The sequence below is a fragment of the Embleya sp. NBC_00896 genome (assembly GCF_045207785.1).
Classification (GTDB): domain Bacteria; phylum Actinomycetota; class Actinomycetes; order Streptomycetales; family Streptomycetaceae; genus Embleya.
Genome location: NZ_CP108777.1, coordinates 1431546 through 1487890, shown reverse-complemented (window position 1 = coordinate 1487890; position 56345 = coordinate 1431546). Strand labels below are relative to the sequence as shown.

The 56345-nt window shown below is 71.0% G+C and carries 50 protein-coding genes and 5 pseudogenes; 24 read left to right on the top strand and 31 right to left on the bottom strand.

What is annotated here, in order from left to right; translation table 11 throughout:
• Positions 1 to 17 precede the first annotated feature (17 nt).
• Positions 18 to 698: a DUF2637 domain-containing protein gene (locus tag OG928_RS39990; protein WP_331766914.1), complete on the top strand. Its 681-nt coding sequence runs from the start codon at positions 18 to 20 to the stop codon at positions 696 to 698.
• Positions 695 to 1090: pseudogene (locus tag OG928_RS39985) on the top strand (dehydrogenase); the annotation flags it as partial. The gene OG928_RS39990 and the pseudogene OG928_RS39985, both read left to right, overlap by 4 nt.
• Positions 1091 to 1269: 179 nt before the next feature.
• On the opposite strand, the gene OG928_RS39980 reads toward OG928_RS39985, so the two are convergent.
• Together OG928_RS39980 and OG928_RS39975 are read right to left on the bottom strand one after the other, a co-directional pair.
• Positions 1270 to 1455: a hypothetical protein gene (locus OG928_RS39980; RefSeq protein ID WP_331766913.1), complete on the bottom strand. Its 186-nt coding sequence runs from the start codon at positions 1453 to 1455 to the stop codon at positions 1270 to 1272.
• A gap of 12 nt (positions 1456 to 1467) precedes the next feature.
• Entirely contained in the window at positions 1468 to 2640 is a 1173-nt protein-coding gene (locus OG928_RS39975) for an XdhC family protein (protein WP_331766912.1), read from the bottom strand.
• 472 nt (positions 2641 to 3112) lie between these two features.
• On the opposite strand from OG928_RS39975, the gene OG928_RS39970 reads away from it, so the two are divergent.
• A complete protein-coding gene (locus tag OG928_RS39970; protein WP_331766911.1) occupies positions 3113 to 4501 on the top strand; it encodes a lipase/acyltransferase domain-containing protein in 1389 nt (462 codons plus the stop codon).
• A gap of 1 nt (position 4502) precedes the next feature.
• Here OG928_RS39970 and OG928_RS39965 read toward each other — a convergent pair whose 3' ends face one another.
• Positions 4503 to 5819 (bottom strand): MFS transporter, encoded by a 1317-nt coding sequence (locus tag OG928_RS39965; RefSeq protein WP_331766910.1) that lies wholly within the window; start codon positions 5817 to 5819, stop codon positions 4503 to 4505.
• Between the two features lie 315 nt (positions 5820 to 6134).
• On the opposite strand from OG928_RS39965, the gene OG928_RS39960 reads away from it, so the two are divergent.
• From OG928_RS39960 to OG928_RS39950, 3 genes are all read left to right on the top strand, one after another.
• Positions 6135 to 6497: a TetR family transcriptional regulator C-terminal domain-containing protein gene (locus OG928_RS39960; protein ID WP_406291601.1), complete on the top strand. Its 363-nt coding sequence runs from the start codon at positions 6135 to 6137 to the stop codon at positions 6495 to 6497.
• 646 nt (positions 6498 to 7143) lie between these two features.
• Positions 7144 to 7569, top strand: a complete 426-nt coding sequence (locus tag OG928_RS39955) for an antibiotic biosynthesis monooxygenase (RefSeq protein WP_331766907.1) — start codon at positions 7144 to 7146, stop codon at positions 7567 to 7569.
• A gap of 125 nt (positions 7570 to 7694) precedes the next feature.
• On the top strand, positions 7695 to 8669 hold the full coding sequence (locus tag OG928_RS39950; protein ID WP_331766906.1) for a DUF5937 family protein: 975 nt from the start codon (positions 7695 to 7697) through the stop codon (positions 8667 to 8669).
• A 117-nt stretch (positions 8670 to 8786) separates the two neighbouring features.
• Here the strand turns inward: OG928_RS39950 and OG928_RS39945 are convergent, their stop codons facing one another.
• Positions 8787 to 9155, bottom strand: a complete 369-nt coding sequence (locus tag OG928_RS39945) for a DUF6355 family natural product biosynthesis protein (RefSeq protein ID WP_331766905.1) — start codon at positions 9153 to 9155, stop codon at positions 8787 to 8789.
• 318 nt (positions 9156 to 9473) lie between these two features.
• Here OG928_RS39945 and OG928_RS39940 point away from each other — a divergent pair, with 318 nt between their 5' ends.
• Positions 9474 to 9989 carry an AAA family ATPase gene (locus OG928_RS39940; protein WP_331766904.1) on the top strand — a complete coding sequence of 172 codons (516 nt, stop codon included), beginning with the start codon at positions 9474 to 9476 and terminating at the stop codon, positions 9987 to 9989.
• Positions 9990 to 10033: 44 nt separating this feature from the next.
• Here the strand turns inward: OG928_RS39940 and OG928_RS39935 are convergent, their stop codons facing one another.
• A complete protein-coding gene (locus OG928_RS39935; protein WP_331766903.1) occupies positions 10034 to 10630 on the bottom strand; it encodes a TetR/AcrR family transcriptional regulator in 597 nt (198 codons plus the stop codon).
• 101 nt (positions 10631 to 10731) lie between these two features.
• On the opposite strand from OG928_RS39935, the gene OG928_RS39930 reads away from it, so the two are divergent.
• Positions 10732 to 11526: an alpha/beta hydrolase gene (locus tag OG928_RS39930; protein WP_331766902.1), complete on the top strand. Its 795-nt coding sequence runs from the start codon at positions 10732 to 10734 to the stop codon at positions 11524 to 11526.
• Positions 11527 to 11729: 203 nt separating this feature from the next.
• On the opposite strand, the gene OG928_RS39925 is transcribed toward OG928_RS39930, so the two are convergent.
• The 4 genes from OG928_RS39925 to OG928_RS39910 all read right to left on the bottom strand — a co-directional run bounded on the left by OG928_RS39925 (position 11730) and on the right by OG928_RS39910 (position 15252).
• Entirely contained in the window at positions 11730 to 13238 is a 1509-nt protein-coding gene (locus OG928_RS39925) for an MFS transporter (protein WP_331766901.1), read from the bottom strand.
• Complete coding sequence (locus tag OG928_RS39920; protein ID WP_331766900.1) at positions 13235 to 13867, bottom strand: helix-turn-helix domain-containing protein; 633 nt, start codon at positions 13865 to 13867, stop codon at positions 13235 to 13237. Before OG928_RS39920 ends, OG928_RS39925 begins: the two co-directional genes overlap by 4 nt.
• 80 nt (positions 13868 to 13947) lie before the next feature.
• Entirely contained in the window at positions 13948 to 14442 is a 495-nt protein-coding gene (locus tag OG928_RS39915; RefSeq protein ID WP_331766899.1) for a metallophosphoesterase, read from the bottom strand.
• 285 nt (positions 14443 to 14727) lie between these two features.
• A complete protein-coding gene (locus tag OG928_RS39910) occupies positions 14728 to 15252 on the bottom strand; it encodes an SRPBCC family protein (RefSeq protein WP_331766898.1) in 525 nt (174 codons plus the stop codon).
• A gap of 249 nt (positions 15253 to 15501) precedes the next feature.
• Here OG928_RS39910 and OG928_RS39905 point away from each other — a divergent pair, with 249 nt between their 5' ends.
• The 6 genes and pseudogenes from OG928_RS39905 (at position 15502) to OG928_RS39880 (ending at position 20720) form a co-directional block, all read left to right on the top strand.
• Positions 15502 to 16146 (top strand): NAD(P)H-binding protein, encoded by a 645-nt coding sequence (locus tag OG928_RS39905; RefSeq protein WP_331766897.1) that lies wholly within the window; start codon positions 15502 to 15504, stop codon positions 16144 to 16146.
• 251 nt (positions 16147 to 16397) lie between these two features.
• Positions 16398 to 17560: pseudogene (locus OG928_RS39900) on the top strand (acyl-CoA dehydrogenase family protein).
• A 158-nt stretch (positions 17561 to 17718) separates the two neighbouring features.
• Positions 17719 to 17895, top strand: coding sequence for a hypothetical protein (locus tag OG928_RS39895; RefSeq protein WP_331766896.1), 177 nt, complete (start codon positions 17719 to 17721; stop codon positions 17893 to 17895).
• A 98-nt stretch (positions 17896 to 17993) separates the two neighbouring features.
• Positions 17994 to 18752, top strand: coding sequence for a siderophore-interacting protein (locus OG928_RS39890; RefSeq protein ID WP_331766895.1), 759 nt, complete (start codon positions 17994 to 17996; stop codon positions 18750 to 18752).
• A 63-nt stretch (positions 18753 to 18815) separates the two neighbouring features.
• A complete protein-coding gene (locus tag OG928_RS39885; protein WP_331766894.1) occupies positions 18816 to 19778 on the top strand; it encodes an ADP-ribosylglycohydrolase family protein in 963 nt (320 codons plus the stop codon).
• 225 nt (positions 19779 to 20003) lie between these two features.
• Positions 20004 to 20720, top strand: a complete 717-nt coding sequence (locus tag OG928_RS39880; protein WP_331766893.1) for a hypothetical protein — start codon at positions 20004 to 20006, stop codon at positions 20718 to 20720.
• Positions 20721 to 20885: 165 nt separating this feature from the next.
• Here the strand turns inward: OG928_RS39880 and OG928_RS39875 are convergent, their stop codons facing one another.
• The 8 genes and pseudogenes from OG928_RS39875 to OG928_RS39840 all read right to left on the bottom strand — a co-directional run bounded on the left by OG928_RS39875 (position 20886) and on the right by OG928_RS39840 (position 28961).
• Positions 20886 to 21626, bottom strand: coding sequence for a peptidase E (locus OG928_RS39875; protein ID WP_331766892.1), 741 nt, complete (start codon positions 21624 to 21626; stop codon positions 20886 to 20888).
• Positions 21627 to 21643: 17 nt separating this feature from the next.
• A pseudogene (locus tag OG928_RS39870) lies at positions 21644 to 22307 on the bottom strand (IS5 family transposase); the annotation flags it as partial.
• A 50-nt stretch (positions 22308 to 22357) separates the two neighbouring features.
• A complete protein-coding gene (locus OG928_RS39865; protein WP_331766891.1) occupies positions 22358 to 25414 on the bottom strand; it encodes a tectonin domain-containing protein in 3057 nt (1018 codons plus the stop codon).
• A gap of 153 nt (positions 25415 to 25567) precedes the next feature.
• Positions 25568 to 25747 carry a hypothetical protein gene (locus OG928_RS39860; RefSeq protein WP_331766890.1) on the bottom strand — a complete coding sequence of 60 codons (180 nt, stop codon included), beginning with the start codon at positions 25745 to 25747 and terminating at the stop codon, positions 25568 to 25570.
• A gap of 122 nt (positions 25748 to 25869) precedes the next feature.
• Positions 25870 to 26391, bottom strand: a complete 522-nt coding sequence (locus tag OG928_RS39855) for a methylated-DNA--[protein]-cysteine S-methyltransferase (RefSeq protein ID WP_331768278.1) — start codon at positions 26389 to 26391, stop codon at positions 25870 to 25872.
• A 392-nt stretch (positions 26392 to 26783) separates the two neighbouring features.
• Entirely contained in the window at positions 26784 to 27659 is an 876-nt protein-coding gene (locus OG928_RS39850) for a hypothetical protein (RefSeq protein ID WP_331766889.1), read from the bottom strand.
• Positions 27656 to 28297 (bottom strand): RNA polymerase sigma factor, encoded by a 642-nt coding sequence (locus OG928_RS39845; RefSeq protein ID WP_331766888.1) that lies wholly within the window; start codon positions 28295 to 28297, stop codon positions 27656 to 27658. The genes OG928_RS39850 and OG928_RS39845 overlap by 4 nt, the downstream gene beginning before the upstream one ends.
• Positions 28298 to 28436: 139 nt before the next feature.
• The gene (locus OG928_RS39840; protein WP_331766887.1) at positions 28437 to 28961 is read right to left on the bottom strand and encodes a hypothetical protein; all 525 of its coding nucleotides are present in this window, start codon (positions 28959 to 28961) and stop codon (positions 28437 to 28439) included.
• A gap of 274 nt (positions 28962 to 29235) precedes the next feature.
• Here OG928_RS39840 and OG928_RS39835 point away from each other — a divergent pair, with 274 nt between their 5' ends.
• On the top strand, positions 29236 to 30336 hold the full coding sequence (locus OG928_RS39835) for a hypothetical protein (RefSeq protein WP_331766886.1): 1101 nt from the start codon (positions 29236 to 29238) through the stop codon (positions 30334 to 30336).
• A gap of 406 nt (positions 30337 to 30742) precedes the next feature.
• Here OG928_RS39835 and tpg read toward each other — a convergent pair whose 3' ends face one another.
• From tpg to OG928_RS39820, 3 genes are all read right to left on the bottom strand, one after another.
• Entirely contained in the window at positions 30743 to 31300 is a 558-nt protein-coding gene (gene tpg / locus OG928_RS39830; RefSeq protein WP_331766885.1) for a telomere-protecting terminal protein Tpg, read from the bottom strand.
• Positions 31301 to 31308: 8 nt separating this feature from the next.
• Positions 31309 to 33546, bottom strand: coding sequence for a telomere-associated protein Tap (tap, locus tag OG928_RS39825; RefSeq protein WP_331766884.1), 2238 nt, complete (start codon positions 33544 to 33546; stop codon positions 31309 to 31311).
• A gap of 210 nt (positions 33547 to 33756) precedes the next feature.
• On the bottom strand, positions 33757 to 34290 hold the full coding sequence (locus tag OG928_RS39820) for a MarR family transcriptional regulator (RefSeq protein ID WP_331766883.1): 534 nt from the start codon (positions 34288 to 34290) through the stop codon (positions 33757 to 33759).
• Between the two features lie 128 nt (positions 34291 to 34418).
• Here OG928_RS39820 and OG928_RS39815 point away from each other — a divergent pair, with 128 nt between their 5' ends.
• A complete protein-coding gene (locus OG928_RS39815; protein ID WP_331766882.1) occupies positions 34419 to 35705 on the top strand; it encodes an amidohydrolase family protein in 1287 nt (428 codons plus the stop codon).
• Positions 35706 to 35797: 92 nt separating this feature from the next.
• On the opposite strand, the gene OG928_RS39810 is transcribed toward OG928_RS39815, so the two are convergent.
• Together OG928_RS39810 and OG928_RS39805 are read right to left on the bottom strand one after the other, a co-directional pair.
• Complete coding sequence (locus OG928_RS39810; protein WP_331766881.1) at positions 35798 to 36466, bottom strand: response regulator transcription factor; 669 nt, start codon at positions 36464 to 36466, stop codon at positions 35798 to 35800.
• Entirely contained in the window at positions 36463 to 37734 is a 1272-nt protein-coding gene (locus tag OG928_RS39805; protein ID WP_331766880.1) for a sensor histidine kinase, read from the bottom strand. Before OG928_RS39805 ends, OG928_RS39810 begins: the two co-directional genes overlap by 4 nt.
• Positions 37735 to 37972: 238 nt before the next feature.
• On the opposite strand from OG928_RS39805, the pseudogene OG928_RS39800 reads away from it, so the two are divergent.
• Positions 37973 to 39058, top strand: a pseudogene (locus OG928_RS39800) (hypothetical protein); the annotation flags it as partial.
• Between the two features lie 20 nt (positions 39059 to 39078).
• Here OG928_RS39800 and OG928_RS39795 read toward each other — a convergent pair.
• Entirely contained in the window at positions 39079 to 39393 is a 315-nt protein-coding gene (locus OG928_RS39795; RefSeq protein WP_331766879.1) for a hypothetical protein, read from the bottom strand.
• 692 nt (positions 39394 to 40085) lie between these two features.
• Here OG928_RS39795 and OG928_RS39790 point away from each other — a divergent pair.
• Both OG928_RS39790 and dnaN read left to right on the top strand, forming a co-directional pair.
• A complete protein-coding gene (locus tag OG928_RS39790; protein WP_331766878.1) occupies positions 40086 to 40655 on the top strand; it encodes a GNAT family N-acetyltransferase in 570 nt (189 codons plus the stop codon).
• 215 nt (positions 40656 to 40870) lie between these two features.
• A complete protein-coding gene (dnaN, locus tag OG928_RS39785; RefSeq protein WP_331766877.1) occupies positions 40871 to 42022 on the top strand; it encodes a DNA polymerase III subunit beta in 1152 nt (383 codons plus the stop codon).
• A 29-nt stretch (positions 42023 to 42051) separates the two neighbouring features.
• Here dnaN and OG928_RS39780 read toward each other — a convergent pair whose 3' ends face one another.
• Complete coding sequence (locus OG928_RS39780; protein WP_331766876.1) at positions 42052 to 42411, bottom strand: HAD hydrolase-like protein; 360 nt, start codon at positions 42409 to 42411, stop codon at positions 42052 to 42054.
• Positions 42412 to 42532: 121 nt separating this feature from the next.
• The gene (locus tag OG928_RS39775) at positions 42533 to 43342 is read right to left on the bottom strand and encodes a CRISPR-associated endoribonuclease Cas6 (protein WP_331766875.1); all 810 of its coding nucleotides are present in this window, start codon (positions 43340 to 43342) and stop codon (positions 42533 to 42535) included.
• A gap of 380 nt (positions 43343 to 43722) precedes the next feature.
• Here OG928_RS39775 and OG928_RS39770 point away from each other — a divergent pair, with 380 nt between their 5' ends.
• From OG928_RS39770 to OG928_RS39760, 3 genes are all read left to right on the top strand, one after another.
• Positions 43723 to 44139: a hypothetical protein gene (locus OG928_RS39770; protein ID WP_331766874.1), complete on the top strand. Its 417-nt coding sequence runs from the start codon at positions 43723 to 43725 to the stop codon at positions 44137 to 44139.
• 97 nt (positions 44140 to 44236) lie between these two features.
• Entirely contained in the window at positions 44237 to 44704 is a 468-nt protein-coding gene (locus OG928_RS39765) for a hypothetical protein (protein ID WP_331766873.1), read from the top strand.
• A 386-nt stretch (positions 44705 to 45090) separates the two neighbouring features.
• A complete protein-coding gene (locus OG928_RS39760; protein WP_331766872.1) occupies positions 45091 to 46821 on the top strand; it encodes a hypothetical protein in 1731 nt (576 codons plus the stop codon).
• A gap of 394 nt (positions 46822 to 47215) precedes the next feature.
• Here the strand turns inward: OG928_RS39760 and OG928_RS39755 are convergent, their stop codons facing one another.
• From OG928_RS39755 to OG928_RS39745, 3 genes are read right to left on the bottom strand one after another with little or no spacing between them, the layout of a single operon-like run.
• Positions 47216 to 47656 (bottom strand): hypothetical protein, encoded by a 441-nt coding sequence (locus OG928_RS39755; protein ID WP_331766871.1) that lies wholly within the window; start codon positions 47654 to 47656, stop codon positions 47216 to 47218.
• A complete protein-coding gene (locus OG928_RS39750; protein ID WP_331766870.1) occupies positions 47626 to 48381 on the bottom strand; it encodes a hypothetical protein in 756 nt (251 codons plus the stop codon). Before OG928_RS39750 ends, OG928_RS39755 begins: the two co-directional genes overlap by 31 nt.
• Positions 48381 to 49208, bottom strand: a complete 828-nt coding sequence (locus tag OG928_RS39745) for a ParA family protein (protein WP_331766869.1) — start codon at positions 49206 to 49208, stop codon at positions 48381 to 48383. The genes OG928_RS39750 and OG928_RS39745 overlap by 1 nt, the downstream gene beginning before the upstream one ends.
• 3754 nt (positions 49209 to 52962) lie before the next feature.
• Here OG928_RS39745 and OG928_RS39740 point away from each other — a divergent pair.
• Positions 52963 to 54324 (top strand): SMI1/KNR4 family protein, encoded by a 1362-nt coding sequence (locus OG928_RS39740; RefSeq protein ID WP_406291600.1) that lies wholly within the window; start codon positions 52963 to 52965, stop codon positions 54322 to 54324.
• A gap of 129 nt (positions 54325 to 54453) precedes the next feature.
• Positions 54454 to 54573 (top strand): annotated as a pseudogene (locus OG928_RS39735) (alpha/beta hydrolase); the annotation flags it as partial.
• Here the strand turns inward: OG928_RS39735 and OG928_RS39730 are convergent.
• From OG928_RS39730 to OG928_RS39720, 3 genes are all read right to left on the bottom strand, one after another.
• Positions 54564 to 55121 (bottom strand): GNAT family N-acetyltransferase, encoded by a 558-nt coding sequence (locus tag OG928_RS39730; RefSeq protein WP_331766867.1) that lies wholly within the window; start codon positions 55119 to 55121, stop codon positions 54564 to 54566. The pseudogene OG928_RS39735 and the gene OG928_RS39730 overlap by 10 nt on opposite strands.
• A 107-nt stretch (positions 55122 to 55228) precedes the next feature.
• A complete protein-coding gene (locus OG928_RS39725) occupies positions 55229 to 55570 on the bottom strand; it encodes a hypothetical protein (RefSeq protein ID WP_331766866.1) in 342 nt (113 codons plus the stop codon).
• Between the two features lie 221 nt (positions 55571 to 55791).
• Positions 55792 to 56136, bottom strand: a complete 345-nt coding sequence (locus tag OG928_RS39720; protein WP_331766865.1) for a helix-turn-helix domain-containing protein — start codon at positions 56134 to 56136, stop codon at positions 55792 to 55794.
• Between the last annotated feature and the right edge of the window lie 209 nt (positions 56137 to 56345).

The following is a 56345-nucleotide window of genomic DNA, read 5'->3' as shown; positions in this document are numbered from 1 at the left end:
GCCGGCCGGGAACGGCCATGCCTGACCCCTCCGCGGTATTCGTCGCGGCGCCGTCGGCCGACCACGCGGCCCGACACCTCGGCGTCCTCGCGGCGGTCCCCGACGAGCAGGCCGTCGAATGGGCCCCCGACGCCGACACCCTCGAAATCCCGACGGTACTGCCGACCGCCGCCCCGCCACCCCGGCCGCCGGGCGTCGAGGTCGCCCCACCCCCGATCCGCCCACCCGGCAGCCACCGCCGCCGCGACCACCCGACCCCCGACGCCGCCTCGCGGTCGCACCGCCTCGACCCGACCCTCGGCGCGCTCACCGCCCTGTTCGGCGCGATGGCGAGCGTGTTCGGCGGGATCCTGGCCTGTGATCCCCTGCGCTACGTCGCCTACGACGGCGTACCCGACGGCCTGGAGTACGCGTGGCCGGCGCTGGTGTACGCATCGTGGTCGGCCGCCGCATCGGTGATCCTGTACGCCGCCCGACGCCGCCGCCAGGCGCCGAACTCATGGATCATCATGGCCTCCTGCGCGACCATCGGCACCGCCTCGTGCACCCAACCAACCCCTCACACGCCATCCACACTGGCCATCGCCGCCATCCCCCCACTCGCCGCGCTCCTGTGCTTCCACCTATTCACCCGACAACTCGCACGACCCGAACCACTCCCACACACGACGACGAACCCGATTCAGCCTCCGCCATGATCGCGCGCAGCGCCGGAAACCTGGACAAGGTCGCTGCCGGCTTGATTTCCGAGGGCATCACCACGGCAACCGAATCCGCGGACGTCACCGACGAGAAAGCACTCACCGTGGCACTCGGCGCACTGCGCGAGCGGCTCGGTCCGATCGAGGTGGCGCTGTTCAGCCCACGGCCGAATCTCGGGTGGATCAAGCCCGTCCTCGATACCGCACCGTCGGACATCGAGAGCGCGCCGGCACTGAGCCTCGTGGCTGCGGCGGCGGTTGTCCACGCGGTGGTGCCGGACATGCGCCACCAGGGATACGGCACCTTGCTGTTCACCACCGGCGGCGCCGCCGTCGAACCGCACCGCGACCGCGCGGTGTCGGGAATCGCCTACGCGGCCGAGTCGGCCTACACGCGCATGCTCCACGACACACTCGCCGACGACGGCGTGCACGCCGCGCAGGTCACGGTCGTCGGCCCTATCGGCCCTATCGGCCCCGGCGCCAGGCACGAACCGGACGAAGTGGCCGAGGAACAGCGTTCGCACCCCGCTGGATCGGCATACCTGTCTCCTCAACGCGGCGGTCGTCAGGTCTCGGGCGGCGCGAACGCGTCGAAGTGCAGGGCGCGTACGGCGTGCATGTACTCGCCGACCGCGAGGGTCTCCGCGAGCACCGCCCGCGGTTCGGTCGTGCCGGCGGCCGCCTCGCCGAAGGTCGGGTCGATCCAGCCCGGCCGGCGTTTGAGGCCAAAGCAGGCCGCCACCGCCGCCATCACCGATCCGCGTCAGCGCGACGACGGCAGACCCGATTCGCTCGCAACCGGACGCTCAGCCGGTCGAGGCTCGGCGTCGGCGCCGTGGATGGGCCCGGCGGTGGCAGTCAGCGGCGTGCCCGGCCGACCGCGCCGGGCGGCGATGATCTCGGCAGCCACCGCGACCGCCGTCTCCTCCGGCGTCTCCGCGCCCAGGTCCAGGCCGATCGGCGAGTGCAGGCGAGCAAGCTCGGCCGAGCCGAGGCCCGCCTCGACGAGTCGACGCAGCCGGTCGCGATGGGTGCGCCGCGAACCCATGGCGCCGACGTACGCCACCGGCAGCCGCAGCGCGACGGCCAGGAGCGGAATGTCGAACTTCACGTCGTGGGTGAGCACGCACACGACGGTGCGGGAGTCCACCGCGGTCTCGGCGAGGTAGCGGTCGGGCCGGTCCACGACCACCTCGTCCGCCGCCGGAAAGCGCTGCGGCGTCGCGAACGTGGCCCGTGCGTCACAGACCGTCACGTGGTAGCCCAGGTACGCGCCGATCCGGGCCACCGCGGCGGCGAAGTCGACGGCGCCGAACACCAACATGCGCGGCGGCGGCACGTACGACTCGACGTGCACGACCACCGGATCGCCGCAGGTTCGCTCGGGGTCGCCCGCGGTGTGCGTGCGGACGATGTCGGTGCGGCCCTGTTCGAGCAAGCCGCGGGCCCGGCCCAGGATCCGGCGGTCGAGGAGGTCGTCACCGAACGCGCCGGTGTGCCATCCGTCGCCGACCAGGACGGTGCGCCCGGTGAGCCGGGTCGGGCCGTCCACCACGCGCACCACCGCGACGGGCGCACCCGCGCAGATGGCCTCCACCGCGAGCCGATGCACGACCTCGTGTCCGAGCCGGACCGGCTGGACGAAGACCTCGATCGACCCGCCGCAGGACAGCCCGGGCGCGAACGGGTCCTCCTCGTCGTGGTCGAACGAACGCAGGACGGGTTCGCCGGTGCGCAGTGCCTCGCGGCACAGCTCGTACACCTCGCCCTCGACACAACCCCCGGACACGCTGCCGAGCACCGTGCCGTCACCGGCCACGGCCAGCGCGGCACCCACACCCCGAGGCGCACTGCCGGTCACGGCGACGACTGTGGCGAGCGCGTAGTCCCGACCCTCGTGCTGCCACACCGCCAATTCCGGGGCGATGTCCCGCATGGTGCGACTCCCTCGTTCTGTTGGGATATACCCGAAGGCCGGTGGGATCGATCCCTGTGCACGAACCGATCCCACCGCCCGCGGCGTCGCCCGGAGCGGCGACCGGCTCGGCGGCACTCGGCGTGGCCCCGGGGGCGGGGGCGGGCGGCGGTGTCTGCCCCCGCATCAGCTCCTCCACGTTGCGGGCGAACCGGTCCATCAGTCGCTGTGAGACGTCGCCGATCACGCCGCGTCAGAACTGCGCGACCTTGCCGCGGATGACCAGGTCGGTGTCGAGCGAGACCTTCGTGCCCACAGCGTCCGGCTCGATCAGGGCAACCAGTGGCGCCCTCGGATCCGGAGTGCCGGATTCAGCTGCGCACGTGGCGTATCGCCAACCAGGATGGGCGCGGGGTGGGACCCGAGGAGGAGTTGGCGCGCGTACCCGACCGGCACTGCCTATGACGGCACGGTATCGGCGACGAATACGAGCATGGGGGCTGCTGTGAACGACGCGGTGATCGTGTTGCCCGGAATCATGGGCAGCGAGCTGGTGGAGGTGTCCTCGGGGCGGACGCTGTGGGGGCTCGCGGACGCCGGGTGGTACGCCAGGGCGTGGACCACCGGCGACTCGCTCGGGGGCCTGGCGGTGACCGACGACGAGCGGGCCGGCCGGGTGGGGCGAGTCCGGGCCACGCGGCTGCTCCGGGCTCCCGCGTGGGCGCCGGTGCTGCGCGGCTTCGAGCCGTACACCGCGCTCGTCGCGGCCGTCCGGCAGGCCGCCGCCGATCCCACCGCTGTGCTCGAATTCCCTTACGACTGGCGGTTGTCCGTCGAGTACAACGCGGGCCGGCTGGCCATCGCCGCGTACGAGCACCTGCGCCGATGGCGGACGCACCCGCTGGCCGGGCCGGACGCGCGCCTGGTCCTGGTCGCGCATTCGACGGGCGGCCTGGTCGCCCGCTACTTCACCGAAGTCCTGGGTGGCGCGGGCGAGTTGCGCGCTCTGGTGACCCTCGGTACACCGTTCTTCGGCTCGGTCAAGGCGGTGGACCTGCTCGGAGGCGACAGCGGTACGTCCCTTTCCCTCCCGCACCGCAGGCTGCGCCGACTGGCCGGGAGCCTGCCGGGGCTGCACGACCTGCTGCCGTCGTACGACTGCGTGGACGAGGGGACGTCGGTCCGCCGGTTGACCGCCGGCGACATCGCGGGCCTGGGCGGGGACGGGCAGTTGGCGGGCGACGCGTTCGCGCGCCGGGAGCGGCTCATGGGCGAGGACGGCTCATGGGCGACGCTGTGGCCGCTGATCGGGGTCGAGCAGCCGACCGCGCAGTCGCTGGTGTTGCGCGACGGCGTGGCCGACCCGCGGTTCGTGACCTGCCGAGTCGACCGGGCCGGGTGCGTGGAGCGGGTCGACCGGCGCGGCGACGAGACCGTGTACCGCGAGGCCGCCTTTCCGGCCGCGGCCAAACCGTTCGCGTTCGTCCAGACGCACGGCGCGTTGCCGATCACACGCGAGGCGATCGCGCACGTGTGCGCGGTCCTGGGCCACGAGGAGCTCGGGCCCGAACCGAGTGGGGCGGTCACCCCGTTGGCCCTGGAGATGCCGGACAGCGTGCCGGCCGGAACCTCCCTCGACATCGCCGTCGAGGGCGTGCCCGACCCGGCGGCGGTGGATGTCCGCGTGGTCGACGTGACCACCGGCGCGACCCTGCCCAGGGCGCGGCCGGTGCGCCGGGAGGGGCGCCTGATGATCCGCCAGATCCTGCCGATGGAAGGGCTGTTCCGGGTGGTGGCAAGGGTCGGCGCGCAATCCCCCGTCACCCAGCTGGTCCTGGCCACCGACCCGAGCGCCGAACCCGACGAAAGCGAGCACGCTTGACTCACGAGTCCGCCGTGGCCCGCCCGGTCTTGCCGACCGCGACCACCTGAATCGGCAGCGGGTCGGGCAGCTCACGCAGCTTGCGGATCGGCGAGCAGAACACCGGCAGGAACGCGATCGTCATGCAGACCGCGCCCGCCCAGATCGACGCGTGTACGCCCACGAACTGCCCGATCAGGGCGGCGAGCACCGCGCCGACCGCCGACGCGCCGGTGAGCACGAAGCGGAAGGTGGCGTTCATCCGGCCGAGCAGCGCGTCCGGGGTCAGCCGTTGGCGCAGGCTCACGGCCAGCACGTTGTCCGTGCCCACCTTGGCGGTGGCCAGGAACCAGCCGACGCCGGCCACCCACAGCCACGGGCCGCGGTCCAGCAGCGGGATGAGCAGCGCGGCGGGTGCCAGGCACGGCCCGAGCAGACCGAACGTGCGACCGATGCCGAGCCGGCGCGCGAGCGGCCGGGCGGAGCGGGCACCGGCCAGGATGCCGAGTCCGCCGACCGCGAAGTAGAGCCCCAAGGTGCCTTCGGACAGATCGAGTTCACGCACGATGACCACGGGGATCATGGTGTTGACGAGCTGCGAGCCCAGGTTCATGCAGGCCGCGGTGAGCGCGAGCGCGCGCAGCTCGCGGCTGTGCGTGACGTGGCGGAGGCCCTCGCCGATCTCGGCGCGCAGCCGGCGCTCGGGGGCGACCGGGACGGCGGGGGCGGCGGGGACGGCCGGCGTGGCCGATCCGCCGTGGGCGCGGATGCGGGTCAGGCCGAGCCCCGACGCCAGGTAGCCGACGGCGGTGCAGACGAGCGCGGCGGGGGCCGCGACGAGTTGGATCAGGAACCCGCCGGCGCCGCGGCCGGCGATGTTGGTCGTCGCCATCAGGCTGACCATGACGGAATTGGCCGGCAGCAGGGCGTCACGACCGACCAATTGGGGCAGAAAGCTCTGCGACCCCACATCGAAGAACACCGTCGCGCACCCATTGAGCAGCACCACGGCATACAGCTGAGGCAGCGTCAACACGTCCAACCACCACGCGACGGGGATCGAGACGATCAACGCGGCCCGAACCAGGTCGGCGACGATCAACACACGCCGCCGCCGCATCCGATCCACCCAGGCCCCCGCCGGAAGCCCGATCAACAGGAACGCGACCGTGCCAAGCGCGGCAAGCGCCCCCACCTGACCGGGACTCGCGTCAAGCGCCTCGAGCGCGATCAACGGAATCGCGACGTAGCCGATATTGGTACCCAGGTCACTGAGCGCAGTCGCAGCAAACAGTGCACGAAAATCCCGAACCCGCCAGGGGGAGTGCAGAGAACTCATCCCCGCACCCTGCCGCCACTCCCCACCCCCACCCCAATCATTTACCCACACCTAAATCCTCCCCACCCCGCAGGTGGAAGGGGGCGGTCAGGTGCGCGGTGGCGGGGCCGGGAGTCGGGGCCGGGGCCTCATGGTTTCGGGATGGTGAGGGTGGGTCGGGTTTGGGGGAGGAGGTAGACCAGGGCGGTTGTCACGGCTGCGGTGAGGAGGGTGAAGATCGAGGAATGACAGGTCGACGCCGACCAACACGCCGCCGACGAGTGCAGTTCGCCGTCGGATGTACCGAGGTCGGCCCGCATCGCCGGCCCCGCGACGATGACGATGGAGGGTCTCGGCGGCCTCAGCATCGGCAGGCCGGCCACCGACCTCGGGCTCAGCAAGAGCGGCATCGCGACGCTCTTCGGGACGAAGGAGAAGTTGCAGATCGCCGCCGTCGCGTCGGCCCACGAGGCGTTCCTCGACGCGGTCGTGCGCCCCGCGTCGGCCGAACCCCGCGGCGGCGTCCGGCTGCGCGCGCTGACGGAACATTGGATCTCCTACGCCGAGACACCGCTGTTCACGGGCGGCTGCTTCTGGGCGGCGAACCTCGCCGACTTCGACAGCCGACCGGGGCAGGTGCATGACGCGCTGTTCCGCCACCACCGGGGCTGGCTCGCGCTCATCGCCGACGAGCTGTGACAGGCCGTCGACGCCGGTGAGATCGCCGACCCGGACGTCGACCTCGCCGCCTTCCAGATCGACGCGGTCCTCACCGCCGCGAACACCGCGTTGCGCCTGGGCGACGCCGGCGTCGTGAACAAGGTCCGCCGCGTGGTCGACGGGTTCCTCACGCCCGGCGCCTGACGGATCCCCGCGCCGAGGGTGCCGTAGCGACACGGTGCCGCGGGACGTCGGTCGCGAAGTCCCGGCCGATCAGCGCCGATTCGCCATCGGGGGCACGCCATCCTCGCCGGGATCGGGGCGTTCGTCCCGCCGAGGGCCCGAATGGCCCGGATGCCCCAAGATCCCGCGCCACCGAGCTCCCGGGGATCGACCGCCTTCCGGATCGGCCCTACTATGTCGGCTCAAGATCGACGGCCGGAACGTCGGTCCGGATCCGAACGGCCACGCCGGAGGCCGAGCGGGCCCGCTCGGCCACCAGCGCCGGGCCGGGACATCGAGAGCACCCTCGAAGGCGCGCCTCGAAGCCGGCCCGGAAGCGCGACAACAGGCCGCCGACGTCGGTGGGGAAAGCCTGCCGCAGCCCCAACGGACGCGGACGGCAACGCCGTCGGCCCTCGGCCCGCCTGATGTCACACCCGGATGAATACGAAGGCGAGCTCACATGCCCACTCTTCCCTGGACCGTCCCGAATCCGGCCTCACCCGGCACCGAGGCCCTGATCATGGCCTCTCGTTTCGAGGTCCGGTCCGGCAAGGACGTCCCCCGCTTCTTCCTGAAGTCCCTCTCGGCATGGCGCCAGGTGCGATCCGCGCCGGGCGCGTTGGGCGCGTCGTTGATCGCGCAGCCGATCAAGGGCGTCTTCTTCACGCTGTCCGCGTGGGAGAGCCGCGAGGCCCTCCAGAAGTACGTCAAGACCGAACCGCACCGCACGATCATGAAGATCCTGCGCCCCACCATGAAGACCTCGACCTTCACCTATTGGAACGTGGTGGTGGAGGACCTGCCGATCACGTGGGACGACGCCAAGCGGCGGATCGCGGAGAAGGCGCGGACCGATGCCGCCGGGAACGGGGACGCCTCGGCCTGATCCACATCCTGGTGCCACGCCCGGCACAGGGATGCCCGGTCGCGGGGCGCGGGCGACGCGTTCCCCGTGGCGGCCCCGCGATGCGGAACGCGGGATCCCCGACCCGATGATTTAGCCTCGACTCGATGATCGAGATCGAGTTCACGACCGAGGACGTCGCCCGGACGCGCTTCGCGATCTCTCCGCTGTGGGAGGTCATCGCGAGCGTTCGGGTCCTCAAGGGCGCCGACGAGTTGGGGATACACCGCGTCTGGACCGATCAGGTGACCGAGCGCCTGGCCGCCGCGAAGGTCGACCTGACCCCGCTCACCGATCTGATCCCGGTACCGACCCGAGGCATCGCCGGGTTCCTGTGCCCGCCGCCGACCACGCCGCTGGCCTCGCTCACCGTCGAACTCGCGACCATGCGCGCGACCCCCGCCGAACTCCTGCAAACGACCTCGGAGATCGCCCCGGCCCGGCTGGCGGCGCTGCTCGACGACCCCGAGGGCGAGTTGGGCCGGCTGTCGGAAACCATCGAGGCGTACTGGGATTTGGCCCTCGCGCCGTACTGGCCCCGGATCCTCACCTTCCTCGAGGGCGACATCCTGTACCGTGCCCGCCGGCTGGTCGAGGGCGGTGCCCGGAGCCTTTTCAACGACCTGGACCCGCAGGTCGCGTGGGACGCGGGCACGCTCCAACTGGAGCACAGCTTCGTCCGCGGCCGCCGCACCCTCGACGGTCGCGGTCTGCTCCTCGTGCCGTCGGCCTTCGTCTGGCCGCGGGTGTTCTCCGTCCTCGACGGCCGCTGGCAGTCCACGTTCCGCTATCCACCGCGCGGCATCGGGAACCTGTGGTCGGCCCCCTCGCACGTGGCACCCCCCGACGCGCTCGCGGGTGTCCTGGGCCGCACCCGCGCCACCCTCATCGCCGAACTGACCGCCCCCGCCTCCACCACCGACCTGGCCCGCCGCATCGGACTCACCCCCGGCGGCATCTCGCAACACCTCACCGCGCTCCGCGCGGCCGGCCTGCTCACCGCCCACCGCACCGGCCGGGTGGTCCTGTACGCCCGCACCCAGGCGGCCGAGATCCTCCTGACGGCGACCGACTCCCCCTGACGCCGCCGTCCAACGCCCGCCCATCCGCCGACCACGGACCGGAAACGGCGCGAAGCGCCCGGCGGGACCGGGCGCTTCGCAGAGGGATGGGTACAGGGGTCGGAGAGTTGGGAGGGGTCAGGGATTGCAGCCGTTGTGGATGACCCAGGCGTCGTCGATGTCCCAGGCGCTGCCGATGTTCTTGGTCTCGTGCGCCTTGACGCAGGCGTACGAGTTGGGGCCCCAGTCGTCGATCTCGATGGTGACGTCCTCGCCGCCGCAGTTGGCGAAGTAGCCGGTGTCGCCGTGCTCGTAGTATCCGCACGCCTGCTCCTGGGCCGACGCGGAGCCGGCCGTGCCGACGACGCCGGCGACCGAGGCGGCCAGCGCGACCGCGGTCAGCACGGCGGCGGAACGGAACCGCCGACGGCGGGTCACGGTGGCGGTGGCGTCGGCGCCCGTGGAGTCGGTACCGGTGGTGTTGGTGTGGGTGCCGGTGGTGTTCATGCGCGATCTCTCCTCGAGTCGGGTTCCGAACGGTTGTGTGCCGGCGGCGCCTTGCCGCCCCGTCCGATGACTCAATGTTGACGTTTGAACACAGTCCGCTCGTCATCCGCGCCGCCGAGATATCGCGTACAGACAACTCTTCAGTCGACGACCGGCGCTCCTCCCTCGACCGTGCGCGCGCTCCTCACCACGAACTAGGCCATTCGGGGTACGGATTCGCCCGCCTGGGCCTCCCCGTTGGCGAACGACGCCTGCCCGAACGGTTCATGACGATCCATCACCATCGATACCCGCACCCGGCGGGATAGGCTCGATGGCGTGATCATCTGGTTGAACGGGGCGTTCGGCGCCGGCAAGACGAGCGTCTCGAAGGAACTCGTCGCGCTCGTGCCGCAGTCGCGGGTCTTCGACTCCGAGTACGTCGGCTACATGCTGCGGCACGTGCTGGATTCCGTTCCGGTCACCGACTTTCAGGACTGGCCGCCCTGGCGCGCGTTGGTCGTACAGACCGCCGCACAGGTGCTCGACTACGTCGGCGGGGTGCTCGTCGTGCCGCAGTCGGTCCTGGTCGAGCGATATTGGGCCGAGCTCCGCACCGGTTTCGAGCAAGCCGGCATCCCGGTACGGCACTTCGTGCTGCACGCGGAACGGAACACGCTCGCCCGACGGATCGAGGCGGACGACGTGGAGGCCGGCGCGCGGACGTGGCGCCTCGCCCACCTGGACGCCTACGCGGCCGCCCGGCCGTGGCACGCCCGGGAGGCCGAGGTCATCGACACGACCGAGACCACGCCCGCACACGTGGCCCGACTGATCGCGGGCCGAGTGGCCTGAGTGGCCCGCGCGGGCCCGAGTGGCCCGAGGACGACCCGGCCCGCTCACTCCGGCCAGGCGCGCATCGCCAACGCGGCGATACCCTCCAGGCCCTCGCGGCCGACGCCGTCGCACGCCTGGGTGGACATGCCCTGGACGATCGCCGCGTAGTACGTGGCGAGCGCGTCGACGTCCGTATCCGCGGGCAGCCGGCCCGCGTCGACGCCGGTGGCGATCTTGTCCCGGATCGCCTTCGTGGACGCCTCGCGGATCGCGCGGAGTTCGGCCTTGACGTCCTCGGCCCCCGACGTGCAGTTGACCGCCGCGGTGATCACCATGCAGCCCGGCGGATGGGCCGGATCCGTGTACGCGTCGGCGATCGCGTACAGCAGTCGCTCCACGGCGACGCGCGCGTCGGGCTCCTCGGCGAGCACCTGCCCGCTCACCGCGCCGAAGGTGACGCCGTACCGCTGGATCGCCTCGCTGAACAGCGCCCGCTTGTCACCGAAGGCCGCGTACAGGCTGGGCGGCTTGATCCCCATCGCGGCGGTGAGCCCGGCCACCGAGGTGGCCTCGTACCCGTGCAGCCAGAACTCGGTGACCGCGCGATCGAGTGCGGCTTCGCGGTCGAATCCGCGCGGGCGACCTGCGGTCTTGGGCATGCGAACCATTGTATAGCGCTCGCTACTGAACCTGTCACGGAATCTGCTACGGTGAAATTAGTAGCGATCGCTACACAATTATTTCGTTCGGGGAGTCCCACATGCCCACTCGCACCCTGCCCACGCCGACCTTCGCCCGCACCGTCCGCGGCTCGGGCCCGGGCCTCCTGGTCGCGCACGGCTCCGGCGGCAGCGTCGCCGGCAACTACGGCCCGATCCTGGACGGCCTCGCCGCCGGCCACACCGTCGTCGGCGTCGACTATCCGGGCACGGGCGACACACCGCGCTCGGCCGGTCCGCTGTCCCTGGACGACCTCGCCGACCAGCTCGTCGCGGCGGGCGACGCCGAGGGCCTGGACACCTTCGCGGTGGCCGGCTACTCGCTCGGCGGCGCGGTGGCGATCCGCGCCGCGACCCGACACCCCGAGCGCGTCACGGCCCTGGTGCTGACCGCGGCGTTCGCCCACCCCGACGCGCGGCTGACCTTGGCGTCGCGGGTCTGGCGCGGGCTGTACGAGTCCGGCGACCACGCCGCGCTCGCCGCGTTCCTGGTCCCGACGGCGCTGAGCCCGGCGGCGTTCGACGCCCTCTCCCCCGACACCCTGACCGCCGTCCTGGCGATGACCGCCGAGAGCGCTCCCGCCGGCACCCCCGAGCACACCGACCTGGTCGAACGCACCGACGTCCGCGCCGACTTGGCCGCGATCACCGTCCCCGCCCTGGTCGTTTCGACAACCGGCGACAACCTCGTCGCCCCCGCCCTGCACCGGGCCGTCGCCGCCGGCCTGCCCAACGCACGACTGATCGAACTCCCCGCAGGCCACCTGCCCTTCGCCGAACGCCCCGAGGAATGGCTCACCGCCATCACCACCTTCCTCACCGAGGTCGGGCGATAAACGGCTCGCCGTGCTGCGGGACGACCCGATGGAGGAGCCCGAGATCAGAGCCGCCGCCGAGGTACGACTGCCGACGGCCGCCGGTGGGGTCGGGTAGTGCCAGGTGGGCTCACGCCCGACACCGACCTGACCACCTTGCCCAAACACACAGGGGCACCCCCGGATCGCCCCGGATCCCTACAGCGGTGCGCGGCCGGCCCGCGTCACGGGGTGGGTCCGTCGGTCGTCGAGGCCGGGGCTGCGGCCGTGGTGGACCGACGCGCGGGGACCCCACCGCGGACTCCGCCCGCGGGAATGGGGTTGTCGCGTACGACGAGGAGCGCCGCGAGCGCGAGCAGCCCGGCGACCGCGCCGCTCCAGGCGACGGCGGATCCGATCGCCGAGGCCGTGGGCGTGGCCGAGCCGGGGTGACTCATCAGGGACTGGGCGCAGGCGAGGCCGAAGGCGCCGCCGATCTGCTTGGTGAGCGCGGAACCGGCTGTCGCCGCGCCCATGTCGGCGGGCGGGACGCAGTTCTGGGTGGCGATGGTGATCCCACCCATCGCCGGTCCGGTGCCGAGGCCGACGAGGAGCAGCCACACGCAGGTCAACGCCGGCGGCGTGCCGGCGTCCAGGGCGAAGAAGGCGGCGGTGCCGACGGTGACCAGCCCGGCGCCGGTCACGAGCGCGGGTTTGGCGTTTCCGCTGCGCAGGATGGCGGCGGCGGTGAGCCGGTTGCCCACGGTCATGCCGATCAGGAGCGGAAGCAGCAACAGGCCGGACACGGTGGCCGAATGGCCGCGGGCGTACTGGAAGTACAGCGGCAGGAACACTCCGACCGGTAGCGCGGCGACCTGGAAGAAGAACCCGGCGGTCAGCAGGGCGCTGTAGGTGCGATGGCGGAACAGGCGCAGCGGCAGGACGGGGATGGTCGCGCGCCGCTCGACGGGGACGAGCAGGGCGAGCAGGGCGAGGCCGCCGAGCAGGCAGCCCGCGATGGCGGGATCGGTCCAGGGCAGCGGGTGACCGGCGGCGGCGTTGCCCTTGAGGCTGAGGCCGGTCAGGGCCAGGGAGAGCCCGCCGGCGAGCAGCAGGATCCCGGCCACGTCGAGGCGTCCGGACGGTGCCGCGGGTGGACGTCGCTCCGGGAGCAGGCGGGCGAGTACGACCGCGGCGGCCAGGCCGATGGGGAGGTTGAGCAGGAACGCCCATCGCCAACCGGCGTGGTCGGCGAGCAGGCCGCCGACGATCGGGCCGCCGACCATGCCGAGCACCAGCATGGCGGCCAGCACGGTCTGCATGCGGATCAGCCCCTCCGTACGCGAGGGTGGGTGGAGGTCGCGGATCAGGGCCATGCCGAGCGTGAGCAGTGCGCCGGCGCCCAGCCCCTGCACGGCGCGCGAGGCGATCAGTACCGCCATCGAGCCGGCCAGGCCGCAGGCGAGCGAGCCGATCAGGAACACGACGAGCCCGCCGAGCAGCAGCCGGCGCCGCCCGTACAGGTCGGAGAAGCGGCCGTAGACCGGCACGCTGACCGAGGAGGTCAGCAGGTACGCGGTGACGAGCCAGACGTACCAGGAGTCGGTGCCGTCGATCTGCTCGACGATGCGGGGCAGGGCGGTGCCGACCACGGTGCCGTCCAGCACCGCCAGGAAGGCGCAGCCCAGCAGCGCCGAGGTCACCAACCTCCGTTGCCGGAGCCCGAGTTCGTCGTACGGGCCGGATGCGGTCACCGGACCTCCCTGGATCCGGTGAACGCGCCGAACAGGAAGAGCTCCACCAGTTCCTCGGGGGTCGGCGGCTCCGAGGCGCCCAGGCGGCCGGCGGCCATCAGCTGCAACTGGAAGGCGTCCGCGAGCCGTTCGGGGGAAAGCCGCAGGTCGTCGCGATCGGGCTCGAACAGGGCGGCCAGGGCCGCTCGCGGCGCGGCGAGTCCCGTCTCGCGGTTCGGGAGTCCGTCCTTGCCGGGCTTGAGGTGCGACGAGCGGTCCATCCCGCCGGTCGCGGCCAGGGCCCCGATGATGGTGCCCATTCGGGTCAGATAGCCGCGCATCACTTCGGCGGCCTCGGTGAGCCGGTCCGCGAGCGGCTGGTCCAGCGCGATCGCCTTCAGGTGGACGACGGCGTCGTCGGGACGCAACGCCTCGGCCATGACGGCCGCGAGCAGGGCGTCCTTGTCGGCGAAGACCCGAAAGATCGTGCCTTCGCCGATCCCGGCGGCGCGAGCGATCTTGGCCGTGGTCACGGCGGCGCCGTATTCGACGACGAGCGGAAGGGCCGCGGCGACGATCATGGCCCGACGCTGATCGGAGTCCATGGCGGGCGCGCGGCGCCGGGGCGGCGTGGAAGAGGTGTCCGTCATACGAGAACCGTACGGAGTGAGTACTCACTCCGTCAATGGGAATCGCAGCGGTACCGGCCGCCGTCACATACCGGCCTCCGTCACATGAGGTCGTGCAACACCACATCCGAGATCGCGCCGTCCGCGGCCGTCAGCGTCATGTACGTGTGCCGAGGCTGCCGACGACGATCGGTGGGCGACCCCGGATTCAGCAACCGCAGCCCCGTGTCGGCAACGGTGTCCCACGGAATATGGCTGTGCCCGAACACCAACACGTCCACGTCGGGAAACCGCGCCGCGCACCGTCGTTCGCGCCCCTCCGCGGGCCCGATCTCGTGCACGACGGCAAACCGCACCCCGCCCAACTCGACCCGGGCCACCTCCGGCAACCGCTCCCGCAGGTCCGCCCCGTCGTTGTTCCCGTACACCCCCACCACCCGCCGCGCCCGCTCCTCGAACAGATCGAGCGCCGCGACATCGACCCAGTCCCCGGCGTGGACGACCACGTCGACAGCCGCCATCTCGTCCAACAACCGCTCGGGAACCGCCCTGGCCCGCGCCGGCACGTGTGTATCGGCCGTCAGAAGAATTCGCATGCTCACCACAGTACGAGCCGGTCGACGCCCAACCCCGAAACCACGCACTCGGGTTCGGGTTCGGGTTCGGGTTCGGACTCACGCACCGCCCCGGTGGAGGGAGTCCAAGGCGGCCGGCTCGTCCTCGGACAGGCGCAGCGCGCCGGCGGCGCCCGGCGCGCTGCTCCCTCATCGCGTGGCCGTGCGGCCCGGGTGCAGGCGCACCCCGAGCAGTGGATGGCGTGGGCCGACCTGGTCGGGGTGCGCGCGGCTCGGCGAGGCCGCCCCGGGGTGGCGACCGCGGCGTCAGGACTGCCGGCGGCCGGTCTCGATGTAGTCCCGGAGGTGGTCGAGCGCGCGTTCCAGCACCGCCCCCACGTTCACGCCGGTGTCGTCGCCGTCGTGGCGGTCCCGGGTGAGCGCGTCCACCGACAGCGAATCGTGTCCCTTCGGGCCGCCGAACCGCGCCCAGTCGTGGCTGCGCTCGTGCTCGACGGGGTGGTCCATCGGGTGCTCGTCGCCGTCGTCGACGATCACGGTGACGATGCTGTCGATGTCGCTTGGCCCCTCCTGAACGATCACGATGCCCGTGTACGGCGTGCCGCGCACAGCCCACTCGATCCGGGTCCCGGGTCCGTCCCGATCGAGGTCGACCTCGGCCGCGACCGAGTCCGCCCCCTCGCCGGCGGTCACCACCACGGCCTCGCCCGCCGTGGCTCGCACGGCGGTCACCGGCGGGAAGTAGTCGGGGAGCCTGCCGGCGTCGGACAGCAGGTGGTACACCCGGTCGGTGGGCAAGGAGACCTGCACGGAACGCGTATGAAGAACCATGCGGCTACTGCTATCCGCCGGCGGCCCATTCCATTCGCGACCTTCGCCCCGACGGACGCGTGACGGAGAGCGCCGAGAGCAGGCGGTGCTCGGTCTCGACGTGGTGCCGTGCCCGGGCAGATGAGCCGGCCGCCCTCCGGGCTTCCCAATTATCTTAACGATGAGATATGATTCTTAACGTTAAGAAATTGACCACCAGGGCCGATCCGAACCACCCTGGGCCGGCCGGCCCGAAAGGAGCGCGACATCATGCGCATCACCGTGTTCGGAGCAGCCGGGAACGTCGGCAGCCGAGTCGTCACCGAAGCACTCGCCCGCGGCCACGAGGTGACCGCGGTGGTCCGCGATCGGGCCCGCTTCGCCGAGTTGCACCCCGACGCGCAGCCGCGGGTGGGCAACGCCGCGAACGTCGAGGACGTGGCCGAACTGAGTGCCGGCCGCGATCTGGTGATCAGCGCGACCCGCCCGGCACCCGGCAGCGAGACCGACCTGGTCACCACGGCCAAGGCACTGCTGGCCGGCCTCGCGGGCAGCGACGTCCGACTGCTGGTCGTGGGCGGCGCGGGCAGCCTGAACGTGCCCGACGGCGACGGCACGCTCGCCGTCGACGACCAGCGCTTCGTCCCCACCGCCTGGCGCGGCATCGCGCTGGCTTGCAACGAGCAGCTCGACACGTTCCGCACGGAGCGGGGCGAGGTGAACTGGACCTACCTGAGCCCCTCCGCCAACCTGCAACCCGGCACCCGCACCGGCGCCTTCCGGGTCGGCACCGACGACCTCCTGATCGACGTCGACGGCAGCTCGGCGATCTCCATGGAAGACCTCGCGGTGGCCCTGCTCGACGAGGCCGAACACCCCAAGCACCACCGCACCCGCTTCACCGCGGGCTACTGACCACCGACCGGGGCCCGCGCCCACGCCTCGAAGCCCCCACCGACACCCCGCGCGGCGCGTTGCGCAGGGCTGACCATCGAGGCGGCCGAGCGCGGCCGAGGCCGGTGTAGGCCGGTCGAGGCCGTCGAGGCCGGTCGAAGACGCTAGGGGGATCGCGGTGATCGCCCCCGGTGGGTGCGGCCCGGGCCGGGTAGGACCCGGGCGTGCGGGCGAGCGCGCCCGTGCCTGCCGAGCGGCCGAGGAGCAGCACCGTGGACTTCGCGTTCGACGACGACCAGAGGCTCTTTCGCGAGACCCTGCGCGACTTCGTGGACCGCGAGATCGTCCCGGTCGCGATCGAATGGGAGCACTCCGGGCGCTACCCCGCCGAGATCGTCGCGACCATGCGCGAACTCGGCCTGTTCGGGATCACCGTGCCCGAGGAGTACGGCGGGCTCGACCTGGACAAGGTGTCGTACGCGCTCGTGTTCGAGGAGATCTCGCGCGGCTGGATGGGCGTCGCCGGAGTCCTGGGCACACACTCGCTCGCGTGCACGATGATCGCGCGCGACGGCACCCCCGAACAACGCGCCCACTACCTGCCCCGGATGGCCACCGGCGAATGGCGCGCCGGGATCGCGCTCACCGAACCCGACGCCGGCACCGACCTGCAGGGCATTCGCACCACCGCGCGCCGGGACGGCGACGCGTACGTGCTCACCGGCGCCAAGACCTGATCACCAACGCGCGCCACGCCGCGATGTTGCCGGTCCTGGTCAAGACCGACCCCGCCGCCGAGCCCCGACACCGCGGCATGAGCGTGTTCCTGGTCGAGACCGACCGTCCCGGCTTCGAGGTGGTCCGGGACCTGCCCAAGCTCGGCTACAACGGCACCGAATCGTGCGAACTGCGCCTGGACGAGGTCCGGGTCCCGGCCGGCAACCTCCTCGGCGGCGCCGAGGGCCACGGCCTGCAACAGGCGCTCTCCGCCCTGGAGACCGGCCGGATCAACATCGCCGCGCGCTCGGTCGGGATCGCCCAGGCCGCGTACGACGCCGCACTCGCGTACAGCCGGCAACGGCAGGCGTTCGGCCGGCCGATCGCCGAGTTCCAGGCCATCCAACTCAAGCTCGCCGACATGGCCACCGAGGTACAGGCCGCGCGCCTGCTCGTGTACTGGGCCGCCGCGCGCGCCGATTCGGGCGAACGTGTGGACCTGGAGACCGGGATGGCCAAGATGTTCGCGTCCGAGGTGGCGATCAGGAACTCGCTGGAAGCCATGCGTGTACACGGCGGCCACGGCTACTCCCGGGAGTTCGTCGTCGAGCGCCTCTACCGCGACGCCGTCCTGATGAGCATCGGCGAGGGCACCAACGACATCCTGCGCACGGTGGTGGCCAGGCAACTCGTCCGCGGCACCGGCCGGATCGGCTGAGTCGAGCCGAACCCGGCGCGACCGATCACGCCACACCCCCCATCCACGCGGAAGCGAGGACCCGTCACCCGGCAGCACGGCGATTCGGCCGGGGCCGGGCCTCCGCGGGCCTCCTCGGGCCTTTCTGGGCGCGCGCCGCCGTCCGCGGCGAGTGGGGCATGCTCCGCGACCCCAACGCGGCCGAGATCGTCACGCCCGCGCTGCGCCTGATGAAGGCGGCGGTGGCCACGATCGTGCGCGCCCACGGCGATCCGGCCGTCGTCGAGCAGGTCCGCGCCGTACTGGAGAACGCGCGCCGTGAACTCAAGGCCATGGATCGCCGCGGGAAGCGGTGACCCGTCGCGGCCGCGCACCGCCCGCGCACTCCCCGGCGCCGTTCGGGCCCGGGCTGGTTCCGCACTTCATTCAGCAGACTCACAAGGGAGTTCGTCCGATGAGCGCGACCCAACGAACCGGCGGCGTCGGCCGCCGCTTACTCGACCGGATCTTCGTCGTCGGCGAGGTCGCCGAGACGGAGCAGGTCACGCCGCGCATGCGCCGGGTCCGGATCAGCGGCGATGCCGTCCGGGGCCTCGCGCACGTCCCGGGGCAGCAGGTCCGGGTGCACATGGGCGATCTGCTGTCGCCGCGCACGTGGACACACCCGGGCGATCTGCTGCGGACCTACTCGGTGTGGCGCTACGACCCGGCCGCGGGTGATCTCGATCTGTGCGTCATGGACCACGGCGACGGGCCCGGCGCGCGCTGGGGGCGGGCTCTGACGGTGGGTCAGGAGGTCCGATTCGGCAAGCCCGAGGGGTCGTTCACGGTCCGTGCGGACGCGCCGTACCACGTGTTCGCCGGCGAGGAGACGGCGTCGGTGGCGATCGGCGCGATGCTCGCGGCGCTGCCGGCCGACGCGGCCGTCCACGGCGCCGTGGAGACCGCGACGCCCGAGGACCGGCTGCCGCTCGCCCGCAGTGGCGACCTCGCGTTCCCGGTGCGCGGCGACGCGTCCGCGGCGGCGTCGACGGTGCTGCTCGACGCCGTGCGCGGCCTGGATCTGCCGAGCGAGCCTGGCATCGCGTACGTGGCCGGCGAGGCCAGAACGGTCCAGTCGATCCGCGAACACCTGGTCACCGACCGCGGTTGGCCGCGCCGCTCGGTGCTGACCAAGCCGTTCTGGGCGCCGGGCAAGAAGGGCATGGATTAGCACGGCGTCACGAACTCGCGCCCATCGTCGAGCCGTTGCCGACCGCTCCCCTACGCTGCCCCGATGGACCTTACGCAGCGGGCCGCCGGCGCCGTCGTGGGCTCGGCGGTGGGCGACGCGCTGGGCGCCCCCTTCGAGTTCGGCCTCGCGGGAGACTTCTCGGCTCGGTTCCCCGAACCGCCGGCCGGGGCCTCCCGGGCCGACGCCCCGTACGCCACCGAGATGTGCGGCGGCGGCGGGTGGGATCCGGGCGAGGCCACGGACGACACCCAGATGGCCGTGCACGTGGCCCGATCCCTCTTGGAGCGGGGCGAGTTGGACCTGCCGGACATGTTCGAGCGGTTTCGGCTGTGGGCCCGTTCGGAGCCCAAGGACATCGGCCTGCAGACCGAGGACGTGCTCACCAACGGCATGCCGTGGGACCTCGCCGCGAGCGTCCACGTCCAGGTCAACGCGCGCGCGGCCGGCAACGGCTCGCTGATGCGGGCCACGACCTCCGCCGTCTACTTCGCGCCCGAAGGCCGCGCGGCGACGATGGCCGCCGCGCGCCGAATCGCCGCGCTGACCCACGGCGACCGGGCGGCGTGGGAGGGCACCGCCGTCTTCCACGACCTGGTTCGGGTGGCACTGGCCGGCGGCGACCCGCTCGCGGCCCTGCCGGACACGCTGGCCGAGGTGCATCCCGACCACCGCGAGCGCTACGCCGCGGTGCTCGCTCCGACCTGGCACCCCGACGATGCCACCGAGTTCAACGGCGCGGTGTGGCCGTGTCTGGGCTCGGCGGTCTGGGCGGTCCGCACCACGACGTCGTACGAGGCCGCGCTCCGTGCGGCGGTCGACCTCGGCGGCGACACGGACACGGTCGCGGCCGTCACCGGCGGGCTGGCAGGCGCCCTGTACGGCCTCGGAGCCATCCCGTTGCGCTGGACCTCCACACTGCACGTCCCCCTCCCGGGCTCGGCCGGCGACGTCCTGCGCCTGCCGGAACTCCTGTCCCTGGCAAGCGAGTTGAGCCACCACACGTGAGTCCGCCGCACCGGCGGTCGGCCGGCGCGGCGACGACGAACCCGGCACCGGAAGGCACCCGACTCGGCCGGTGATCGGCTCGCCGCATCCGGGGTGTCGTTTCGGCGGCCCCACGATTCACCAACTCTACCTTTGGCTACATTGAGTAACTCTCCAGTTGCTATGAGTAAGAATTCGGGGGACGGTTGTTGAACACCCCGTTTCCCACTGGAAGGCCCTTTTGTCATGCGTAACACCCGGATCGTCGCCATTCTGACCGGTGCCTCGCTCGTTGTGGGCGCCGGAGCGGCGGTGGCGACCAGCGAAAACGGCACCTCGCGGACTGCGGCAGGCTCGCTTCCCGTGGCCGCCGCCGCCCTGCGCGCCCCGCTCCCCGCGGACGCGACCGCGACCATGCAGATCGATCAGCTCGGCGCGCTCGGCGCGGTGACCAAGGCGGTCTCCGAGCTGCTCGCGGCGGCGCAGCCGCCCACGGGCCCGGTCGACGCCGCGAAGGTCAAGGCGCGGCTGGCGGCCTTGCAGGCGGCAGCCAAGGAACTGCTCGCCATGTTCCCGACCACGCCGCCGGCCGCGCTCCCGGTCCAGGATGCCCGCTACCCAGCGCCCCCCGCCCCGCCGTCGCTGCCGGACGCGGTGGCCACCCTCCTCGCCGATGCCGATGCGCTGGTGAAGGCGATCATCGGCGCGGCTCCCTCAACCCCGCCGATGAGCCCGCCCGCGAGCCGGCCGATGAGCCCGCCCGCGAGCCCGCCGATGAGCCCGCCCGCGAGCCCGTCCGTAGCGGCCCCGACCACGTACCCCTCGAAGCCGCCGACCGGCAAGCCCGCCGGCCCGACCACGGACATCCCGGCCTTGGTGACCGCGCTGGCCAAGAGCGATCTGGGCGTCGTCAACGCCACGGTGGCCGCGATCGGTGCCGGTGCGCCGGCCCCGGTGAACTAGGGCCGTAGACCGAGTCCGCGGATCCCCGATGGGGTCCGGCCCCACTCCGGGCCGGACCCCATCGGCACGTGGTGCACCGGCACCTCCGCCCCACACGTTCCGACACCGCACCGACATACCGACGGAGTGGTGAATGCCCGGTGCCGAACCCCGCCGTGGAACTCCTCAGCGCCGCGGCGCGGTCAGCCGCCGTGGTTCCAGGCGCTCCTCGACGGCCGAGTCGCCGTCCCGGGCGACGACATAGGCGCCCTTGCCGGTCGCTTCCGTGACGGCTTCGGCGAGTTCGGTTCCGCGGTAGACGAGGCCCACGCCGTCGTCGGTGCAGTGCGTGGTGGGCAGCGTCCCGTCCGCGACCAGCCGTTGTACCAGCGGGCGCCGGTTCCGGTCGGTGTCGTAGTGGACGCCGTTGCCGTACGGCAGGAAGCCGAGCGCGTCGGTCACCGGCCTCAGTTCGCGCCCGAACGAGTCGGTGGTGCCGCCTCGGAACCAACAGATCGACCCCGCGCTGACACCACTGAGCACGACACCGGCCGCCCAGGCCCGGCGGAAGACCGCGTCCAGCCCGTGAACACGCCACACCGCCAGCAGATTTGCCACCGAACCGCCCATGACCCACACGACGTCCTGCGCCAGGACGGCGCCCTCCACGTCTTCGATGTTCGGCATCGGAAAGAGATGCAGCGGCGTCAGGTCGAACCCGGCGACGCGAGCGGCCTCGTACATGCGCGCCGTGAAGTGCTCGGCGTCGCCGATCGCCGTACCGACGTACATGATCCGAGGTCGGCGTCCGTGTACCCCGGACAGCTCGACGGCGTGGTGCACGAGGGCGTCGAAGGACACCATCGTGCGATCTCCCACGCGGTGGCCACCCGAGGTGGCAAGGATGGTTGGTTCAGAGGCGGTCATGACCCGCGACCCTAGTGCCGTGGCCGTGAACGTTCGCCGCCGCCACCGCCGCCGCGCCGGGCGATCAGTGGTTTGATGCCGCGCCTCCACAGAAGACGGCGGTACTTGTCGAAGTCGTAGCCGCGGTCGGCGTACAGGCGCCGGGGCTTGCGGCGGGGGCGTCCGTGCAGGCCCCGGATCGGCGGGACGGCGTTCAACAACGGGAGAAGCCGGGTGACGTCGTGGCGGTTACCGCCGGTGAGCGTGACGGCGAGCGGGGTGCCATGGCGGTCGACGATCAGGTGGTGCTTGGAGCCGGGGCGGCCCGGTCGACCGGCGAGGGGCCGACATGGTCTCCCCTTTGAGGGCCCAAACATGCGAGCCGTCCACGGCGCAGTCGTCCAGGTCCAGTGAGCCCGCGCGGCGCAGTTCGGTCGGCAGGGTTGCGTGTAGGCGCGGCCGGACTCCGGCTTCGGTCCAGTCCCGCAGCCGGCGCCAGGCCGTGATTCCGGAGCAGCCCACGGTCTCGGCGGGGACGTTGCGCCGGGCAGCTCCGGTCCGCAGCACGTGCATGATGGCGGCGAGGGCCGTCCTGTCCGGAACGCGAGGTCGCCCGGGATGGCGGTGGCGTCGCGCGGGAGTGGGTGGCAGCAGCGGAGCCACCCACTCCCACAGGTCGTCCGTAACGAGGTCGGCACGCACCCGGACACCCTGCCTACCGAGATCGCCGAGCGCAGGACTCGCAGCTCAACTCATGCTTTCGCTGCGGCCCCGCCGTTGGACGATGCCGGGGACTTGGCGTCCGAACCGGCCTTGTCGCCTTGGTTCAGCATGCCGCCGAGGGCGCTGAGGTTGCCGGCGCCGGCGGCGCCTCCGGTCACGAGGGGTGCGGCCTTGCCGGCGGCGTCGACTGCGATCTGGGCCATCTTCTGCAGGTGTTCGGTGGCGGTCTTCATGGCTTCCTGGGCGCGTTCGCCGGCGGCCTTGTCGTTGCCGGCGGCGGCTTCGATGCCCTTGGTGAGTACCTGGCTCATGGTGTTGAGGCCGCTCATGTCGCGGAAGAGGTTCGCGGTGGCGATGGCCTGCGCCGCTTGCAGGGCGGTCGGGTCGGGCATCGCCGCGAGCGGCGTGAACTTCGCCTGGGATGCGCCCATGCCGGCCGCCGTGGTGTCGGGGTCCTTCGCTCGCGTGCCGGTGGATATCGGCGCGATGTCGGACGGGGTGATCTGGATGGGCGAGTCCTTCCAGTTCCAGAAGCGGGTGAGGTCGATCTTCTCGGCCGCGTTGGCCCGGCCGAGTACGGCCTCGGCGAAGACGCCCTTGGTGGCGATGGCGATCGTGTTGGTCACCGGCGTCCCGAACGTGTTGTCGCCCGGCCGGCGGGCCTTGGTCCAATCCTCTCGTTCCTGCTCGCTGCCGAAGTTCCACCGGAAACCGAGATAGTTGCCGGTGGCGGCGATCGGCTTCGGATCCAGCAGCGTGCCGAGCAGGACCGGCGCGGCGTTCGAACCCGCCGGGGTGTACGAGTAGTTGGCGAGGATGCGGCTGAGCGTCAACTCGTCGGCGTTGGCCCACACGGCCTGGCTGTAGTGGCGGCGGTTGTCGTTCAGGTGGTCCAGGACCGCCTGCGGCACGTTCCCGCCGCGCACGTGGAAACCGAGCGACGCGAGGTAGGTGCGGGTGCCGGACTTCACCGTGGAGCCGAACAGCCCGCAGATGGCCGCGCCGCCGGCGTCCTCGGTCAGGTCCGGCGCGACGGTGGTGGTCGCGGCGATCCCGAAGTCGACCACGCCCGAGGTCATCGTCAGGCGCAGCCCGGCGAGGCTGCCGCGGGCGGCCGTGCCGGACCAGGCGTCGACGGAGAGCAGCTTGTCTGCGCCCGCGAAGGTGTGGGACGCGCGCTGCTGTATACCGGAGCCGCCGGTGTCGCCGCAGCGGAAGGTGTGGCCCGGGAAGACCACCTGGATGCTGCGGATCCCGAACTCGTCGTGCCAGACGTCGATCCTGGACGCGTAGGGGGAGTCGGCCTTCGAGGGGACGTCGAAGGGTATCGGCGCCTCCCGCCCCGCGGTGAGCAGCCGGAGGACGTGGCCGGGGTTCACGAGCGCCCAGTAGTCCCCACTGATGGAGGAGACGACATCCACGATCCCGGGGACTCCGGAGAAGTACTTGGGAGGGGTCCAGGTCGTCGCGCCGGCCTCCACCACGAGGGCCTTGCCGTCGGCGGTGACGCCCCAGAGCACGCCGTCCGGGCCGGCGGACAGGCGCTTGACGTTCGGTGCCGGGGTCCGCTCCTGCCAGCCGGTGCCGCTGCGTTCGAAGGTCCGGCCCTCCCGGCAGTACCAGACCTTGTCCCTGCCGACGACGGCGACGTCGTCGGCAGGGACGTTCAGGCTCTGCCATGTGCCGTTCAGGGCGCGCTGCCAGATCGAGTTGTCCGTGCCGACGACGTAGACCGCGCCGTCCGGGCCGCATGCGAGGGCCTTGCCCCGCCCGTCCTGCGGGTCACGTCGCCAGGTCGTCCCGTCGAACTGCATGAGCCTGTTGTCGGTCCTGAGTGCCCACACGGTGTCCTTGCCCGGTGCGATGCGGGCCAGGTCGCCGTCCAGTCCGGTGGTGGGCAGCGGGTTCCACTGCCGGCCCACCGGATCGAACCGGACCGGGCTGCCGTCGTACTTGCGCACCCCGTACACGCCCATGGCCGAAGCGGCGATGTCGACCAGATCCACCCCGTCGAAGACCTGGGGGGTCGACGGGGCTTCAGGTGCCGTGCACGCGTCGAGCTTGCGTACCGCGGTGTCGAAGGGGTTCGCGGCCCGGATCTTGGTCGCCCAGTCGGCCGGCGCGACCGACGCGAGCACCTCCTTGTACCGTTGCAGGCTGGTGTAGTTGAAGTTGAGTTCCTGCAGCGGGATGAACAGGCAGCGTTCCAGCCTGGTCGGCCTGGTCGTCACGGTGTAGACCTGAACGACCTCGTAGTACTGCACCGACATCGCGTGCATGTGGTTGTAGTTGGTGACGACCCGGGTGAGGACCTGCTCCTTCTCCAACTGCGTCGTCTCGCGCACGACCGTCATGTTCCGGCTGCGGGCCGCGGTCGCCAGTTGCTGGGTCCGCGCGCTGATGCGCTGGGTCGCCTCGGCCGCGACCGACTTCACGCCGGTCGAGCGCGACACCGCGGTCGCGAAGCCCGAGTTCGACGACTCGCCCCAGTTGCCGCCGGCCCCCATACCGAAGAACGCGACGCCGATACTGCCGCCGGAGCTGGAGGACTTGCTCGCGTGGGACGCCTGGGACGTGCCGTACTGCTCCTCGCGGGCGATCGCGTTCGCGACCTCGCTGATCGACCGGTTCTGGTCGGTGGTGGCGGCCAGCGTCTCGGCCTCGGCGGCCGTCTCGGTGCCGGTGGCCTTGGTGGTGCGCTGCCAGTCGACGACCGCGACCTTGGTGCTCTCGCCGGGCGCGAGCGCGAGGCTGTGCAGCAGCCGGCCGAGCGTGACGCCCTGGGCCGACCAGCTCTGCTCCGTCGTGACGATCATGCCCTCGGCCGGGCGGTCGTAGAACGGCAGGTTCTCCTCGCCGAGGTCGATGGCGCCGGTCAGCTTGCGCGCCGGCTTCGCCCCGGGGATGTCGGTGAGCACCACCGACCGGTAACGGACGATCTCCACGGGGTAGTTGCCGGTGGTCGGAAGCAGGTCCTTCGGCGTCGCGCCGTCGAGCATCGCCTTGTCCACTTCGAACGTGGGCGACGTACTCGCCGGGGTCGTCGCCGGCGTGGTGGCGGGTGTTCCGGTGCTCGGGGTGGTCATCAGGATTCCCGTCTGCGAAGAAAACGAGGAAGAGCCGACACGTACGCCAGGAATGGGAGCGCCTGGCCCATGGGCAAACAACGCCTTCCGGATCGCTCGAAGCTACACAGCCCGGTCACGGCAGCGGCACGCTTTGTCTGAACTTGGCCGGAATCAGTACCCCGCCCGGCGACCCTCCCGCAACGCCCGCCGCAGGAAGTTGTTCGCCTGCGTGCCCTGGTGTCGGACCTTCGCCGAGACGACCACATGCCCGCTGACCTCGAACCGCAGGGCCTGCACGCGGCGCGGCCGGACGACGCGCGGCCTGGTGCCCTCCAGGACGAACGGGGTCACGGAGTGGTCGCACGTCACAACGCCTTGTCGTCCGGAACGGAGACCCGCGCGGCCACCAACTCCCGCTCGGTCGGGGCCGACAGCACCTACCTTCAGAAGCTCCGAATCACTTTCTGAAACGATCAGTAACTCGCCGAGCCGCGATCCCCGTTCGTACGACGGGAGTCGACGCCCGCCTCCAAGGCCAGCAGATGCCGCTTCGTGGCCAGGCCGCCCGCGTAGCCGGTGAGCGCGCCGTCGGCCCCCACGACCCGATGGCACGGGACGATGATGCTGATCGGATTCTTGCCGTTCGCAAGTCCCACGGCCCGTGCCGCCGTGGGCCGCCCGATCCGGTCGGCGAGCTGTCCGTACGTGATCGTCTCCCCGTACGGAATCTCCCGCAGCGCGTCCCACACCCGGCGCTGGAACGGCGTCCCGGCCATCGCCACGAGCACCGTGAAATCGGTGCGCTCCCCCGCGAAATACGCCTCCAACTGCGTCACGGCATCGTCGAACGCTCCCTCGTCGCGGCGGCCGAAGGTCTCGCGCGGCGGCATGTGCAGGTGCTCATGCATGTACAGACCGCTGACGATTCCGTCGGTCGCCACGAGGGTGAGCGGGCCGACGGGGCTGCCGATCACGGTGTGCGTCTTGTGTTGCATCGGAATTGTCACGTGTCCTTCGTCGAGGCGGGCCGGCCGAGCGGCGGGTTCGGGGTTCGGGGTTCGGGGTTCGGGGTTCGGGGTTCAGGGTTCAGGTAACCAGCCATCGAAGCGGACGTCGCTGGACCGCACGGCCCGAACGCGCCGCTCCACGTCGTTGTGCATGCCCCAAGAGTGGTCCGTCGTCGCGGATCGGGCCGGCGGGAATGCGACATCACCCATGGAGGGCTAATCGAGGCACTCGTCGCCGTGCCGTCGAGGGAGACGCAAGGCACCTGACTGGCAGGCACCCCCGACCGGCCTCGACCCCCAGCGGGTCCTGCCCGCCGGGGGTCGCCGTCGCTTTCGACCTCATCGCGACGGATCGCGGTGGGCCTTTCGAGCCCGGTCGCTCAGCGGCCGGTGGGGTTCTCCGCGCAATGTTGGGTCATGCCGCCATTGCGCAGGTAGATCGTGGTCTCCTCCGGAACGACCACGGGGAAGGCCAGGTTCGGGTCCTCATTCGGTTCGAGGCCTGCTTTGACGGGCCAGTTCGTCACACCGACCTCGGCCAGCGCGCGTTCGGCCCGGGCCCGGGCGTCGCCGATGGTCATGCATCGGGTACTCCCCAGCCCGGGGCCGTTGAGCAGCCCGCCCAGCCGCCGGACCTGCTCGACGGTGGCGCCGCCGTAACGCGCTTCGTTGTCGGGAAGGGTCATGCCCAGCGCGGTGCAGGCATCCTTCGGTGTGCGCCCGTCCGGCTTCGGCATGACCCACAGGTCGTGCGCCTCGCTCTTCGCCGCACAGGCCACCAGCGGCGGCGGCGCGGTGTGCGGGGCGGTCCGCTCGGGGCTGCCTGCCGGCAGGTAGGTGCGGGCCGTCTCGGTCATCGCACCCCAGACCCCGAGACACGCTTCTTCCGGGGTCTGTGCCGGTCCGACGAAGACGCCGTACAAGAACTTTGGGGTCTTCGTGTACTCGTACGAGCAGGACGTCTGCGCCGGATGAGACACGCGGGCCGGCGAGTCGTCGATGAACATCGCCGCCGCCGTGGCACCGACCGCCGCGAACACCGCGATCGGCACGCCGATCCGCCAGACCGGCTTCCGGTGGCGGGGGGTGGGCAACTTGCCGCCGTTGTCGGCGGCCGCCTCCTGGAAGGCTCGGGTCAGGGTGGACCGCATCAGCACGGCCCGGCCGAGCGGAACGTCGCGTTCGGCGGGTACCGGCAGCAGTTCGGCGAGGTCCGCGGTCACCGTGTCGTCGCTTTCGGTTCTCTGGAGGCTCATCGGGCTTCCTTCCTGGTACGCAGGGCGACGTGCTCTCGGGTGGTTTTGCGATACCGGGCGTCGCCGGTGCGGTCGGCAGGTGCGGGTGCGGGTGGCCCAGGGCTCGGCGCCTCTGCGCGTTCCGCGAGCCGTCGGAGCTTGGCGCGGGCCCGGGACAGCCGGGACCGCACCGTCCCGACCGGCACCCCGAGCGCTTCGGCCGCCGCCGCCGAGTCGAGCCCGGCCCACACGCACAGTGCGATGACCTCACGTTCGTGTCGGCGCAGTTTCCCGAGCAGCACGCGGACCTGCGCGATGGTCCGGGTGTCGTCGATCTGTCCGACGAGTACGTCGGCGAAGTCGGGGACGACCTGCTCGCGCGGCATCCGGTCGAGCACCGCCTGGTGCCGGCGTGCGGTACGGCGGCTGTTGCGGGTGACGTTGGTGGCCACACCGAGCAGCCACGGCCGCAGCGACCCACCGTCCTCGACGACCTTGTCACGTAGCCGCCATGCCTCCAGGAAGGTCAGCGCCACGACGTCTTCGGCCGCCACCCAGTCGCCGATCAACCGAAAGGCGTGGTTGTAGACGGACCTTGAGTGTTCGTTGAACAACTCCTCGAAGGCGTGCGGGTCTCCGGCTCTTATCCGCGCTCTCATGCTTGTTTCCACACCCTTGAACTGTCCGAAGGCCCGCCACGCGCTCCCGCGTCGTGACGCAGGTCACTCCGACGCAGGGATTCAAGTGGCCGCTGGAGCACCGTAGTTGGACAGGTGGAAGCGTCGAGGAGCGGTGGCCTCAGTCGTCGGCCGCGACCAGGAGGGCAAGGGTGCCCCGAGCGCGATCGACGAGGACGAGTTCGTGGAACTCGATGTGGATGGGGCCGTAGTCGTGGTGCGCGTCGTCGGGGAGTGCGCTCAGCGCGTACCGGCTGGTCGCCTGGCGAATCGGCGTGTAGACCACCTCTTGCAGCCGTGCTTCCAGGGCGGCGGGAGGATCGATTCCGTTCGTGGCCCACGTGTGGATTGTGCCGATCGCGATGGCCTCGTCGACGGCCTCGTAGGTGTCGGGCGTGATGCGATCCGACCACCACGGGCCGTGGCGTGGTTCGAGCCACACGCCGGCTCCGTCGTAGGTGTCCCGGAAGTCCGGATGCGCGATCAGGGCGGCCAACAGATCGCGATCGTCCGAGACGTCGGTGGGCAGACGAAAGCGCTTGATGTCGACCCACCGGTACCCGTGGCCCCGCCCGTCCGGGAAATCGAAGTCACGGAAGTTGACGAAGAGGCTGTCCCAGTGGGTGAGCGCATGTGCGGATCGCATGGAGATCACCTTCATCGTGACGGAGCGCTCGAGTCGGCGGACGAGTGCCTGAGTCGGCGAGTCGGATCGCTGGGGTCGGCGCCCGAATGCCCTGCGATATCCGGAGGACTACGGCCGGCCTTTCGTGCGACTGAGCGCTTCGGTTGGCCAGTTGAGTAAGGGCGGCGCGCCCACACCGTCCGCCCGGTCGGCCTCGCCGTCAGCGCTCTGTGTCATTATGCGGACGCGTCCCAGGGGAGTGGGCCGCGGTCTACTGATTGCCAGGGAGTTGGGGATGGGCGCGGGTACGGAGCCGGACGGCTCATCCAGGTCCGACGAGGAGTGGGAGCGGTTTCTGCGCGAGTCGGTGGCGGGTGCCGCCGACGCGCCCAAGGAACCGTCGGCGCGTGCCCGCGACGTGGCGAGGCGGCTGCGCGCGGAGCCCGGCCGTGGCCAGGAGGGCTGGCGCAGCTACACGCCCGCGCAGCCCAAGCGGCGCACGGGCTGGTACCTGGTCGGGCTGCTGGCCTCGCTGGTGCTGCTGGTGGTGGCGCTCGCGCCGGGGCGGATGGTGGATCTGTTCGCCGGCGACGACCCTGACTCCCCGCCGCCGGCGGCCGAGACCGCCCGCCCGACCCAGGCACCCCCGGCGAAGGCGGCCCAACGCCCCACCATGGACGAGCCGTTCCGCGGCTCGCCGGCGGCGACCTGGGCGAACGGAGCGGCGGGGATCACCGTGCCGAAGGCCGGGGCGGTCGGCTGGATGAGCGCGGCCGAGGTCGAACGGGCCCTCACCCTCAGCCGGGACTTCCTCGTCGCGTCCGGCCTGGACCGCGGGGTGCTGCGGGGCGAGCGCCCCGAGAAGGCGATCGCACTGATCAACCCGCACCAGAAGGACGTCCAAGACCTTCTGAAAACCGCGTTCGGAACCCCGAGCGAGAAGAACGACCCCCTCCTCCTCTTCAGCCGCTTCCAGCCCTCCCGCATCCACCTGGTCGGCGACGTCGTGAAGACCCGGGGCCTGCTCACCTACCGGGAGGGCGAGCGCGGCGCGCTCCAGGTGACCGCCGACGTCACCTTCGTCTACCCGGTCACCCGCGCGGACGCGGGCGGCGACGACGAGATCGTGCGCACGATCGTCCGGCGCGAGCTGGTCCTGAGCTGGGACGACCCTGACAAGGTGATCACCGAGCCGGGCACGTTCTCGATCGTCTCGTACAAATACGACATGACCAACGGCGGCTGCGGCGCCCCCACGGGCTACTTCACCCCGCCCTTCGGCACGGACCGCCGGGCGGACGAGGCCGGCCCGGAGGTCGACCCGTACGACCGCAGCGCGCCGGTCGGGCGTGGCGAGTCCTCTGGGGACGGGTGCGGGAGGGCGACGCGGTCCTAGGGCGTTACTCGGTGGCGGCCACCCCAACCCCGAGGCGATGAACATCCAGCCGCCGATCCGCTCCCAGCGCGGCGCCAGGCCGGTCGGCCGAGCACCGCGCGCAGCCCACTGGCCAACTGGAGCGCTCAGTCACATTGCGCTGTGACTGAGCGCTGTAGTCGGCCCGTCCGGCCAACTACAGCGCTCAGCTCTCGCAGGGCAACCTCGCCTTGTGCGGCACCGCGGTCAGGCCGCGGGGCCGGACAGCTCGCAGCCGACCGCCTCGCCGGCGCGGTCCGCCTCCTCGAAAGCGGAGTGGTCGCCGTAGTACACCCGTGTCACCCGGTATAGCACCTTGAGCTCATCGGAAGGTGTGACACCAAGGCGCGCTTCGGCGGCAGCGATCGCCTCAATCGAGGCGGCTCGGTCAGTAGTCGAATTCGACGTAGTCGATGCCGGTGAATTCGACGACCAGGTCTTCCGCTCGGTGGCCGTTGTCCTTGAAGTACGCCTCCTGGAGGCCGGCGGCCACGATGCGTTCCAGGTCGCGTTCGCCCGCGCCCGTGTGGCGGGCGTCGAAGAGTCGTTGGGCGTACACCGGGGCCAGGTGCTGGGTGATCCGGCGCATCCGGGGGTCGTCGGTGGAGCCGGCCGCGGACGAGAAGCCGAACCGGGCGCGGGCCTCGATCGTGACGCCGCCCACGGACGCGGCGCGTTGTTCGGCCCGGCGGCGGACCTTGGGCTGCCACAGGCGGCGGATCTCGGCCTCGATCCGGGCCGCGATGGCCGGCGGCGGATGCTTGCGGTCGCCCTTGAGGTAGCGCTCGACGGACCGCTGGCTGACGCCGAGCCACTCGGCGACCGTGCGCGTGCGCCCGCCGGCCCGGCCGACCAGGAAGCGGACGCGCGCCTGCGTGGACCGCGGCGGCTTGCGGGTCAGCACGTGCTGCGCGGCCGCGTCCAGGCCGTCGCCGATCTTGCCCACCGGGGCTCCTATTCGCCTTCGGCGACGGCGTCGACGCCGTCCTTGATGTGGCGGGCCGGGTTGTGGCCTTCGACCAGCAGCCCCAGCGCCCATTCCAGCGACCGGGTACCCTCGTGCTTGACCATCCCGGGGCTGACCCCGAGCCGGAACGCGCCCGGTACCGGCTTGCCGTCGGCGCCGCGCGGGAGCACGTCCAGCGGCGAAGGCCCGGCCGAGGGGTACACGACGCAGTCGGACAGGACCGCGAGCGGGTACAGGTCGGCGACCGCCGCGAGCTTGCGCATCTTGCGGTGCATCCCGATCCGCGCGTTGGCGATCACCGCGGCCCGGATGTCCGGGCGCCACGTCGGCCGCTCCAACGCGGGCCAGCGATCGCCGACCTTGTAGCGGGCCCCCTGCGGGCGTTCGCGCAGTTTGCCGATGCCGCCCTTGACGGTCGCCTTGATCGCGGACAGCACGACGGCCCGGCCCGGGTCGACCTGCTTGTGCCGCGCCATCGCCGCCAGGAACCCGGCCTCGTCCAGATCCGCGGTCACGCCGAGATCGGCCATCGTGGCGAGGTACGCCTCGCGCAGCCTGCCGTACCACGGGTCCAGGTACGAGCCGTACTCCGGCCGGATCCACGCCTCGAACGGGTCGACGGCGGCGCCGAGTTCGACCGCGTACGCGACGGTGGGCGTGGCGTACCAGCCCGGTCCGGTGGGGGCCAGGCCGTTCGGGGTGAACGGGCTCGGCAGGCGGGGGTCGACGGCGATGCCGGACAGGTCCACGTACCAGCAACCGGGCAGCCGCTTGTCGAACGTCGGCGCCTCGACGTACACCGGGGGGCCGAGGCCCACCGGCAGCCGGCTCGCGGCGGCGAGGAACGCGGCGTTCACGTCCAGGCCGACGGCGTGCTCCAGGTTGCCCTCGTCGTTCCCGACCAGGTGAATCTCCCGATACCAGTCGTACGCCTCCTCGACCAGGACGTCCGCGCCGTCCCGGGTCTGCGCGACCGGATGCTCGTCGGGGGCCTCCGGCGGCGCCGGGTCGACCGCGTCGGTCAGCGACCCGGGTACCGGGCCCGAGCGCCACGTACCCGTGGCCGTGTCCTTGACCGCCTGGGTCGGCGGCCGGAGTTCGGTCATCAGCGCGAGGCCCGCGACCGCCGTGGACCCGCGCGGAGTGAGCACCCGCTCGGCGTATCCGCCGAGTACGTCCGCGAGTCGCGCCGCCGGGAGCGACTCGGCGTCGCCCCAGGAGCGGCTGTCGAGCGCACCCCAGGGAAGGATCGCGAACTGCACGCACTGGCGGCGGCCCACCTCGACCGGTTTGTAGACCTTGGTCCAGGGCCCGAATCCGCGGCGGGTCAGTTTCCAACCGTCCTTGGTGACCTGCTTGACCAGCTTGTGGTCCTCGGGCAGCCGCAGATTGCGCCGGTCCTCCAGCTCGTCGGGCAGCCCGAGCCGCGCGGCGGCAGCCGCCGTGAGTACCACCAGCGGGTCGGCGTCCCGGCCGGCACGGTGCAGGCGCTCCGCGCCGAGGCCCGCCTCCAGGGCCCAAGCAACCACGGCGGCAAGGGACTTCGCGCGACAGGGGAGGGTGCGACCGCCGGTGAGGTGGGCCACGAGGGTGGCGCCGTCGGCGTCGAGGACGGCAAGCGGGCCACCGGGGAAGCGGGCGGCGGGGACCGCGACGGGGGCAGGGGTGGGGGTGGGCTTCACTGCCGGCTCGGCGGTGGGTGGTGCCACCGGTGCCGGTTCAGGGGTGGGGGTGGGGGCGGGGGTGGACTCCGCGACCGAGTCGGGCTCCGTGGGCTCGGGGTCGGGCTCGGGGTCGGGGTCGGGAGCAAGGCCCGACTCGGACGCCGCGGCAGCGACGAACCGCGTCGCCGCCCCGGACTCAGCGTCCGCGTCCGGATTCGCATCCGCACTCGCGTCCGTGTCCGTGTGCGAACTCGCGTCCGTGTCCGGATCCGCACTCGCGTCCCCGTTCGCGCCCGCACCCGCTCCACCGAGCGTCGGATACCGAGCCGCCAACCCGTCGAGCAGCCGCGCGTACGCCTGCCGCTGCGGCGACCGCGGCTCGCTGCGCCCCTTCTCCCAGGCGACGACCGTCTCGCGCGCGACCTCCAGCGCGTCCGCGACCTGTTTCTGGGTGAGCCGCGCGACCTTCCGCAACCGCTCCCGCTCGGCGGGCGGCGGCAGGTCATCCTCGGCGGCTGCCTGCGCCAACAGCGCGTCGACGGCATCGAACAGGTCGGACACGAACCATCTCCTCACATGAATCAGACACCTATAGCACAAACCACCTCACACATTCGCCACACGCCCGCCCGACACGCCGAAGCCCATCCGGGTGGTCCCCTCCGGTCCGGGCGACCGCGCGCCCGGGGCGAGCAACACGAGAGGGCCCGGCCGGATCAGCCGGGCCCTCCCCTCGTTGAATCCTCGGTATCGCCCCGGTGGCGTGCGCGTTCAGCCCGCGCGTCGGCCCCGGCTCGCCGCCGGGCGTGGGGCTTCGATCGCCGTCGCGATGTCGCGCAGTGCCCGCGTCGCCGCCTCGATCACCTCGGGAGGCGCACCCTGCCAGACGGCCGCGTGCGCTGCGGCGTTGGCGCGGACCGCGTCCTCGGCCACCTGTACGCCGCGCGCGGTCAAGCTGATCAGCGTGCCGCGCCCGTCGCCCTGATCCGGAAGGCGTTCGGCGAGGCCCTGGGCGACCAGGTGATTGGTGACGTTGCTGGTGCCGCCGGAGGACAGCAGCAGGGCGCGGCTCAGTTCGGTGGGCTTGAGGCGGTACGGCGCACCGGCACGCCGCAGCGCGACCAGGACGCCGAACTGGGCCGGTGTGAGCCCGAATTCGGGAAGCTCGCGCCGCGTGGCCTCGTCGAGGTCGGCCGCGAGCAGCATGATCCGCTTGCTCAGTTCCGTCGTCGCGTCCAACACGTCGGGCAGTTCCGCCTGCCACGCGTTGATCAAGGCCGTCGCGCGGTCCTGTGGTGCGGTCATCTTGACAGGGTATTCCACACACCTGATAGCTTTCAGAAAAGCTTTCTTGTGAGCTTGTTGGGCAGAGATCCCGCTCGACATCCCATTCGACATCCCGTTCGACATCCCGCTCCAACCCGGAGGCACCCATGTCCCCCACCCCCGCCCGCCTGCTCCTGCGCGGCGGCACCGTCGTCGACACCGACCCGCAGGTCACCGTCCGCCCGAACACCGACGTCCTGATCGAGCAAGGCGAGATCCTCGCCGTCGGCTCCGACCTGTCGGCCGACGGCGCCGAGGTGTTGGACGCCCGCGACCAGATCGTGCTCCCGGGCTTCGTCGACACCCACCGGCACGTGTGGCAGGCGGTCCTGCGCGCGACGGCCGTCGACAGCGACCTCGGCGACTACCTCAACCACATCCTTGGCCGGCTCTCCCCAGCGATGCGCCCCGAAGACGTGTACGCCGGCAACCTCCTCGGCGCGCTGGAATGCCTGGACGCCGGCATCACCACGGTGCAGGACTTCTCGCACGTCCAGCATCGCGCCGAGCACGGCGAGGCGGCGGTCGGCGCACTGCGCGCGGCGGGCATCCGGGCGGTGTTCGGGTTCGGCTACCCGCCGTTCGACCCCGACGCCCGCGACCCCAAGCTCGTCCGCGACCTGCGCGCGCGGCTGTTCGCCGGCGACGACGACCCGGTGACCCTCGCCCTGGCGCCGAGCGGACCCTCGTACGCGCCGATCGACATCGTCGAGCAGGACTGGCGCCTCGCCGCCGAACTGGACATCCCGCTCGCCATCCACGTCGGCAGCGGGCCGGTCGCCCAACGGCCCATCGAGGCGTTGCGCGAACGCGGTCTGCTGAACCCGCGAACCCTGTACGTCCACGGCAACTCGCTGCCCGACGACGAACTCGCGATGATCGCCGACTCCGGCGGCACGCTCTCCATCGCGCCCGCGATCGAGGCCCAGATGGGCCACGGTGCGCCGATGATCAATCGCGCCCGCGCGACGGGCGTGGTCACCGGCCTGGGCGTCGACGTGGTCACCACCGCTCCCGGCGACATGTTCTCGCTCATGCGCGCCGCCCTGCTCACGAGCCAACTCGCGGACGGGCCACGGCTGTTCGCCGCCGATGTGTTGCGGATGGCCACGATCGGCGGCGCCGCGGCGCTGGGCCTGTCCGACCGGATCGGCTCACTCGCGGTGGGCAAGCGGGCCGACCTGGTCCTGCTCCGCACGGACGCGGTCAACATGGTCGGCGCCACGCACGACATCGCGGGCGCGGTGGTCGCCTCGGCGCACCCCGGCAACGTCGACACCGTCCTGGTCGCCGGCCGCATCGTCAAGCGCGCCGGCCTCCTCACCCACCCCGACCTGCCCGCCGCCCTCGCCGACGCCCGCCGCTCCGTCGCACACCTGGCCGCGTCCGCGTGATTCGGCCCGCCCGGGCCGGGCACCCCGACCGGGGTGCCCGGCCCGGCGCCGGCTCGGCTCGCCGGTACCGGGAGCGGATGCGCGCGAACGGCTCAGTAGCCGGCCGGCCGCACCACGCCCGTCTCGTACGCGAAGACCGCGGCCTGGGTCCGGTCACGCAGGCCCAGCTTGATCAGGATCCGGCCCACATGCGTCTTCACGGTCTGTTCCGCCACCACCAGGCGCGCGGCGATCTCCGCGTTCGACAGGCCCTGCGCGATCAGGGACAGGACCTCGGTCTCGCGTTCCGTCAGGTCGCCGACGCGGGCCTTGAGCGGGGCCCGCGGGGCTGCGGCGATCCGGGAGAACTCGGCGATCAGGCGCTTGGTGATGTTCGGGGCGAGCAGGGCATCGCCGGCCGCCACCACCCGTACCGCCTCGGCGAGTTCGGCGGCCGAGGCGTCCTTCAACAAGAAGCCGGACGCGCCCGCGCGCAGCGCCTCGTACACGTACTCGTCGAGGTCGAACGTGGTGAGCACGAGGACCTTGACCGCGGACCCGGCGGGCTCGGTGACGCGGCGGGTCGCCTCGATGCCGCCGAGTTCGGGCATCCGGATGTCCATCAGGACCACGTCGGGGGCGAGTTCGGCCACCTTGGCGACGGCGTCGAGACCGTTCACGGCCTGGCCGACGACCTCGATCCCGGGCTCGGCGTTGAGCAGCACCGTGAAGCCCTGACGGACCATCATCTGGTCGTCCGCGATCAGCACGCGAATGGTCATGCATCGTCCCCCAGGGGCAGCGTCGCCAGTACTTCGTAACCGCCCGCGGGGATCGGCCCGTCGACGAACTCGCCGCCCAGCATGGCAGTACGCTCACGCATCCCGAGCAGCCCGTGCCCGGCGCCCCGCGAGGGTGGGACCGGCCCGTCCGGCGCGGTGTTGGTGATCCGGACGGTGACGCCGGTCGAGTGGTACCCGACCTCCACCCGCACCGCCGCGCCGGGCGCGTGCCGTATCGCGTTGCTGAGCGCCTCCTGCACGATGCGAAACGCCGACAGCTCGACGCCCGGCGGCAGCGGGCGACGCTCACCGGTGATCTCGGTGGCCACCGTGAGCCCGGCCCCGCGCACGTTGGCGACCAGTTCGTCCAGCCGGTCGAGGGTGGGCTGCGGGGCATGCCGCGCCCCCTCCGTCAGCGCGTCCTCGGAGCGCAGCACGCCCAGCACCCGGCGCAACTCGGTGAGCGCCTCGACCGCGTTCTCGCGGATGCCCGCGAGGTTCTCCTTCAGCTCCCGGGACGGGTTCGCGACCAAGTGGGGGGCGACCTGTGCCTGGATGGAGATCACCGACATGTGATGGGCGACCACGTCGTGCAGCTCGCGGGCGATCCGGTTGCGCTCCTCGAGGAGGGTGCGCCGGGCCCGCTCCTCGGCGGTGAGCTCCGTCTGTTCGACCAGTTCCGTGCGGGCCACCCGGCGGCCACGCAGCGAAGCACCGACCACCACCGCGGTACCCATGGTCAGGCCGGCCCGGCCGAGGGCGGCGAGGTCCCCCGAGGAATCGAACAGGGTGCAGGCAAGACCCACCCACAGGCTGATCGCGAGCGCCTCGACCGCGATCCGGGGGCGTACCCGCCACGCCAGCAGGAACAGCACGCCGGCCTGCTCGCCGATCCCCGCGGCGGTCCAGGGGAACCACTCCTCGTGGCCGATCCGGGACCCCGCGAGCGCCGCGACGACGACCGTCACGATCGTGGTCGCCCACCAGGCCGGCACCGGTCGGAACAGTGCGACGACGAGCGCCACCGCCTGAATCCCACCGAGCAGCAACGCGGTCGAGGTGCCCAGGCCGAAGGCGAAGGCGAGCCGGTTCACCGTGGCCACTCCGGTGAACGTGGCGATCAGCACCAGCGTCACCGTGATCGTCGGGACCCAGTCCAGCAAACCCCGCGGCAGCGGGTCGTACGTCGGCCGCCACAAGTCGTCGCGAAGGGTCCGCGGCGCCGCTCTCAGCGTGGCCCCGAACCGGCCCCCGCCCCCCTTGGTCACAAGATCCACTTTACGCACGGCGAGAGGCCATGGGGGTTGGTCCTTCCGTGCCGGCCGTCATACGTACTCACACTCACGACACCGAAACTATGCCGCACATACGACGGCGGACATCCCGCCCCAGAGCCCACCCCGCACGTAGCTCTCAAGTACTACGGGTATGGTGCGCGGCCAACGGCCCGACCGATGGGCGTCGTGGTCTTGGGCTCAAGGGGATGTGGGCGTGGAGCATGTGGCGGACACGGCCACCCGACTCGCGGGGCATCCGCATGCCGAGGTGCGCCGCGCGGTGGCGGCCAACACGGCGACGCCGGCGGCGGTGTTGGCGGCGCTGCTCACCGGCGAGGGGCTGCCGCCGGCGCTGAGGTGCGTGGTCTGCGACCACGAGGAGACGCCGTTCGTGCATTGCCCGCGGCCCGACTGTACGCTGCGGCCGGGCGCCGCCTGCGACGGCTCCCACAAATCCACCGTGCACGACATGCGGCAGATGGCGCTGCGGAACCCGGCCACGCCGACCGAGGCCGCTCTCGGCTTCGTCCACGCCCCCTCGATGCTGCTGCGCCGCGAACTCGCCGCCCGTCTCGACCTGACGGCGGACGTGTACCGGCGGCTCGCCAACGACCCCATCCCCTGGGTTCGCGCCGACCTCGCCGAGAATCCCGCGATCGACGACGCCCTCATCCGCACCCTGGCCACCGACCGCGGCCACGACGTGCAGCGCCGGCTCGCGCACAACCCGGGCATACCGCTCGACGTGCTCGCCTACGTGGCCGGCGCCACCAGGATCGGCTCGACCCTGCTGCCGCGCATCGCCGCCGCCTCGCCGGCGGAGGTCCGGCAGCCGGCCGAGTCGCCGAGCCCGGTGGTACGGATGCTCCTGGCGGAACGACGGGATCTGCCGGCCGAAGTCCGAGACGCGCCGGCCGACGACCCCGACGCCAAGGTGGTCAAGTCCGTCACTCCCCATCCGGGCCTGTCCGAAGACCGGCTGCGTGCGATGGCCGACCGGCACGGCGTCCGGGTCCTCGCCCGGGTGGCGGCCAACCCGGACGCGTCGCCGGAGCTGTTGGTCGACCTGGCCCGGCACGAACCTCCGGTCCGAAGGGCCTTGCGCGCCATCGCCCGGCACCCCAACGCGACCGCCCCGGCGCTGCTTTGCTGCCTGGCGGACCCCAAATCCCGGCCTGTGGCCGCCGGTCACCCGGCCCTGCCGTCGCGGGTCGTCGTCGAACTGCTCTCCGACGACGACCAACAGGTGGTGGAGGCCGCAGCCGCCAATCCGGCGCTGCCCCTGGCCGTGATGGCGGAACTGGTGCCCCGGTAGCACGCCTGCCCGACCACGTCTCAGTCGTCCGCGGCCGACCAGAAGACGCCGACCTCGTCGTCGGAGACCACGACGAGTCCGATGTCGCAGGTCACCGTGACCAGGTTGTTCGAGCACTGCACGAAGCTGTGGTCGCGGGCCGCCAAGGGGGTCGGACTGTCATTGGCGTAGTACCGCGCGCGGCGGCCGAAGCGGCCGAGCAGGGTCTGCGCGGCGTCGACGGCCGGTACGTCGGTTCGGGCGGTGACATCCCAGGGCCGCGTCCTGAGGCATTCCTCCGCGGCCCGCCAACCCACCTCGTCGAGGTAGGGCAGGAGGGCCGGGCCATCGGTCACGGTGAACTCGACCCACTCGGACCCGCGATTCGCCCACCCGCGCGGATCCCTGTGGCTCGGAGCGGCCGGCTCACGATTGTGCCGACGCATCGTCTCGGCAGCGACCCGCGCCCAGCCCTGGTTGTCGGGAACGTCGGGGATGGCGAACAGGTACGCCCCCGGGATATCGAGCGCATAGGGCCGCCGAGACCCCGGCCCGCTCGGCGGTCGTGTCGATGGTGTCGATGATCGTGCCGATGAATCTGCCGAACCCCGAGGCGCCACACGAACGACCTCGAGATGCGAGAGCTCGTCCAACGCGGCGACCCAGGCAGCGGCTTCCGGCGTCGAGGACAGTGCCACCCATCCTCCTCATCCGAAGCCGACCATCGAGTGATCACCAAGTGTGCTCCGGCCGAGGAGATCCGCCCCGCGCGGGTCCGTCCCGAGGAGGGCATCATATCGGGGCACATTCGGATGAGGTGGGCGGCTCTTGCGGCAAGGACCGGTACCCAGGACTGACGAAGAGTCGGCCGGCGGTTGATCTGCGTCCAGCCCATGGGCCGAGAAGTCGCCCCCGCCTGGCTCTCGTTCGTCGGTGGCAAGGCCATTCGGCCGTTGGCCGCGCCGACCGCCGTCTTGCCGGGCGGACGGCCCACCGGTTCTTCCGTATCCCGTTGCCAAGAGCCGTTCCGCGAACAACCATGGCCGTCATGGCGCGACCGAGGCAGATCATCGAATGCGGAGACTTCGTCCTGCGACGCTGGCAGGGGCAGACAGACTTCGCTCCGGCATTCAAGTTGATCGAGGAGTCCCTGGACCACCTGCGCCCCTGGGAGCCGTGGGTCGCCGGTCACAGCGAGGAGAGCACCCGAAGCCTCCTCGCGAAGTCCGAGTCGAAGTGGGCCACCGGCGACGTGTACAACTACGCCATCGCCAAGGACGGCACTCTCGTCGGCATGTGCCAGACCTACCGCGGGGCCGAACCTCAGGGCCGGCGCATGGGGTACTGGCTGCACCCCGCGGCCACCGGCCAGGGCATCGCCACGAGAGCGACAGCGGCCATGGTCACCGAGATGTTCACCCTGCCGGACGTGGAGTACCTGGAAATCGCGCACGACCTGGCCAACACCTCCAGCGCCGCCATACCGCGCCGGTTGGGCTTCACCGAAGTCGGGCGTGAACAGGCATCGCCGCCCACGGCTCCCGCCGGCACCGGAATCGACGTGGTCTGGCGGCTGAACCGCCCTGCGCCGCCCGCCGACGGCACTCGCCGCCCCTGAACATCTGCACCCACCGGGCTCGGCTCCCGTCCCTTCGGCACCAAAACGAGACGACCTCTCAAGACGGGGAATCCGGCGCCACCCGCCACGGGACGAGGCGCTCGGTCGCGACGGGCTGTCCGAGGGGGCCGTTAGGGTCGGGAGCTCAGGTATCGAACAAAAGTTCGATCATTGGGTGGCCGTGGGCCCGTCGCGTGTTCGGGGAAGGGTTTGTTGTGAAGGTTCGGATCGAACGTGACCTGCTCGCCGACGGCATCGCGTGGGCCGCGCGTGCCCTCCCCGCTCGGCCGGTCGTGCCCGTGCTCGCCGGGCTGCGCTTGACCGCGTCCGCCGAGGGCCTCGGCGTCTCCGCGTACAACTACGAGGTCTCGGCCGGCATCGAGGTCGCCGCCGACGTCGGCGGGCCGGGCGAGATCCTCGTCCCGGGTCGATTGTTCGCCGACATCGCGCGCACGCTCCCCCGCGAGCACCCGGTCGAGATCACCGCCGACGCGACGAAGGCCCGGGTGACCTGCGCCGGTTCGTACTTCGCGCTGCCGCTGCTGCCGCTCGACGACTACCCCGCCACGCCGTTGCTCCCGGAGACCGCGGGCACCGTCGCCGCGGCCCCGTTCGCCGAGGCCGTCGCGCAGGTCGCGATCGCCGCCGCCCGGGACGAGAGCCTGCCCGTGCTCACCGCGATCCGGGTGCACCTGACCCACGACACGCTCGTCCTGGCCGCGACCGACCGCTACCGACTGGCGGTCCGGCGCGTGCCCTGGCAGTCGGCCACCGAGGACCCGGACCGTACGGCCCTCGTGCCCGCCAAGGTCCTGGCCGACATCGCGCGAGCCGCAGGCTCCGGGGCGGACGTCCGGCTGGCCCTGGGCTCCGAGCGCGGCCGGCGCGGTCTGCTCGGCCTCTCCGGCGGTGCGCGGCACGCGACCTCACGGCTGCTCGACAACGAGTTCCCGGCCTACGAATGGCTGTTCGCGAACGAGACCACTGCCGTCGCGACGATCGGAACCGCGCCCCTGATCGAGGCCCTCAAACGCGTGTCGCTCGTGGTCACCCGCAACAGCCCCGTGCGGCTGTCCTTCGGCCGCGACGCGCTCCGGATCGCGGCCGGCACCACCAACGAGGCCGAGGCCGCGGCGACGCTGCCCGCCGAACTGGCAGGCGAACCGGTCACGGTCGCGTTCAACCCGGTCCATCTCCTGGACGGCCTGACCGCGCTCCGCGCGCCGACCGCGCGAATGCTCTTCAGCGGCCCCACGAAGCCGACCGTCCTGACCGAGGACACCGCGAGCACCGAGAACGCCGGGAACACCTGGAACACCGGCGATCCGGACTACCGCTACCTCCTGATGCCGATGCGCGGCGCCTGACCGACCCGCGGATCCACCGACCCACCGAGTCAGCCGAGCGCCATCACCGCGTCCAACACCGCTGCGGTGTCCGCGAGGTCGGGCAGTACGGCATCGGCGCCGGCCGTCGTCAGGGGCGCCAGGCTCGTCGTCCCGGTCGCGACCGCGACACACCTCGCGCCCACCGCCCGCGCCGTGGCGACATCGCGCAGGGTGTCGCCCACGATGACCGTGTCGGCGCCGACGTGCCGCCGGCCGAGGTGCTCCTCGGTACGCGCGAACGCCCGCGCCGGCAGGTCGACGCGTTCGTAGGCGTCGTCGCCGTACGCCCCGATCCGGAAATCGACGTGGCCGGCGAGCCCAAAGACGTTCATCTTCAGCACGGCGAGCGAGTACAGGTTCCCGACCATCACATTCGGTCACTGCCCCGAGCATCGCGCCCGCGCCAACCACTCCGACGCCGGGGCCGCCGAACTCGGACCGATCCTGATGGATTCGGTCGATCCGGATGATTTCGATCCACCGGATCGGTCAGCGGATCCACCCGAACCCCTGCACCGTGCTCAACCCCAGCCCCCAATCGCGGATCGCGGTCACGAACTCGGTGGGCGCGGTCACGCCCACCGTGACGTGGGCCCCGAAAGCCGTCCCCTTCGCCAGGGAGAACTGCCGCAACCTGCCGCCCCGGATCACGCGCACCCGCTCGGGACCGGCGAGGCCCAGCAGGTCCGCCTTGTGTCGGAGGTTGTGCAGTATCCGGGCGGCGTACTCGGGATGATCCGGACCGATGAACCGGCTGTCGTACTTGACCAGCACGGGCGTCGCGGATACCAAGGCGACCTCGCGACCGGCCTCGACCAGCGCCACGGCCCGGTCGACTGCGGGCCGGGGCTCGGCTTCGACTCCGGCGGTGGCATCGGACGGGCTCGCAGTTTCCGACATTTCGCGCGAACTGCGGCTCTGCGTCCACGAATCCGCGTTCTCCACGTGCACACCCTCGATCCGCAAGGGTGTCGCACCCCACATGATCTCCTTCCGGCTCGACACGCCGGCCAGCAAGGATGTCGCGATCTGCGGAATCGGCGACCCGAACCAGATGCTGCCCACCGGTGAGGTCGCGTATCGGCCGTGTCCGCCCGACGCCTTCCGGAACTGCGGACAGCTCAGCCCGAGTGGTCGCAAGGACGACCCCATCCACCCCGCATCGTGCAAAGTCTCCGCGAGAGCCGGGTCCTGACTGCGGAGCAGTCCGTACGCGACCCCACGCGCGGCGCCGTGCAGGTCCACCCAAGCGATCGTCCCGCGGCGAGCACTGATCTCGATCCGGAAGCGCACGGACATCCCTTCCACCGAATCCGACCGCTCGGCAACCTCGGCAACCTCGAACCACGGATTCCGCGGACCCTCGGATCCTCGGACTCACTGGTTGTGCACGCTAGTGATCCAGAGCCGACAAGTCCCGGCTTTCCGACATTCGCGTGGCCGGCACCGGGCCCGAACCAACCTCCGAGTCGGTCGGTAGCGGCTCTGTATCGGGCTCGAAGCCGGCTTAATCGCGTTATGCGGTGATTTTCGCTCACTCCGGCGAGTCGCGCCATAGCCACGGAACGGGCCCTTCAAACCTCGTTCAGCCCCGCGTTCGCGCAGCCCCCAAATGGCCTCTGACCTGGAACTTGCATGGGGATCTGTGCGGGGAAGTGTGCGGCAAGGTGTCCTCCAATGTGTTCGGCACCTTGTATGCCAACCCGTTCGTCAATCTGCATGGCTGTGCGGGCGGGTGTGCGGGCGGGTGTGCGGCGCGGACAACGGACGCACGGAGTCGTGTGCGGCCGCACGGAACGACGGGCGGAGCGGCGGCGCGCTCGGTGGAGCACACGGTGTGTCTCGCGGCGGAGCACTCGATCGATCGTGCGACGGATCTCGGGACGGCTCGCGCGGTGGATCCGACGATGGATCGAGCGACGGCTCGCGCGATGGATCACGCGCTCGATCGCGCGGTGGATCTCGCAATGGAGCACACGCTCGATGGTCGGGTATTCATGCGTGACAGGGGATGGGTGTGCGCGCAGATCTTCCAACATGCAGCTCGAACACAACGGCTATGCCTTATTTTCTGGGCTTTTGCGGTGCTCTTGTGATGGGTTCACTGCAAAGTGCGACACGCCGAGTCCCCTGACAGGAAGTTATTTGGCGGAGATCGCGATAGGCTTCGGGCGTTGACATGAAAGGACGGTCATGGCCACTTCCCGGGAGCGTTGGACCGTGGCGAGGCTCGCGGCCATCGCGGGTCTGCCGAGCAAGGTGGGCTACGAGGCACGGGACCGAAACGTGCTGCACCCCACGGTGCTCTCGCCCAGCGATGTATTGCCCCTGCTCACCTTCGAGGCCCTGCGAAGGATCAGCTGGCCCGGCGAGAACTACGCCCGCAACACGCCCCAACGTCTACGCCTGTGGGAGCACTTGGCCATCGAACACTCGCGGGTGGGCGACCTGAGCGACGTCGACCCGATGACCGGCCTCTACGTGCACCCCTCGGGGGCCGACCTGGCCGTCCGACCCAGTGAACACGCGGCGCTCGCGCTGCGGTTCGTCGAAGAGAACACGCCCTACCAATACCTCACGCTCGGCGCGTGGGCCCAGCAAGCCCTCAGGGCCCTCGCCGCCGAACAGGACCAAGCCGGACGACGACATGGTGCCGCCTGACATCCCCGAAGGTCGGACCGCCAAAAGCAGAGCGAGTGGCCTAGGAGTCCAGCCCTAGTCCACTCGCTCGCAGCTCAGCGCCCCTAAGGGCGCCGTCGGAGAAAGGAGGCCTGCCGGCCGCATTACACAACCGAACAGTGAGACCCAGCCGTTCCGGTACTTCCACGCGCCGAACGGTCGGGTCACCCATAGCTCTTTCTCTTCACCAGCTTCAGGAGCAGATCATACCTGCGATCCCCGAGGCAGGCCCAGTGCTGTCTTCAGCCAGAGCCTTGCCCGCTTCAAGTGTGCCCGAATCCTCTTCCATCACGATGCAGGCTCGGGTTCGAGCCGCCTTGCGTGCCGCGCGAGTTCGCGTCGGAGGCGCCCGCGGCGTCGATCCGACCATGCCGGACTCCGTGCGACGCGCGTCGGTCAAGGTCCCGCTGTGTGTGGTGACCGGCGCGGCGTACAGCGACCTCGCCTTCGTCTTCGCCGCGAAAGTCGGCCATCTCGCCGCCGGCCCCGGCCAGCCGGGCTGCATCGCCGACCTCACGACCGTGGCCCGCTACCTGGGCCTCACCGTCCGCTCGGTGACCCAGCCCGACGGCCGGGTCGCGCTCAAGGCCCCGTCCTCGCTGTACGCCGCGCAGAAGCAGCTCACCGCCGGCGGTGAACTCACCGTCGTACGCCGCACCAAGCCCTCCGGCACCGGTACTTCGGCCGTGCGTCGGCTGCGCACCCCCGACAAGGGCGAGCCGTGGGTCATGGTGCCCGTCGCGCTCCTGGGCGCGGTCCCGCACCGGCATGCCCGGGCGTACGCGGTCATCTGTTATGCCCGGGCCCGCGGCCACCACCTCACGTACGCCGAGCTCGCGGAGGTGCTGCGGCACCAGTCCGGCCGCCGAATCGGCGAATCGGTGAGCGTGCGCGCCGCGCGCGGCGTGGTCTCCGACCTGGAGCGGTGGGGGTGGGTCGAGGTGGGCCGCCGCGAGGGGTGGCAGGGACGCAACATGCTCGTACCGCTGCGACCGTTCGAGGACCCGAAGGAGGCCGCGCCGACGACCGGTCTCGATGCCGGTCTCGATGCCGACGTCGAGACCGGGACCGAGGCCCTGGCATCGTCCCCGGAAACCGACGCGACCGCGTACCCGAGCACCGACCCGACCGAGTGCGACGACCTGCTCGACGCGGACCTTTCCGACCCCGGCGCGAAGCTCGCCGAGCACGTGTCCCACGGTGCCGCCGAAAGCCCCTCCGACCAGGCAGGAAACGGGATTTCGGCCGGTCCGGACCCGGGTGCGGAGGGTCAATGGACGTCGGGTTCGCAGGGGGTTCGGACCTCCGTCACGTATAAGGAAGACACTCCGATTGACCTACAGATGAAGGCGCACTCCCAGGGGGGTTCCGCCCGTAGGGCGTCCTACGTGGTAGACGTGCCCGAGTCGCTCGAGAACCCGGCGCCGGCAACGGCGAACAAACCTGCGAAGGAGGCGCCTTCGGCGGAACCCCGGGGTTCTCGACACGTGACGTCGCGGGACCGGACCACCATCTCGGCGACGGCGGCGCGGGCATTCGCCACGATCACCCCGCTGGTGGCCAGGATGAGCATCGGGCAGCGGGTGCTGGCCGCCGGACTCGTGGATCGGGCCGTGGCGGAAGTCGGCGACGCGGACCGCGTGTTCGCCCGCCTGGCGGACCGCTGGCGGACCCAGGAGGGGGCCGTGAAGAGCCCTGTGGGCTGGCTGAGCGGCCGCGGACTGGCCCGCCGGGGGTGCGAGGACCCGAACTGCGAGGACGGCCGCCTGTGGCTGCCCACGGCCGGTCCGGGCGTCGGCGTCGACGGCGACCCCTACGGCTGCCGGAACTGTGCCCGGTGGGCCCAGGACCGGCGGGCCGCGGCGGACGAGCGCTTCGGCGCCGCCCGCCGAGCCGAGAACCGCGCGCCGGTCGCCCCCGCGGGGTTCGCACCGACCCGGTCGGCGGTGGTTCCGGCACCGATGGGCACGTGCGACGACTGCGATCGGGCGGTCCGCGGCCTGCGGCCGGACGGCGTGTGCGCCGACTGCCGCGAGGACCGGGAAATGGCCTCCGGATGCGCCGAGGAGCCGTCCCGGGAGCTCCAGGGGGCGTTCTGAGGGCTTGCGGGGCCTCCCGTGGGTTTCGGGAGTCGCGGAGCGCCGTTCGGCGGGGAGGGAGCCGCTCAGCGACTCCGGGATCGGCGGTCGGGGCGCGGGGGGCGAGCACGCCGACTGTCCCAACTGTCTGCTATCTCCCAATTTGCCTTATATATAAGGTTGCGGTGCGCCGGGCCGTTCGGACTGTTCGGGGCGGCGACGGAAGGGTTGTGTGCCGGGGTCGGCAGGGGGACGGGGCGGGTCGTGGCCGGCGATCGTGTCTGAGCACGGGGCTGCCGCGGCGTCCGGGGTGGGGCGAGTGCACGGTCTTGAGACGTGCCGGGTCCAGGGCCTCATGTGGGCGCCGTCGGCGAACGAGGGGGCCTGGATGGCCTCCGCGTTCGCCGACGGCGGATCACTGCTGGGGCGAGAAGATCTCGGGGCGCCCGAGGGGGCCCTCGGCGTCGAGGCGTTCGAGGAACAGTTCGACGGCGGCCGAGAACAGGTACACGACCAAGCCGCGCTTCTCGGTGGCGGTGAGCTCGGTGTCGAGGTCACGCGCGAGTTCGTACACCGCCGGGCTGACCCGGTAGCTGGAGGACTGGCTCGGGTCGGTGATGCCGCCGCGAGCACGCAGGAACGAGCGGATCATCTCGATCTGCTCGTCGTTGTCCTCGGGGAGCTCGAGCAGTGCGGCGTTGAGGTAGTGGCCGAGGGCCAGCCGCCGGTTCTGCGACGAGCGCTTGTCGGCGGTGAGCCGCTTGCCGAGTCGGGACTTGACGTCCGGCAGCAGCCGAAATCCCCAGGTCTCCCAACCTTTCGAGTTTATCCGTGCGTCCAGAAAGCTATCGAGCAACGACGCGTGCGCGGACGCGTCGTCGGCGGATCCGACGGTCGCCGGTGCCGGCACCGGCGCCGGGGGTGCGGGCGCGCTGCGCCGAGGGGCGCGGGCGGCCGAGGGGCCTTGGCGGGCGTCGGGGACGCGGCTCGGGCCGGTGCCACCGGGGTCGGTTCGGGGGCGCGCGGGGCGGGCTCGACAACCCTGGCCGGGGCGGGCTCGGGGGCCGCTTGGGGCTGCGGCTCGGGGGTGGCCTTCGCCGACTGAGGCTCGGGTTCGGGCACGGGCACGGGTTCCGGCCGGGGCTCCGGCGTCGACTCGGTGGCCGAAGCCGGTTCCGGAACCGGTTCCGGCTCGGGCTCGGCCACCGGCTTCGGTTCCGGTTCCGGTTCCGGTTCGGGCGTGACCTCGACGACCGGTGGGGCCGGGGCGGTCGGCGCCACCTCGGAGGCGGGCGCGGCGGTGGCGTGTACCGGCTCCGGTTCGGGGGCGGGCGCTTGGGCCTGGGCCTGGGCTTGGGCCGCGGCCTTGAACGGTGGTCCCGAGACCGTGGTCGGGGAGCCCGCGGCGGCCGCGTTACCGCCGGTCATCTGAGCCAGCAGGGCGGCCGTCGAGTCGCTGCCCGAGTTCAGGAAGCTGCCGTTCATGGCGTCCTGGAGCGCCGCCGCCAGCACGGACGACTGGACGGCGGGTGCCTTGCGGGCTTTGGCCCTGGACTTGGGCGCGGGCTTCTCGTCTGTCATCAGGCTGCCTGCTTCACGCGATCGAACAGTTCAATGGCCAGCTCGGTGTAGGCAACGCTCGCAGCGATGTTCGGTTGCTCTATGCAGACGGGCCGGCCGATCTCGTAGGCCTGCGAGATGCGGCTGTCGCGGCGGATCTGGGTCTGGAAGGGGTCGAGACCGTAGTCGGCGAGTCGCTGCTCGACCTGGTCGTCCTCGCTGGTTCGTCGGGACGGGGCGTTGGCCTTGTTGATGACCGTGCCGAGGAAGCGCGGCTCGCACTCGCCGAGCGTGCGCTCGGAAGTGGCGGCGGTCAGGCCCTTGATGACGGCGGCGCCCTGGACGGTCGCGTACAGCGGTTCGCAGACCGCGACGACGAAGTCGGCGGCGGCGAGGGCGACGGCGGACAGGGCGCTCACGCTGGGCGGCGTGTCGATCAGCACGATCGTCGGGGTCTTCCGGATCGGCTCCAGGATCCGACGCAGGATCCCGGTGGTCGAGAAGTCCATTCCGGCGATCTTGCGCTCGGCGTCGACCATCGTGCTCTGCACCGAGCCGAAGAGGCTGAGGCTGCCCGTGGTCTCGAAGGACTTCAGGAGCTCGCTGCGGTCGAAGATCATCTCGGGCACGTCGGGAGTCATGCCGTTGAGCTGCGCGTACAGGGCGAAACCGACCGAGCGCTGCGGCTGGGGCACCACGCCCAGGGCGACCCCGGCCTGGGCCTGCGGTTCGAGGTCGACCACCAGCGCATGGAAGCCGTTGATCGCCAGCGCGCTCGCGAGGTTGACCGTCGTCGTCGTCTTCCCGGGGCCCCCCTTCTGGCTGGCCACCGCCACAACTGCACCCATCGCGCGTCCTCTCGGATTGAGCGGCCGAACGCCTGCGGGAGCCCGGTCTCTGTCCGGTGGCCTGTCAGAGCCGTCCACTGCACCTGACAGGGAAGACGACGTACCTCCGGGATGGCTGCTTGATACTTCCGTCGGAAGCCCGAAAGCGCAACGAACCAGGATCTAGCGGGCAGAACCTTCAAGGCGTCCTTGAGGGGTCCGGCCTAAGTTTTGTCTGTCAGGTTAGCAGCGGATTCCCAAAATTCACTGTGACACTCGGAAAACCCACCCGTATGTCCCTGTTAACCCGGTTGGTCGGGCGAATCAGGGCCCCCAACAGACCCTTTCAGCGCATGAAAAGCAGATCGAATGCGCAATTGATCGCTCGGGTGTTCGAGATTACGGGGTCTCATTCGGCCGCGGATCCGTCCCGGGACTCGGCCGAGCCTCGCGCGGGCCGGCGGGGGAGTCGTGGCGCCGGCTATGTGGCGATCCGGGATGGGTTCGACACGCCGATACGGCGCGTTGGGCGGCGTCGGCGGGAGCCGGAAACGGCGACGGGCCGGGCGTGTCGAGGAAGCCGGCGGGTCGGCACCGGCGGTCGCTCCGTCCGATGAGTCCCCGTAGTGCGTTTCGTGTGCCGTGCGTCGGTTCGTGCGTCGGTTCGTTCGCCGGTTCGTGCGTCGGGTCGTCGGTTCGCTTCGTGCGCCGAGCGGCGGCGGGGTTGGGTAGCGAGGCGGCTGTCGTGTGGGGCAGGCGCCTGCTCGGTGAGTGGACCGACCGACCGCCGAACGTCTGAACGCGCGGACGCGCGCGAGAGCCGCCTGGCGGCCCACCCGGAGAGCCGCCGTTCGGAGCGTCCATCCCGTGCACCGGAGGCCCCCGGAGCGACCGCTCCGGCCGCAGACCCGCCCGTCCGGTGTGGGCCCGAGCGTGCCGGCCGCACACCGCGGCGCCCCGATGGTGTGCCGGTCGTCGTTCGCCGCGGCCGCCGAGCGCGCGCCCGATCGATTGCCTGAGCCACCGACTCGACCGCCCGCGGGCCCGATCGCAGATCCGACCGTGCACCGTTTCGGCCGTCGTTCGATCGGGCGGGCCATCGATCCGGCGTTCGCCCGCAACGCCCGCGCGCAGCCACCACCGCACACCGATCCGACCGGCGGCCGTTTCATGGCGCGAGCGCTCGTTCGAGTGTCGGAGCGTGCCACAGGTACGCCCGTCCGAAGGCCCGGCCATGGAGCGCGTGGTCCGAACGCAGAGCCACCCGCCCGAAGACACACCCGAGCGCCCGCCCACCCACCGTTGGGCCCGACCAGCCGTCGCTCCGGCCCCACACCCGCTGCTGCGAACGCAGATCGTCCCGCCCGCCCAGCCGGACGCACGACCGCCGATCCAGCGACCCGTCCGTACGAACGCTCATCCACCGCGCCGTACGCACGGAGACCGAGCCGTCCGTCGTTCGTGCCGTCGTTCGTTTCGTCGACCGATCCGACCGACCGCCGATCGACCCGTCCACCCGTCGATCTGCCCGTACGACCGTAGATCCACCCGGACACAGATCCACCCGACCACAGACACGCCCGCACGCGGACTGACCCGGCCGCCCATCGATCGACCCACCCACCGCAACAAACATCCATACGCCCGCACGCCCGCAGGTCCACCCACCGACCTACACATCCGGACATCCATCGTTCGATCCACCCGCACGCCCAGTGTTTCGACCATCCGCCCATCGACCCGCACGCCCGACCGCACATTCACACGCCCGGCCACACACCGGCCCGCCCGTCCGTACGCACACAGCTACGCCCGTTGTTCGCTCGTAACATCCATCGTTCGTTCCCTCGTTCCACCGTTCGTTCCGACCGTACGCCCGGACGCACATCCAGATGCCCGTCCGACCGCACGGTCATCCACCCGGCCGTCCATCGTGCGACCCATCCATCCACCCGCACGCGCACCGACCGTCCCGACCGGCCGTAGACCCGGCCACCCATCCATAGAACCAGCCGCACACCGATCCGCACGCCCGCACATCCGCCGTAACACCCGCCCACACACCCGCCCGCACAGGCGCCGTTTTAGTGTTGCAAGAGCAAGAACATGCTTCGTTCTAGCTTCACGAACATCTCCCCGGACATTCTCCCATGCAACTCAAAGCACATTACACCGAATAGTCCGCCGAACATTTTCACGGACATGATGCGATGTAATCTTCGCAACATTCTCCGCAACAGATCGCGTTGCATGAGTTGTGAACTTGTGAAATATGCAGGTCAAAAGCCATGCCTGGCCAGTCACCAGCCCCATCGATCAACCGACACGCCTGCCCGGCCCACAGCGAGAACACGTGCAGAGAAGGGCATCCGAACCCGCTTGAAGCCAGATGATCTCATGCGTCGGCGCGCCGATTCCACCAACGGCCATCCATCCTGAAGCGGCGCCCGTGCGGGTGCTTCTCCATGAAGCCCGCAAGAGGGGCGGTCGCAACACGAAGCAGATCCGGCCCCGTGATGAGGACTTCGCCGGCACGAGGTTGCCTCTCCAGGGGGCAGTCTCCGGGGGCGTTGCGTTTCGGGCGCACCCTCGTCGACCCTCTCTGTGCGGACCCGCGGACCCGTTGCGGGACCGTTCGTGTCCTTGACGCCGAGGTCGCCGACTCGCAACCGTCATGGCACACGTCGCGATCGGCATGCATGAATGCTCCGAGGGGGGACGCATACAGGCCCACTACGGGCCGCCGGCCGGGGTCGGCGGCCGGAGGCTTGAGCCGTGCCTCGTGTGGTCGATGTCCCATTCGGGGTATGCCTGTCACCCCGGCGCCGGGGTTCCCGAAGCGGGAGACGCGCCGCCGAGGCCGATCGAGAAGACGATGTGCGAGGGGTAGCCCGTTCCAATCCGCAGGCCGCGATCATCGTTCCCGGAGCCTGATGGAGGTTCTGGGCTTCGATCGCCGGCGGATTCGCGTCCCCGTTTGCACACCCGGACGCCGGATTGGGATACGGCTCGGGCGGCGTCGAGCACGCGCGGCCGAGCAAATGCCTCGCGGTACGAACCCATCCCCCACTCCCCCGCCGGCGATGTCACCCCGATGGCGCCTCGGGTACGGTGCTTCGAATGGTCACCGAGCGGTTGTCGTGCAAGGCCGGCCGCATGAGGTGGGCGGGCCGGTCTCCACCGCGTCGTGGCGGACACGACCTGGGTGAATGCGTCCGCCGCGCGGCGTCGCCCCTGGTGTTAGTGCCCGGCGCAGGGCGGCCCGGCGAGGGCGGGACCGCGTTCGTTGCGGAGGTGGCGCGATTCGATCCTGACGCAGGGGGCGTCGGCCGGGCGCGCCCCGGAGTCGGAGCGGTGTCGAATCGCCCGTCTGAATGCCTTGGGCAACCCGCCCGATGCCACGCGCGCGTCCGCGATGGGTCGAACCTCGCCGGTGAGTTCACGCCGATCTGCTCATCAGACGGGTCGAGGGTCGACGATTAGAGCTGTTCGGTTTGCAAGCAGCTTGATATTAGCTGGCACACCCTATCTGACCTGCACCTTTGCGAAAATTTCCGCGTGTGGCCCGATCCACCCCCACCCGGAGTGATTGGATGCGGCGAGCCACTCTCGGCCCTCACATCGCAACCTGCGGCATCGTTGCAGGTCAGGGCACTGCCGCTCAGTGCGTTTCGTGGCTCTCTATCCGTTTATGTGACTGAGTGCTGTACTTGGCCCCTGAGCGTTCTACGGCCCGGTTCCTCCACTTGTCATTGGCTCCGCGTACGGTCTGCGCATGGTTGATCAGAGACCGCCCTTGTCATCGGTATCCGATTTCGCGACCTGGGAGCCCGTGCTCCGGCTCATGCTGGCCGACGACGAGGATCGGCGTGCCGGCCGTTTGGCCCGTGTCGCAGGACGCATCGGCCAACATGGCTGGAGCCTTGCCTATCGGGGATCCATGTCGTCGACCGCGCGGATCGCGGTGGAGAACATACAGAGGGCACTCGCGCGCGGCGGAGTTCAGGAGATCGCTTTCAGGGCGGAGGCCCAGCCGGACGGAAGGACCACGCTCGGTCTGGTCTGGCCGAGCCCGGTCGTGGAACCGGCTCGCGTCTACCCGGATCTAGGGGTGCTCGTCCTGGCCGACGGCTTCCTTCCCGAGCCCTGGCTCCGCCGTCCCGATCCGGTGCCCGGAGCGGTGCCGGCGCCATCGGCAGATCCGGAGTTGCTGGAGCGGACGCTGCGCGAGCGGCTGCCCGACGCCATCGGCGCGACGGAAGAGGCGATCGCTGCCGCCGAGGTGCGCCTTGGTGTCACACTGTCCGATGAGCTCAAGGTGCTTTACCGGGTGACACGGGTGTACTGGGGCGACGACTTCGATTTCGAGGAGGCGGACCGCGCCGGCGAGGCGGTCGGCTGCGAGTTGTCCGGCCTGGACCACCTGTACAGCGTCGACCCGGCAGTACGTCACCCCGGCTGGGACCTCGGCGCGAAGCATGCGGTCAGCACTACGCCCGACGCCGCGGTGCAGGGCCTGGCCGGCTCACCGGGCTGGATCGGCTTCGGGAGCAACGGCGGCGACGAATTCGCCGTCGATCTGACTCCCGGCCCGGCCGGATACTTCGGGCAGGTCATCCTGATCGATCACGAGCAGAGCCTCGGTGCTGAGCTCGTGGCGGATTCCCTCACCGATTTCGTTCTGGGCCGGGTGCGGGAGGAACGCCGTGACCGCCGCGGAGACGAGCTTCCGGCCGTGGCTCGGGTCGGCGCCGGATGCCTTGAGACTGTCCAAGCTGCCGCCCATCCCGCCCTGGAAGTCCTGTCCATCGGCGCCTGGGACGGTACACCGTTCAGCCTCGCGTCTGTCGCCGGATTGCCCCGTCTGCGCACTCTGACCGCCATGCCCGGCACACTGGCCGACCCCCTGGAGGTCGCTGGGTTCACCGGACTGGAGTTCCTGGAACTCGGCGCGCAGGAATGGCGCGTCCTCTTGGACGCCGGAGCCGTCCCGCGCACCCTGAAAGCCGCGGCCATCAAGGTACGGGACCAGGACCACCTGCCCGTCGTGGCCATCGCCAACGAGATCCTGGCCCTCTGGGACCGGCCCCAGATCGTACAAACGCTCCTCGCGGGAGACCTCGGCCCCGCGGCCTAACCGGGGTGCCGCACAAGGCGAGGTTGCCCTACGAGAGCTGAGCGCTGTAGTTGGCCGGACAGGCCGACTACAGCGCTCAGTCACACCATTGCTGAGACCCAGCGGCCAAGTTGGCCCGTGAGCGCTTTGCCGGACGTACCCGAGATGCTGATCGCCGGACACGAGCGTGAGCTGATCACCCACATGATCAAGTTCGAGCGCAGCCACCCCGACAGCGCCACCCCCGGCGCGGTCGACGTTCACCTGCGGGGTGGTGGAGTTTGTGTCGTCTCGGCAGTGATGGCCCATCGCTCGTGGTCCCTCCACTCGCCGTTGATGTGCTGGAAGGCAGTCGAGTAGCCCTCGCGCTGGAAGCCCAGGCGTTTGACGAGGTTCAGCGAGGGGGCGTTGTCCGGCTGGATGTTCGCCTCCAGCCGGTGCAGTTCCAGCGGGCCGAAGGCGAACCGGACCACGAGCCTCAGTCCTTCGCTCATATAGCCACGGCCGGTCGTAGAGGCGTAGGAGGTATAGCCCAGGCTTCCGCTCTGGAGGGTGCCCCTGACGATGTTGTTGATGTTGACGCCGCCCACGATCATGTCGGTGCCGCGAAGGCAGATCACGAAGCCCTCATGGGTGGGCTGCTCGAATCGCTCGAGGTAGCTCTCGAACGCCTCTACGGTGTTCTCGCGGGCGCCCAGCCAGCGCCGAAGCATCTCGGCGCTCTCCTGGGCCAGCGCTGTGAGTTCGTCGTAGTCCTGACGGCGGACGTGGCGTATGGCCACTCGCTGCCCTTGCATGAGGTACCTGGTGACTGCCATCCGGAGATCCTATGCAGCTTGCTCGTGCGCGCGGTCGGCCCAACTCGATCGCTCAAGGGCCGACTCAAGCGCTCGGTCACCGGCATCCGTGGCCTTCACCATGAGGGTCAGAGGATGGGCACCGATGCCTCCCCCTTGGAGTGCTGCTGTGGCGAGCGGGCCGGCATGAGCACTGCGAGCAGTACGGAGACGGCGGCGAAGCCCATGGGGTTCTCGGTGCGCAGCGCGTGTATCGAGAACGCCGCGAGCAGGACGAACCCGATGGCCAGTGGGATTACGACGTGGCGGTCGCCGAAAGACCCGTACTTGCCGGCCTCGGTAAGCCCGAAGACCACGACGGCGCAGGCCGGGGAGAGCAGTAGCAGACCCAGGACGTCCAGACGCCCGGCGCTCGGCGATGTCCTGGTCGGCATGGTCCGCCAGGCGAGTGCGATGGCGACGACGCACACGGGGATGTTGATGAAGAAGCCAGGGCGACCGTGATCATGAGAGTGACGAGGTGAGGGGGCAAGCGCCCGCCGGCCGCCTCCGTCGTGTGTGCTGTGGCCATGCTGATTCGGCAGCTCCTTGCAGTAAATGTTTACTGCGCCGGATGTTCGAAGGGTGCTCAGGCGATTGTCCGACCGAACCGCCGGTGCGGTGGTCGTCAGGTGGTGCGGAAGGGGTGGTCTCAGCCGGTGGTGTGCTCCGCCGCCCGCACGGGGCCGGTCATGCCGTCCAGAAGCTGTCCGAGCGCCAGTTCGCGTACCTTGTCCGCGGCCAGGCCGACCTCCTGGCCGCCGATCAGGGCCGCTCCGCGTCGCTCCAGGGTCGGATGCCAGGCGTCGTGCAGGGCCGCCATCTGGTCCTCGAGGACGGCCTTGTACAGACCATCCTTGTTGCCGAAGTGGTGGTAGATCATCCGCTCGTTGACGCCGGCCCGCTTGACGATCGCCTGAATGCGGGTGCCCTTGAGGCCGTGCCGGGCGAACTCTTCCGCGGCTGCGGTCAGCAGATGAGCTCTGCTTTCTGTCATGCAGTAAACATTTACAGAGAATCGTATGAGGCGCACCCGGGGGCCGCATGCGGCATGCCGCATGCCGCAGCATTCGAGCGGCGCGTACATGAAGGCACAAATTGCTTGATGCGTGTGGTGATTCGCCAACAGTCGATGTCGTTGCCCGGCGTGCCCCGATGCACTCGGTAGGGTCGGCTCGAAGTCGCAAGATTCTTCTTGTGGAACGC

What these genes read in the sequence shown, in the direction of transcription:
- OG928_RS39835 (WP_331766886.1), top strand. Translation starts at nt 29,236, where the DNA reads ATGGGCGCGGGTACGGAGCCGGACGGCTCATCCAGGTCCGACGAGGAG.
- OG928_RS39720 (WP_331766865.1), bottom strand. Translation starts at nt 56,136, where the DNA reads ATGACAGAAAGCAGAGCTCATCTGCTGACCGCAGCCGCGGAAGAGTTC.
- OG928_RS39930 (WP_331766902.1), top strand. Translation starts at nt 10,732, where the DNA reads ATGCCCACTCGCACCCTGCCCACGCCGACCTTCGCCCGCACCGTCCGC.
- OG928_RS39950 (WP_331766906.1), top strand. Translation starts at nt 7,695, where the DNA reads ATGATCGAGATCGAGTTCACGACCGAGGACGTCGCCCGGACGCGCTTC.
- OG928_RS39890 (WP_331766895.1), top strand. Translation starts at nt 17,994, where the DNA reads ATGAGCGCGACCCAACGAACCGGCGGCGTCGGCCGCCGCTTACTCGAC.
- OG928_RS39885 (WP_331766894.1), top strand. Translation starts at nt 18,816, where the DNA reads ATGGACCTTACGCAGCGGGCCGCCGGCGCCGTCGTGGGCTCGGCGGTG.
- OG928_RS39920 (WP_331766900.1), bottom strand. Translation starts at nt 13,867, where the DNA reads ATGACGGACACCTCTTCCACGCCGCCCCGGCGCCGCGCGCCCGCCATG.
- OG928_RS39810 (WP_331766881.1), bottom strand. Translation starts at nt 36,466, where the DNA reads ATGACCATTCGCGTGCTGATCGCGGACGACCAGATGATGGTCCGTCAG.
- OG928_RS39980 (WP_331766913.1), bottom strand. Translation starts at nt 1,455, where the DNA reads ATGGCGGCGGTGGCGGCCTGCTTTGGCCTCAAACGCCGGCCGGGCTGG.
- OG928_RS39820 (WP_331766883.1), bottom strand. Translation starts at nt 34,290, where the DNA reads ATGACCGCACCACAGGACCGCGCGACGGCCTTGATCAACGCGTGGCAG.
- OG928_RS39990 (WP_331766914.1), top strand. Translation starts at nt 18, where the DNA reads ATGCCTGACCCCTCCGCGGTATTCGTCGCGGCGCCGTCGGCCGACCAC.
- OG928_RS39910 (WP_331766898.1), bottom strand. Translation starts at nt 15,252, where the DNA reads ATGGTTCTTCATACGCGTTCCGTGCAGGTCTCCTTGCCCACCGACCGG.
- OG928_RS39765 (WP_331766873.1), top strand. Translation starts at nt 44,237, where the DNA reads ATGGCCACTTCCCGGGAGCGTTGGACCGTGGCGAGGCTCGCGGCCATC.
- OG928_RS39730 (WP_331766867.1), bottom strand. Translation starts at nt 55,121, where the DNA reads ATGGCAGTCACCAGGTACCTCATGCAAGGGCAGCGAGTGGCCATACGC.
- OG928_RS39815 (WP_331766882.1), top strand. Translation starts at nt 34,419, where the DNA reads ATGTCCCCCACCCCCGCCCGCCTGCTCCTGCGCGGCGGCACCGTCGTC.
- OG928_RS39840 (WP_331766887.1), bottom strand. Translation starts at nt 28,961, where the DNA reads ATGCGATCCGCACATGCGCTCACCCACTGGGACAGCCTCTTCGTCAAC.
- OG928_RS39880 (WP_331766893.1), top strand. Translation starts at nt 20,004, where the DNA reads ATGCGTAACACCCGGATCGTCGCCATTCTGACCGGTGCCTCGCTCGTT.
- OG928_RS39745 (WP_331766869.1), bottom strand. Translation starts at nt 49,208, where the DNA reads ATGGGTGCAGTTGTGGCGGTGGCCAGCCAGAAGGGGGGCCCCGGGAAG.
- OG928_RS39850 (WP_331766889.1), bottom strand. Translation starts at nt 27,659, where the DNA reads ATGAGCCTCCAGAGAACCGAAAGCGACGACACGGTGACCGCGGACCTC.
- OG928_RS39935 (WP_331766903.1), bottom strand. Translation starts at nt 10,630, where the DNA reads ATGCCCAAGACCGCAGGTCGCCCGCGCGGATTCGACCGCGAAGCCGCA.
- OG928_RS39865 (WP_331766891.1), bottom strand. Translation starts at nt 25,414, where the DNA reads ATGACCACCCCGAGCACCGGAACACCCGCCACCACGCCGGCGACGACC.
- OG928_RS39855 (WP_331768278.1), bottom strand. Translation starts at nt 26,391, where the DNA reads ATGCAACACAAGACGCACACCGTGATCGGCAGCCCCGTCGGCCCGCTC.
- OG928_RS39750 (WP_331766870.1), bottom strand. Translation starts at nt 48,381, where the DNA reads ATGACAGACGAGAAGCCCGCGCCCAAGTCCAGGGCCAAAGCCCGCAAG.
- OG928_RS39895 (WP_331766896.1), top strand. Translation starts at nt 17,719, where the DNA reads ATGCTCCGCGACCCCAACGCGGCCGAGATCGTCACGCCCGCGCTGCGC.
- OG928_RS39965 (WP_331766910.1), bottom strand. Translation starts at nt 5,819, where the DNA reads ATGAGTTCTCTGCACTCCCCCTGGCGGGTTCGGGATTTTCGTGCACTG.
- OG928_RS39875 (WP_331766892.1), bottom strand. Translation starts at nt 21,626, where the DNA reads ATGACCGCCTCTGAACCAACCATCCTTGCCACCTCGGGTGGCCACCGC.
- OG928_RS39975 (WP_331766912.1), bottom strand. Translation starts at nt 2,640, where the DNA reads ATGCGGGACATCGCCCCGGAATTGGCGGTGTGGCAGCACGAGGGTCGG.
- OG928_RS39960 (WP_406291601.1), top strand. Translation starts at nt 6,135, where the DNA reads ATGACGATGGAGGGTCTCGGCGGCCTCAGCATCGGCAGGCCGGCCACC.
- OG928_RS39740 (WP_406291600.1), top strand. Translation starts at nt 52,963, where the DNA reads ATGGTTGATCAGAGACCGCCCTTGTCATCGGTATCCGATTTCGCGACC.
- OG928_RS39905 (WP_331766897.1), top strand. Translation starts at nt 15,502, where the DNA reads ATGCGCATCACCGTGTTCGGAGCAGCCGGGAACGTCGGCAGCCGAGTC.
- OG928_RS39915 (WP_331766899.1), bottom strand. Translation starts at nt 14,442, where the DNA reads ATGCGAATTCTTCTGACGGCCGATACACACGTGCCGGCGCGGGCCAGG.
- OG928_RS39760 (WP_331766872.1), top strand. Translation starts at nt 45,091, where the DNA reads ATGCCGGACTCCGTGCGACGCGCGTCGGTCAAGGTCCCGCTGTGTGTG.
- OG928_RS39775 (WP_331766875.1), bottom strand. Translation starts at nt 43,342, where the DNA reads ATGTCCGTGCGCTTCCGGATCGAGATCAGTGCTCGCCGCGGGACGATC.
- OG928_RS39780 (WP_331766876.1), bottom strand. Translation starts at nt 42,411, where the DNA reads ATGGTCGGGAACCTGTACTCGCTCGCCGTGCTGAAGATGAACGTCTTT.
- OG928_RS39845 (WP_331766888.1), bottom strand. Translation starts at nt 28,297, where the DNA reads ATGAGAGCGCGGATAAGAGCCGGAGACCCGCACGCCTTCGAGGAGTTG.
- OG928_RS39945 (WP_331766905.1), bottom strand. Translation starts at nt 9,155, where the DNA reads ATGAACACCACCGGCACCCACACCAACACCACCGGTACCGACTCCACG.
- OG928_RS39790 (WP_331766878.1), top strand. Translation starts at nt 40,086, where the DNA reads ATGGCGCGACCGAGGCAGATCATCGAATGCGGAGACTTCGTCCTGCGA.
- OG928_RS39955 (WP_331766907.1), top strand. Translation starts at nt 7,144, where the DNA reads ATGCCCACTCTTCCCTGGACCGTCCCGAATCCGGCCTCACCCGGCACC.
- OG928_RS39970 (WP_331766911.1), top strand. Translation starts at nt 3,113, where the DNA reads ATGGGGGCTGCTGTGAACGACGCGGTGATCGTGTTGCCCGGAATCATG.